At 72.9% G+C, this 57,671-nt stretch carries 38 protein-coding genes (1 of these 38 running past the window's edge); 21 read left to right on the top strand and 17 right to left on the bottom strand.

Annotation, left to right across the window (positions count from 1 at the left end; genetic code table 11):
- Positions 1 to 1,367 carry the 3' portion of an alpha/beta fold hydrolase gene (locus ACH4LD_RS35875; RefSeq protein WP_398057336.1) on the top strand. It extends 9,634 nt beyond the left edge of the window, so only the last 1,367 of its 11,001 coding nucleotides appear in the window; its start codon lies off the left edge, out of view; it ends in the stop codon at positions 1,365 to 1,367.
- 30 nt (positions 1,368 to 1,397) lie between these two features.
- On the opposite strand, the gene ACH4LD_RS35870 is transcribed toward ACH4LD_RS35875, so the two are convergent.
- Positions 1,398 to 1,910 carry a DUF6069 family protein gene (locus ACH4LD_RS35870; RefSeq protein ID WP_398057337.1) on the bottom strand — a complete coding sequence of 171 codons (513 nt, stop codon included), beginning with the start codon at positions 1,908 to 1,910 and terminating at the stop codon, positions 1,398 to 1,400.
- A gap of 328 nt (positions 1,911 to 2,238) precedes the next feature.
- On the opposite strand from ACH4LD_RS35870, the gene ACH4LD_RS35865 reads away from it, so the two are divergent.
- The 4 genes from ACH4LD_RS35865 (at position 2,239) to ACH4LD_RS35850 (ending at position 13,486) form a co-directional block, all read left to right on the top strand.
- Positions 2,239 to 6,042 carry a carboxypeptidase regulatory-like domain-containing protein gene (locus tag ACH4LD_RS35865; protein WP_398057338.1) on the top strand — a complete coding sequence of 1,268 codons (3,804 nt, stop codon included), beginning with the start codon at positions 2,239 to 2,241 and terminating at the stop codon, positions 6,040 to 6,042.
- A 180-nt stretch (positions 6,043 to 6,222) separates the two neighbouring features.
- Positions 6,223 to 6,951: a S1 family peptidase gene (locus ACH4LD_RS35860; protein ID WP_398057339.1), complete on the top strand. Its 729-nt coding sequence runs from the start codon at positions 6,223 to 6,225 to the stop codon at positions 6,949 to 6,951.
- A 154-nt stretch (positions 6,952 to 7,105) separates the two neighbouring features.
- Positions 7,106 to 8,506, top strand: coding sequence for a CHASE3 domain-containing protein (locus tag ACH4LD_RS35855; RefSeq protein WP_398057340.1), 1,401 nt, complete (start codon positions 7,106 to 7,108; stop codon positions 8,504 to 8,506).
- An 822-nt stretch (positions 8,507 to 9,328) separates the two neighbouring features.
- Complete coding sequence (locus ACH4LD_RS35850) at positions 9,329 to 13,486, top strand: carboxypeptidase regulatory-like domain-containing protein (protein ID WP_398057341.1); 4,158 nt, start codon at positions 9,329 to 9,331, stop codon at positions 13,484 to 13,486.
- Between the two features lie 59 nt (positions 13,487 to 13,545).
- On the opposite strand, the gene ACH4LD_RS35845 is transcribed toward ACH4LD_RS35850, so the two are convergent.
- The 7 genes from ACH4LD_RS35845 to ACH4LD_RS35815 form a co-directional block, all read right to left on the bottom strand.
- Positions 13,546 to 14,544, bottom strand: a complete 999-nt coding sequence (locus tag ACH4LD_RS35845; RefSeq protein ID WP_398057342.1) for a helix-turn-helix domain-containing protein — start codon at positions 14,542 to 14,544, stop codon at positions 13,546 to 13,548.
- Positions 14,545 to 14,687: 143 nt separating this feature from the next.
- On the bottom strand, positions 14,688 to 14,906 hold the full coding sequence (locus ACH4LD_RS35840; protein WP_398057343.1) for a hypothetical protein: 219 nt from the start codon (positions 14,904 to 14,906) through the stop codon (positions 14,688 to 14,690).
- Positions 14,907 to 15,047: 141 nt separating this feature from the next.
- The gene (locus tag ACH4LD_RS35835) at positions 15,048 to 16,244 is read right to left on the bottom strand and encodes a MalY/PatB family protein (protein ID WP_398057344.1); all 1,197 of its coding nucleotides are present in this window, start codon (positions 16,242 to 16,244) and stop codon (positions 15,048 to 15,050) included.
- Positions 16,241 to 19,426, bottom strand: a complete 3,186-nt coding sequence (locus ACH4LD_RS35830; RefSeq protein WP_398057345.1) for an amidohydrolase family protein — start codon at positions 19,424 to 19,426, stop codon at positions 16,241 to 16,243. Before ACH4LD_RS35830 ends, ACH4LD_RS35835 begins: the two co-directional genes overlap by 4 nt.
- Positions 19,427 to 19,570: 144 nt before the next feature.
- Positions 19,571 to 21,859 (bottom strand): FdhF/YdeP family oxidoreductase, encoded by a 2,289-nt coding sequence (locus ACH4LD_RS35825; protein WP_398057346.1) that lies wholly within the window; start codon positions 21,857 to 21,859, stop codon positions 19,571 to 19,573.
- 55 nt (positions 21,860 to 21,914) lie between these two features.
- Positions 21,915 to 22,766 (bottom strand): formate/nitrite transporter family protein, encoded by an 852-nt coding sequence (locus ACH4LD_RS35820; RefSeq protein ID WP_398057347.1) that lies wholly within the window; start codon positions 22,764 to 22,766, stop codon positions 21,915 to 21,917.
- Between the two features lie 183 nt (positions 22,767 to 22,949).
- Positions 22,950 to 26,963: a S8 family serine peptidase gene (locus tag ACH4LD_RS35815; RefSeq protein WP_398057348.1), complete on the bottom strand. Its 4,014-nt coding sequence runs from the start codon at positions 26,961 to 26,963 to the stop codon at positions 22,950 to 22,952.
- Positions 26,964 to 27,167: 204 nt separating this feature from the next.
- Here ACH4LD_RS35815 and ACH4LD_RS35810 point away from each other — a divergent pair, with 204 nt between their 5' ends.
- A complete protein-coding gene (locus ACH4LD_RS35810) occupies positions 27,168 to 28,145 on the top strand; it encodes a TrmB family transcriptional regulator (protein ID WP_398057349.1) in 978 nt (325 codons plus the stop codon).
- 37 nt (positions 28,146 to 28,182) lie between these two features.
- Here the strand turns inward: ACH4LD_RS35810 and ACH4LD_RS35805 are convergent, their stop codons facing one another.
- Entirely contained in the window at positions 28,183 to 29,070 is an 888-nt protein-coding gene (locus ACH4LD_RS35805) for a GNAT family N-acetyltransferase (protein ID WP_398057350.1), read from the bottom strand.
- A gap of 117 nt (positions 29,071 to 29,187) precedes the next feature.
- On the opposite strand from ACH4LD_RS35805, the gene ACH4LD_RS35800 reads away from it, so the two are divergent.
- The 4 genes from ACH4LD_RS35800 to ACH4LD_RS35785 all read left to right on the top strand — a co-directional run bounded on the left by ACH4LD_RS35800 (position 29,188) and on the right by ACH4LD_RS35785 (position 35,061).
- Positions 29,188 to 29,550 (top strand): DUF1304 domain-containing protein, encoded by a 363-nt coding sequence (locus ACH4LD_RS35800; protein WP_398057351.1) that lies wholly within the window; start codon positions 29,188 to 29,190, stop codon positions 29,548 to 29,550.
- A 222-nt stretch (positions 29,551 to 29,772) separates the two neighbouring features.
- The gene (locus ACH4LD_RS35795; protein WP_398057352.1) at positions 29,773 to 30,819 is read left to right on the top strand and encodes an ABC transporter ATP-binding protein; all 1,047 of its coding nucleotides are present in this window, start codon (positions 29,773 to 29,775) and stop codon (positions 30,817 to 30,819) included.
- Positions 30,816 to 32,252 (top strand): ABC transporter permease, encoded by a 1,437-nt coding sequence (locus ACH4LD_RS35790; RefSeq protein WP_398057353.1) that lies wholly within the window; start codon positions 30,816 to 30,818, stop codon positions 32,250 to 32,252. The genes ACH4LD_RS35795 and ACH4LD_RS35790 overlap by 4 nt, the downstream gene beginning before the upstream one ends.
- Before the next feature lie 52 nt (positions 32,253 to 32,304).
- Entirely contained in the window at positions 32,305 to 35,061 is a 2,757-nt protein-coding gene (locus tag ACH4LD_RS35785) for an alkaline phosphatase family protein (RefSeq protein WP_398057354.1), read from the top strand.
- A gap of 109 nt (positions 35,062 to 35,170) precedes the next feature.
- Here ACH4LD_RS35785 and ACH4LD_RS35780 read toward each other — a convergent pair whose 3' ends face one another.
- Both ACH4LD_RS35780 and ACH4LD_RS35775 read right to left on the bottom strand, forming a co-directional pair.
- The gene (locus ACH4LD_RS35780) at positions 35,171 to 37,018 is read right to left on the bottom strand and encodes a Na+/H+ antiporter NhaA (RefSeq protein WP_398057355.1); all 1,848 of its coding nucleotides are present in this window, start codon (positions 37,016 to 37,018) and stop codon (positions 35,171 to 35,173) included.
- A gap of 104 nt (positions 37,019 to 37,122) precedes the next feature.
- Positions 37,123 to 37,950 carry an oxidoreductase gene (locus ACH4LD_RS35775; RefSeq protein ID WP_398057356.1) on the bottom strand — a complete coding sequence of 276 codons (828 nt, stop codon included), beginning with the start codon at positions 37,948 to 37,950 and terminating at the stop codon, positions 37,123 to 37,125.
- A gap of 129 nt (positions 37,951 to 38,079) precedes the next feature.
- Here ACH4LD_RS35775 and ACH4LD_RS35770 point away from each other — a divergent pair, with 129 nt between their 5' ends.
- Entirely contained in the window at positions 38,080 to 38,994 is a 915-nt protein-coding gene (locus tag ACH4LD_RS35770) for a helix-turn-helix domain-containing protein (protein ID WP_398057357.1), read from the top strand.
- Between the two features lie 203 nt (positions 38,995 to 39,197).
- Here the strand turns inward: ACH4LD_RS35770 and ACH4LD_RS35765 are convergent, their stop codons facing one another.
- Complete coding sequence (locus tag ACH4LD_RS35765; RefSeq protein ID WP_398057358.1) at positions 39,198 to 40,175, bottom strand: aldo/keto reductase; 978 nt, start codon at positions 40,173 to 40,175, stop codon at positions 39,198 to 39,200.
- A gap of 389 nt (positions 40,176 to 40,564) precedes the next feature.
- Here ACH4LD_RS35765 and ACH4LD_RS35760 point away from each other — a divergent pair, with 389 nt between their 5' ends.
- The 4 genes from ACH4LD_RS35760 to ACH4LD_RS35745 all read left to right on the top strand — a co-directional run bounded on the left by ACH4LD_RS35760 (position 40,565) and on the right by ACH4LD_RS35745 (position 44,971).
- The gene (locus ACH4LD_RS35760; protein WP_398057359.1) at positions 40,565 to 41,779 is read left to right on the top strand and encodes an MFS transporter; all 1,215 of its coding nucleotides are present in this window, start codon (positions 40,565 to 40,567) and stop codon (positions 41,777 to 41,779) included.
- Between the two features lie 15 nt (positions 41,780 to 41,794).
- Positions 41,795 to 42,772: an aldo/keto reductase gene (locus tag ACH4LD_RS35755; protein ID WP_398057360.1), complete on the top strand. Its 978-nt coding sequence runs from the start codon at positions 41,795 to 41,797 to the stop codon at positions 42,770 to 42,772.
- 79 nt (positions 42,773 to 42,851) lie between these two features.
- Positions 42,852 to 43,928 (top strand): aldo/keto reductase, encoded by a 1,077-nt coding sequence (locus ACH4LD_RS35750; RefSeq protein WP_398057361.1) that lies wholly within the window; start codon positions 42,852 to 42,854, stop codon positions 43,926 to 43,928.
- Positions 43,929 to 44,011: 83 nt separating this feature from the next.
- Positions 44,012 to 44,971, top strand: coding sequence for a hypothetical protein (locus ACH4LD_RS35745; protein WP_398057362.1), 960 nt, complete (start codon positions 44,012 to 44,014; stop codon positions 44,969 to 44,971).
- A 220-nt stretch (positions 44,972 to 45,191) separates the two neighbouring features.
- On the opposite strand, the gene ACH4LD_RS35740 is transcribed toward ACH4LD_RS35745, so the two are convergent.
- Complete coding sequence (locus ACH4LD_RS35740) at positions 45,192 to 46,193, bottom strand: hypothetical protein (RefSeq protein WP_398057372.1); 1,002 nt, start codon at positions 46,191 to 46,193, stop codon at positions 45,192 to 45,194.
- A gap of 248 nt (positions 46,194 to 46,441) precedes the next feature.
- Here ACH4LD_RS35740 and ACH4LD_RS35735 point away from each other — a divergent pair, with 248 nt between their 5' ends.
- Together ACH4LD_RS35735 and ACH4LD_RS35730 are read left to right on the top strand one after the other, a co-directional pair.
- Positions 46,442 to 47,047 (top strand): TetR/AcrR family transcriptional regulator, encoded by a 606-nt coding sequence (locus ACH4LD_RS35735; RefSeq protein ID WP_398057363.1) that lies wholly within the window; start codon positions 46,442 to 46,444, stop codon positions 47,045 to 47,047.
- On the top strand, positions 47,044 to 48,057 hold the full coding sequence (locus ACH4LD_RS35730) for a DMT family transporter (protein WP_398057364.1): 1,014 nt from the start codon (positions 47,044 to 47,046) through the stop codon (positions 48,055 to 48,057). Before ACH4LD_RS35735 ends, ACH4LD_RS35730 begins: the two co-directional genes overlap by 4 nt.
- A 105-nt stretch (positions 48,058 to 48,162) precedes the next feature.
- Here the strand turns inward: ACH4LD_RS35730 and ACH4LD_RS35725 are convergent, their stop codons facing one another.
- Positions 48,163 to 48,402, bottom strand: a complete 240-nt coding sequence (locus tag ACH4LD_RS35725; RefSeq protein ID WP_258055506.1) for a hypothetical protein — start codon at positions 48,400 to 48,402, stop codon at positions 48,163 to 48,165.
- Between the two features lie 675 nt (positions 48,403 to 49,077).
- Here ACH4LD_RS35725 and ACH4LD_RS35720 point away from each other — a divergent pair.
- The 3 genes from ACH4LD_RS35720 to ACH4LD_RS35710 all read left to right on the top strand — a co-directional run bounded on the left by ACH4LD_RS35720 (position 49,078) and on the right by ACH4LD_RS35710 (position 53,397).
- Positions 49,078 to 49,485: a helix-turn-helix transcriptional regulator gene (locus tag ACH4LD_RS35720; RefSeq protein ID WP_398057365.1), complete on the top strand. Its 408-nt coding sequence runs from the start codon at positions 49,078 to 49,080 to the stop codon at positions 49,483 to 49,485.
- Positions 49,486 to 49,492: 7 nt separating this feature from the next.
- Positions 49,493 to 50,182 carry a 4'-phosphopantetheinyl transferase family protein gene (locus tag ACH4LD_RS35715; protein WP_398057366.1) on the top strand — a complete coding sequence of 230 codons (690 nt, stop codon included), beginning with the start codon at positions 49,493 to 49,495 and terminating at the stop codon, positions 50,180 to 50,182.
- A 152-nt stretch (positions 50,183 to 50,334) separates the two neighbouring features.
- Entirely contained in the window at positions 50,335 to 53,397 is a 3,063-nt protein-coding gene (locus tag ACH4LD_RS35710) for an AfsR/SARP family transcriptional regulator (protein ID WP_398057367.1), read from the top strand.
- Here ACH4LD_RS35710 and ACH4LD_RS35705 read toward each other — a convergent pair.
- The 3 genes from ACH4LD_RS35705 to ACH4LD_RS35695 form a co-directional block, all read right to left on the bottom strand.
- Positions 53,340 to 54,092 (bottom strand): thioesterase II family protein, encoded by a 753-nt coding sequence (locus tag ACH4LD_RS35705; RefSeq protein WP_398057368.1) that lies wholly within the window; start codon positions 54,090 to 54,092, stop codon positions 53,340 to 53,342. The two genes, ACH4LD_RS35710 and ACH4LD_RS35705, sit on opposite strands and share 58 nt — an antisense overlap.
- A complete protein-coding gene (locus tag ACH4LD_RS35700) occupies positions 54,089 to 55,930 on the bottom strand; it encodes an amino acid adenylation domain-containing protein (protein WP_398057369.1) in 1,842 nt (613 codons plus the stop codon). The genes ACH4LD_RS35705 and ACH4LD_RS35700 overlap by 4 nt, the downstream gene beginning before the upstream one ends.
- 88 nt (positions 55,931 to 56,018) lie before the next feature.
- Positions 56,019 to 56,996: a TauD/TfdA family dioxygenase gene (locus tag ACH4LD_RS35695; protein ID WP_398057370.1), complete on the bottom strand. Its 978-nt coding sequence runs from the start codon at positions 56,994 to 56,996 to the stop codon at positions 56,019 to 56,021.
- 262 nt (positions 56,997 to 57,258) lie between these two features.
- On the opposite strand from ACH4LD_RS35695, the gene ACH4LD_RS35690 reads away from it, so the two are divergent.
- Positions 57,259 to 57,671, top strand: a 413-nt coding sequence (locus ACH4LD_RS35690; RefSeq protein ID WP_398106209.1) for a condensation domain-containing protein, incomplete at its 3' end; no start/stop codon positions are given.

Raw genomic sequence — 57,671 nt, 5'->3', positions numbered from 1 at the left:
ACGCCGCTTCTCGGCCCGATGCCGATCTGCGGCCTCATGGTCACCGCCGGGCTGACACCGACCGCCGGCCTGACACCAACCCCCGACCCAACGCCGACTCCCAACCGGACATCGCCTCCCAACCCGCTTCGACCCTCGCGCCCACTACGACCCCCGCCTCCGGTACACCCCCCACGCCGAATGCGGGCCCCCGGCCGGACGCCAGCCCCCTGTCCCGTGCGGGCACCTCCGCACCCCGCGCCGAAGCAGAGGCAGTCGCCCCGGGTGCCGTCGGCCACGGGCCCGCGGGCGCGCCGCGGTCGCGGGCGGGGACGGCCGACGACGTGCTGGCCCTGGCCGCACGCCGAACGGCCCAGGTGCTCGGTGCCGGTGCCGACGCCGTCGGGGACGCGTGGCGCGTCCCCGCGCCGGTCGACGTGGAGACGCCTCTGACCGACCTGGGCATGGACTCGCTGCTCGGCATCGAACTGCGGGATCTGCTCTGCGCGGACCTGGGCGTGGACGCCCCCGTGGAGTGGTTCCTGGAACAACCCACTCTGACCGAGCTGGCGGCCCGTCTCGGCGGCCTGCCGACCGCCGGCGACCGCGCCCCGGACGCCCCGGTACCCGCCGTCGTCGAACGCTTCGCCCCCGGCGGCCTGCACGTCGTCGAGCGGGGCACGGGGGACCCGGTCCTGCTGGTGCACGGCGGCGGCTTCGCCGGGCCTGAGTCGTGGCGGGCGCAGGAGCCCCTCGCCGCCCGCCACCGCCTGCTGGTCGTCTCCCGGCCCGGCTACGGCCGCAGCGAGGAGCACGGTCCGGAGGACTACGTCACGGACGGCCGGCTCCTGGCCGGACTCCTGACCCGGCCGACCCACGTGGTGGCGCACTCCTACGGCACTCTCGGTGCCATGCTGGCCGCCGTCCGGCGCCCGGAGACGGTCCGCTCGCTGACCCTGGTGGAGAGCGCCGCGAGCGCGGCGGCCCGGGGCAGCGAGGCCGTCGACGCCTATGAGCGCGCCGCCCGGGGACTGGTGGCCCGTCCGGGCGCCGACCCCGACGCCTTCTTCCGCAGGTTGTTCGCCCTGATCGATCCCACCACCCGCTACCCGGTGCCGCTGCCAGGAGAGCTGTCCCGTTCCGCTCGCCGGCTCTCTGCGGACACCCGCTGGCCGTGGGAGGCGGTGGTACCGGTCCGCGAACTGCGCGCGGCGCCCTTCCCGGTCCTGGTCGTCAGCGGTGGCGCGCGCCCGGTCTTCGAGCGGATCAGCGACGCCCTGGCCGAGCAACTGGGCGCCCGCCGTCTGGTCGTGCCCGGCGGTCACGCCGTGCAGAACACCGGAGCTCCCTTCAACACCGCGCTGGAGGAGTTCTGGTCCACCGGCTGATCAACGGGCGGGGGGACGGGCGCCCGCACGTCACCAGGACTCGCGGCTCCGGTCCGGCGCGACGCTGTACGCCGTGCCGGAGAGCAGGCCGGTGACCGTACCGCCGATGGCCAGGAACACTGCGGCACTGGCGAGCTTGGCGGCGAGGCCCAGGTCCGTCGTGAACGGCAGCAGGGCCAGCGCCACGGTCACCAGACCGGCGATCCAGGCGAAGAAGGCGCGCGGCCGGGCGACGGTCAGCAGCAACAGGTGCAGCAGCCCGGTGGCCACGACGGCGCCGGCCGCCGCCCACGCGGCCAGGTACCCCGTCGTGGCGTCCCCCCACGCGCCCGCCTCCCCCGGTGCGAACACCGCGATGCCGAGGACACCCCGCACGAACATCGTCGCCACCACCGCGACCAGGGCGGCGACCACCGCCGTCGCGGCCCCGGTCGCCCACAGCCGGCCGGCCGCGACGGTCCGCGGTCCGGTCGGCGTCCGGTAACCGGGCCCGCCGCGCGGGGTGTTGTAGGGAGTGTCGCCGTACGGAGCTGAGCCGGCCATGAGGAACCCCTCGGACGCGCCATAGAGTTGACTTGCCGTCACGTCCGAACCGGCTGCCCGCCGACGTGCCGTCAGGGTGGCAGCCGGTCCCGTCGCGCTGCTACCAGCATGCTCCGCTCCCGCCGCCGGCGCGACCGATGCGGTTCTCCGCCCGTACCGGACACGGGAATTGCCCGTCCGGCCACTCCCGGTGGGACGGACGGGAAGACAGCCGGTCGCGACAGCTGCTTCACTCGACTTTCGTGATCTTCCCGTGTGGAAGAGAGGCGAAGCTGGACTCCCGCGGTCCGTACCGGACCACCGAACCCGACATCCGAGAGAGAACACCTTGCTCATACGCCGAAGCGCCGGGCCACGCCGGCGCAGACGCCGGGCCGTCGGCGCCGCCGCGCTGACCACCGCCGTCCTGGCCCTCCTCGGGGCCGTGACCCCGGCCCAGGCGGTAACCGAAGGGCCCCTGAAGCAGTCGGCGGCGCCCGCCCCACCCGGCCACACGGAGCCCCTCTGCGGCCCGCCCAAGCCGCACGAGTTCACCTGCTTCGGCCTGCGCCGCACCGACGTGACGGCCCGTAAGGGCGTGCTCGGTGCCGCGGCCGATCCCCAGGGCTTCGGCCCCTCCGACCTGCGCGGTGCCTACGACCTGCCCGCCGACGGCGGCGCCGGCGCCACCATCGCCGTCGTCGACGCGTACGACAACCCGAACGCCGAGGCCGACCTCGCCGTCTACCGCGCCCAGTACGGGCTCCCGCCCTGCACCACCGCCAACGGCTGCTTCACCAGGACCGACCAGCGCGGCGGAAGCGACTACCCGGACCCGGACTCCGGCTGGGCCTCCGAGATCTCCCTCGACCTGGACATGATCTCCGCGGTGGCACCCAAGGCCCGCATCCTGCTGGTCGAGGCGGACACCGCCACGATCGACGACCTGGGAGCGGCCGTGGACCAGGCGGTCGCGCTCGGCGCGAAGTACGTCTCCAACTCCTACGGCTCCAACTACACGTTCTTCCCGGAGGACCCCGCGGAGTCGGCGGCCGACGTCCACTACGACCACCCGGGCGTCGCCGTCGTCGCCTCCTCCGGCGACTTCCGCTACGGCGTCTCGTACCCGGCCGCCTCCCCGAACGTCACCGCGGTCGGCGGCACCACGCTCACCAAGGACCCGGACGCCGCGCGCGGCTGGTCGGAGTCGGTGTGGGACCACGACGGCAACGGCACGGGCTCCGGCTGCTCCCTGTACGAGCCCAAGCCGGCGTTCCAGCGGGACACCGGCTGCCCGGGTCGTACCGTCGCCGACGTCTCCGCCGTGGCCGACCCCGCCACGGGCGTCGCCGTGTACGACAGCTACGGCGACACCGGCGGCTGGGGCGTGGCCGGCGGCACCAGCGCCTCGGCGCCGATCATCGCGGGCGTGTACGCGGACGCGGGCACCCCGGCGGCGGGCTCCCGGCCCGCCGTCTACCCGTACGCCACCGGCGGCCGGGGACTGCACGACGTGACCGCGGGCGCCAACGGGACGTGCGCACCGGCCTACCTGTGCACCGCCGGCCCGGGCTACGACGGCCCGACCGGCCTCGGCACCCCGGACGGCCTGACGGCCTTCACCATGGGCCCGCACGGCACGCTGGCCGGCACGGTCACGGACGCGGGCTCCGGCGCGGGCGTCGCGGCGGCCGAGGTCACGGCCGGCCCGTACAGCACGGCCACCGACGCCCACGGCCACTACACCCTGCCGCTGCCCGCCGGTGACCACGACGTCCGGGTGACGGCGTACGGATACGCCACCGGCACCCTGACGGACGTCCACCTCACCGACGGCGGCACCACGAGCGGCGATCTGGGCCTGCGCAAACTGGCCACCCACCGGGTCTCCGGCACCGTCACCGACGGCTCCGGGCACGGCTGGCCGCTGCACGCGAAGATCACCGTCGACGGGGTGCCGGGCGCCCCGGTGTGGTCCGACCCGGTCACCGGCGCCTACCGCCTCGACCTCCCCGAGGACCACGCGTACACGCTGCGTGTGGTCGGCGACGACAGCGACTACCGGTCCCTGGTACGCCAGGTGAACGTGGGCGGCGTCGACCAGACCCTGGCCCTGGCCCTGGCCGTGGACACGTGGGCCGAGGACGACCCGGCGTACACCGTGAAGGCGGACACCGTCGGCAGCGAGACGTTCGACGGCGGCTCCGGGCCGCCCGCCGGCTGGAGCGTGACCGGTACTCCGGGCTGGACGTTCGACGATCCCGGCGGCCGGGGCAACACCACCGGCGGCTCGGGCGGCTTCGCCGTCGCCGACGCCGACCACGCGGGGCGTTCCCTGGACACCTCCCTGATCAGTCCCGCGTACGACTTCGGCCGCACCGGAGACCCGGCGCTCAGCTTCGACACCGACTACGAGGGATCGGCGGAGCAGAAGGGCGAGGTGCAGGTCAGCGCCGATGACGGCCGCACGTGGACCACGGTGTGGCACCAGGACCAGCTGTGGACGAGCGGGCGGGTGGAGATCCCGCTGACCGACTACGCCGGCGAGGACGCGGTACGGGTGCGGTTCCACTTCACCGGTCCCGGCCTGTTCTGGACCGTGGACGACGTCACCATCACCGAGCGGGTGGCCACACCCGTGGCCGGCGGTGTGCTCACCGGCACGGTCACCGACGCCAACACCGGCAAGGGGCTGATCGGCGCCGTGGTCCGCACCGGCGGCGCGAGCGCGCCGACCGTGGCGGCCTCCGGCGACCCGCGCGCGGGCGACGGCCACTACCGGCTGTTCGTCCCCGGCGGCGGCCGGACCACCGCGACGGCGTCCAAGCCGTCCTACACCGGGGCCACGCGGACCGTCACCGTGCCCGCGGACCGGGTCACCGCGGCCTCGTTCGTCCTGAAGGCGGGGCGGCTGTCGGTCGGCACGGCCCGGATCGGCGCGAGCACCACGCAGGGGGGCCACGTCACCCGCAAGGTGACGGTGCGCAACACCGGGACCGCGCCGCTCACCGTCCGCGTCGGCGAGCGCACCGGCACCGCTCCGGGCTCCCCGGCACCGGGCACCGCCTGGCGCGCCCTGCCCGACCTGCCCGTCCCCGTGATGGACAACGCCGTCGGCACCTACCAGGGCAGGCTCTACTCAGCCCTCGGCTTCGACGGTCAGGAGCCCACCGCCGACCTGTACATCTACGACCCCGCCACCCGCGCCTGGAAGCAGGGTCCGTCCGCGCCCGAGCCCCGGCAGGCCACCGCGCACGGCTTCATCGGCAGCCGCCTGTACACGGTGGGCGGCTGGGGTCCGCAGGAGACCGTGAGCCGCACGACCCAGGTGTTCGACGCGGCCACCGGCCGCTGGTCGAAGGGCCCGGACATCCCCGAAGGGCACTACGGTGCGGCGAGCGCCGTGCTGGACGGGCGGCTCTATGTGGTCGGCGGCTGCACGAACACGGACTGCTCGGACGCGGTGTACGTCTACGACCCGGGCGCGCGCTCCTGGTCGCGTGCCGCCGACTACCCGCAGAGCATCAGCTGGGCCAACTGCGGGGTCGTCGACGGACGGCTGTACTGCGCGGGCGGCATCCACGACTACGTCGAGACCGGTGACGGCTACGTCTACGACCCCGCCTCCGACAGCTGGCAGCCCATCGCCGCCATGCCGACCGGCCTGGCGACCGGCACCTACGCGGCCGCCAACGGACAGTTGCTCGTCTCCGGCGGCTTCAAGCGCGTCGGCGTCAACCGCGTCCTGACCGCCGAGGGGTACGCGTACGACCCCGGCAGCGACGCCTGGACACCGCTCCCGGACGCTCCGAGCGCCGTGTACCGCGGCGGCGGCGCGCCCGGCCTGTACCGGGTCGGCGGAAGCGGCCAGGTCCGCTTCCCGGTCCCCGTGGCCACGGCCATCCTCCTGCCCGGCTACGACCGCACCGAGAGCGACGTGCCCTGGCTGACGGAGACCCCGCACCGCCTGGTACTCCGTCCAGGCGGCACGGCGACCCTCACGGTGACCCTCGACGCGCGCCGGCTGGACGGCACGGGCGACTGGACGGCATCCCTGGTCCTGGCCACCGACGGCCCGTACTGGGTGCCGGACATCCCCGTGCGCCTGCGGGTGGGGCACCGGACGGCCTCCCGGGGGCCGTCCGGCACATAGCGCGTCATTCCGGATGAGGGCCGGCGTCCGGGAGAACCGTTCTGTTCCGTGAGTGCACGGAACGCGCGGCCGTGGAACCGCCCGGACCGGCCCCCGCTCTTGCCGTACGCATGCGAGAGGCAAGCAGGACGGGGCGGCGCCAGCCGGCCCCGTCCCCGCCACCGGACCCGAGGAACACCCATGTCGAGCAAGGCGCGTGTGTACGGCGCGGTATGCGCGTTCATCGCCCTCTTCCTGGCGATGACGCACCCGGCTTCGGCCATCCAGGGAGGCACGGTCAGCAAGCACGGCCCGTGGGCGGTGCGCGTGTACATCGACGGCGAGCCGTCCTGCACGGGCGCCGTCGTGGCTCCCGAGTGGGTGATCACCGCCGGTCACTGCGTCCGCTACGACAACTGGGACGTCACGTTCCGCGTCGGCAGTCTCGACCAGCGGCACGGGAAGGTCGTGCACCGCGTCGAGAACGGCACGGTGTTCGCGCCCGGAGCCGACGTGGCCCTCGTGCGGGTGCCCCGGCTGACGGTCGAGCCCATCGAGCCGGGAACCGCCGCCGACGTGAAGGTGGGACGCGGCGTCCGGTCGTACGGCTGGGGGGCCACCTGCGCGCCGCCGAGGGACGAGGCCTCGTGCCAGTCGGACGTCCTCCGGCAGGCGCGGGTCAGGATCGTGTCGCACGCGGACCGGCGGTGTGACCTGCTCGTGGGCACCGGGGACTTCTGCGCGCAGCGCGGCACCGGCCTTCCGGCGGGCGGCGACTCGGGCGGCCCGGCGACGGCGTTCGACCGGGCGGGCCACGAGGTGCTCGTGGGCGTGCTGTCCGCGTCGGACAGGAGGGAGGTCGCGTCGTTCGGGGACGCCACGCGCCTGCGTCTGTGGATCAAGTGGGTCATCCGCACCGGAGGCCACTGAGACACAGTGTCCCGAAGCTGACAGGGACTGACATCATGGCCCGGCTGTTGGGATCATCAGTGATTACGTATTTTCGTGCGTTGTCAGCCGAAGCCAGATACGTTACTCACTGAAAGAGTAAGAAGATCCCATCCTTTTCACCGCTGGGCGGAGCATGAGGGTACGACGGGGGTACCAGGGCGGGCGACTGGGGCTGACGAGCCTCACGGTCGCGGCGAGCGGCCTGCTCGCCCTGCTGATCGGTGTCGCCTTCGCCGTCCTGCTCTGGGCGATCGACGACGCCAACGACTCGACCGCGGCGCGGCGGGCCTCCCGGACCGCCCTGGTCGAGGCGGGAACCATGGAGCAGCTCGTACTGGACCTGGAGACCGGCCAACGAGGCTTCGTGATCACCAAGCAGGAGCAGTTCCTCCAGCCGTGGAACGAGGCGCGCAAGGACCTCCCGAGCGAGACGCGGCGGTTCACCGAAAGCACCACCTCGGCCGGTCAGCAGCGTGCCGCCGCGCGCATCGCGCGCGATGTCCGGTCCTACCTGGACGACTATTCGGTCCCCCTGGTCGAGGCGGTACGGCGGGGTGACCCCGCCGCCTCCGGACTGGCGGAGACGGACGAGGGCAAGCGGCGGGTCGACGCGCTGCGGACCCGGTTCGACCGGTACATGGCCGACGAACGCGCACAGCTCGCGGCGCGCGAGGACGCCGCGGGGGCCAACGGGCACCGGGCGGTGGTCGCCGCGGGCCTGGGTCTCGCGGCGTCGACCGCCCTGGTGGCGGCCTTCACGGTGCTCCAGCACCGCGCCGTCGTCCGGCCGGTGCGCGGGGCGGCCGCCGCGGCGCAGCGGCTCGCGGACGGCGACCTCGCCACCCGGATCACGCCGAGCAAGGTCGCGGAGATCGGCGCGCTCGGCACCTCGTTCAACTCCATGGCGGCCTCGTTGCAGGACAGCCGCAGGCGCGTCATGCAGAGCGTCGAGGAGGTGCACCGCCGCACGGCCCGTGATCTGCACGACGGGGCGCAGCAGCGGCTCGTCAGCCTGATGATCGCTCTGCGGCTGGCGCGCGAGATGCTGCCCGACGAGCAGCCCCCCGTGACCGAGCTGCTGGAGGACTCGATCGCCAACGCCCAGACCGCGATCGACGAACTGAGGGAACTCGCCCGGGGCATCTACCCCCTCACGCTCACCGTGAAGGGGCTGTCCGGTGCGGTGGAGGACCTGGCGTCCCGGTGTCCGGTGCCCGTCGACGTCGAGAACAAGTGCGACCGGCGGTTCGCCTCCGCCGTCGAGTCCAACGCGTACTTCATCGTGGCCGAGGCCGTGACGAACGCGGTCAAACACGCTCGGGCGTCCCACATCGACATCTCTCTGGAGCTGACCGGTGACGTTCTGCGGATACGGGTCGCCGACGACGGTGTCGGCGGCGTGGCGGGGCCCGCGGCCGGCAGCGGTCTGACCGGACTGGCGGACCGTGTGGCCGCGTTCGACGGCACGCTGTCCATCGAGTCGCCCCCGGGTGAGGGCACGACGATCCTGGTGCGGATTCCCGTCACCGCCTGAGATCCCACGGCAGGCGTGGCCGGACGGCGGGCCGCGCTCGGGGGCCAAGCGCCCCGGCATGGACCTCGCCGGTCTCCGCCACGCCATGGAAGAGGTCCCGACGCGCGCCGTTCGGCGTCCGCTGCCGGGCCCCGGCCCGCGGGGTGGACGGCGCGTCGCCGATCGCGCCGACCGCTCTTCGTCTTCCTCGTTCGCGACCGACGCGGGGCGTGCGGTGAACGGTGAACGGCATGCCCTTCCGGCGGCGCCCCCACGGCCGCGGTCCCCTGTTCCGCCGCGGCGCGTGGCCCCGTCTCCGCTGCGTCCGGCCCGTTCCGCGCCCGTCCGGCCTTCGTCTCGGCCTCGTCCGCCCTGTGCCGCTCGTCCGGTGCTCGTCGTGTCTCCCCGCCCGGCCTTCGTCCCTGGCCCGTCCTGTCCTTTGTCCGGGTCCGCGTCTGCCCCCTACCGCCCCCGCGTCCGCCCCCTACCGCCCCGCCTCCCCCCGCCCGTCCCCGTCCGGGCCGGCCCCGCCGCCCGGGACGGGTGTCCGTCGGCGAGATGTGTTCCCGGTCACGAAGGCGTGAATACGACACGGCGTCAAGACGCCAGTCCGGTGGCATTGACCGGTCCATCCGGCCGGGTGATCTTCTGACCAGTGTGGGCTTCACCCCGACAACGATGTCGGCCCGTTCCCCGCCGGCCCGTTCCCCGATATCTCCCCGGAGTTTCCCTGTGCGGACACCCCCAGTGGCGCGACCCGCTCGCGGTCGCCCCAGACCCGGCCCCCGTGCCTCCCGCCCGCCCGTCCGGCCCTGGCGCCGTGCCGTCGGCGCCGTCGCGACGGTGCTGCTGAGCGCCCTCGCCGTCCAACTCCCCTCGTCCGGCGGGGCCGCCGCCGCCACGTCCGGCACGGCCAGGCCCACGACCGAAGCCCTGTGCGGCACTCCGAAGCCGGGCCGGTTCGGCTGCTTCGGCGTCCGCCGCACCGACGTCCCCACGGCGCGCCTCCAGGCCGGCGGCCAGACGACACCCGACGGATACGGTCCCGCCGACCTGCGTTCCGCCTACGACCTGCCCGCGGACGGCGGCGCCGGCGCGACGATCGCGATCGTGGACGCGTACGACAACCCCCGGGCCGAACAGGACCTCGCCACCTACCGGGCGCAGTACGGTCTGCCGGCCTGCACCACCGACAACGGGTGCTTCCGCAAGACGGACCAGCGTGGCGGCAGCGAGTACCCCGCGCCCGACGACGGCTGGGCCGGCGAGATATCCCTCGACCTGGACATGGTGTCCGCGGTGGCGCCGAAGGCCCACATCCTCCTCGTCGAGGCCGACAGCGCCCTCACGGACGACCTGGGCAGCGCCGTCAACACCGCGGTCGCGCTGGGCGCCCGCTACGTCTCCAACTCCTACGGCTCCTACTCCGAGGACGAGAGCGTCCAGGCCCTCGACAAGGCCTACTTCGACCACCCGGGCACAGCCGTGCTGTTCAGCTCGGGCGACAACGGCTACGGGGTGAGCTACCCGGCCTCGTCGCCGTACGTGACCTCGGTCGGCGGCACCTCGCTCACCCGGAGTCCGGGGACCGCCCGCGGCTGGTCCGAGAAGGTCTGGAACACCGTCACCACCTCCGCCTCGGGCGCACAGCACTGGGGCGCCACCGGCTCGGGCTGCTCCCAGGCCGAACCCAAGCCGGCCTTCCAGCCGGAGACGGGCTGCGCGGGCCGCTCGGTGGCCGACGTCAGCGCGGTCGCCGATCCCGCGACCGGGGTCGCCGTCTACAACAGCTTCTCCGACGCCGGGTGGAACGTCTACGGCGGCACCAGCGCCTCCGCGCCGATCATCGCCGGTGTCTACGCCCTGGCCGGCACCCCCGTCGAGGGCACCTACCCCGCCGCGTACCCGTACCAGACCCCCGGTGCGCTCCACGACGTCACCGACGGCGACAACGCCAGCTGCCCCGACGCGGGGCTGTGCGGATTCGGCACCACGCCCCGGTGCGACCCCACGCCCAGCTGCACCGCCGGTCCCGGCTACGACGGACCCACCGGACTGGGCACGCCCGACGGCCTCGCCGCGTTCCGGCCGGGCCCGCACGGCACCGTCTCCGGCAAGATCACCGACCGGGCGACCGGGAAGCCGGTGCCCGGAGCCGCCGTACGACTGGGTGACTACCACGCCTCGGCCGGCGACGACGGCACCTGGTCGCTCGTCGCCCCGGCGGGCACCTACCGGTTGACCGTGAGCGCCTTCGGCTACGCCGACAAGGACCTCGGCCAGGTCGAGGTCGCCGACGGGGCGCGGGTGAGCGCCGACGCCGCCCTGGCCGCCGTGCCCACCCAGACCGTCTCCGGCACCGTCCGCGACGGCGGCGGGCACGGCTGGGGCCTGTACGCCCGGCTGACCGTCGACGGCGTGCCCGGCACCGCCTTCACCGACCCGGCCACCGGCCACTACTCGATCCGGCTGCCGCGTGACGCCACGTACACCCTGAAGGCCACCGCCCTGTACCCCGGCTACCGGTCCGCCACCGCCACGGTCGCCCTCGGCGCCACGGCCCGGACCGCCGACCTCTCCCTTCCGCCGACCGGCACCGGCACCCTGCCGCCCGGCTACGCCGTCACCTACCACGGCGGCGGCCTCCAGCCCTTCGACAAGGCCACGACGCCCGAGGGCTGGAGCGTCGTCAACCACACCGACGCGGGCGGCTGGGAGTTCGGCGACCCCCTCAACCGCGGCAACCAGACCGGCGGCGAGGGCCGCTTCGCGGAGGTCGACGACTACGCCCTCGGCTGGGCGCCGGTCGACACCGAACTGGTCAGTCCCGCCTACGACTTCTCCGGGCTCACGCAGCCCCGGCTGGAGTTCGACACCGCGCTGCCGGGCACGTACCGCTTCAGTGACCCCACTGCCGACGTCGACGTGAGCACCGACGGCGGACGCACCTGGGACACCGTCTGGCACACGACCGACGTCGTGAACGGCCCCGCCCACGAGACCGTGGCGCTCACCGCCTACGCGGGCAAGCCGTCCGTGCGCGTCAGGTTCCACTACAGCGGTTCGCTGACCGGTTTCTGGCAGCTGGACAACGTGGCCCTCGGTACCCGCACGCTGGACACCGTGCCCGGGGGCCTGCTGACCGGACGGGTGACGGACGCCAACACCGGGACCGGCGTCCTCGGCGCCACCGTGGCCGCGGACGCCGTACCCGCCGACAGCGGGCGCAGCATCGCCTCGCCCGGCGACCCCGCCGTGGGCGACGGCCTGTACTGGGCCTTCTCCTCCCGCACCGGCCGGCAGCGGTTCACCGCGGACCTCGCCGGATTCGGCTACCCGGCCGTCACCTCGACGGTGAAGGTCGAGGCCGGCACCGTCACCACGGCCGACTTCCGTCTGCACCCCTCCCAGCTGGAGGTGAAACCGTCCGCCGTCGGTGTCACCGTGCCCTGGGGCGGCCGGAAGACCGTCACCGTGAAGCTGCGGAACACCGGAGGCGCGCCCGCCACCCTCTCCGTCGGGGAACAGAACGTCGCGGGGAGCGCGCCCGCCTCGCCGGCCGGGGCGCCCCGCAAGCGCTCCGCCACCGGGGCCGGCCCGCTGGACATCCCGCGGGCCGCCAGGGGAACGGCCGCCGGCCTGCCCACCGACCAGGCGTGGAAGCCGGTCACGGACCTTCCCCAGGCCACGAGCGGAGGCGTCGCGGCCACCCACGACGGCATCCTGTACGCGGGCCTCGGCCAGACCCCCGACGGCTGGCTGACCAACTCCCTGCGCTCCTACGACCCGGACACGGCCACCTGGAAGGACCTCGCTCCCGCGGTGACCAAGCGGTTCGGGGCGGCGGCCGGGTTCATCCGGGGCAAGCTGTACGTGACGGGCGGCAAGGACTCCGCGGGGCAGCCCATCGCGGGCGGTGAGGTCTACGACCCGGCGACCGACACCTGGTCGGCGATCGCCGACGCGCCCGTCGCCTACGGCAGCCCCGGCGCGGCGGTCGTCGGAGACAAGCTCTACGTGATCGGAGGCTGCGCGCAGTTCTCCTGCGGCAGCGGCGACGTCCAGGTCTACGACCCGGCGACCGACTCGTGGTCGCGCGGCCCCGCCTACCCGACGCCGACGTCCTGGACGACGTGCGGCACCGCCGACGGAACCCTGTACTGCGCGGGTGGCGTCTACCAGGCCGACGGCGGCTTCCCGCGGGCGACCGCCGTCGGCTACGCCCTCGACCCCGCCAAGGGCCGCTGGACGCCGATCGCCGACCCGCCTGCCGACGTCTGGGGCGCCGCGGGCGCCGCGGCGGGCGGCCGGCTGCTCATGGGCGGCGGCGTGCTGGTCTCGGCGGGCGCCATGACCAACGAGGCGTACGCCTACGACCCGTCCGCCGACACCTGGACCGCGCTGCCGAACCTCCCGCAGCCGCTGTATGCGGCGGCCTCCGCACCGGGGTGGTACGTCCTGGGCGGGCAGTCCTCGGACCGGGTGACCCAGACCGCCGCGCAGGTGCTGCCCGGCTGGGAGGGGCCGCACGGGGACGTCCCGTGGCTGAGCGAGAAGGCCGCCGCGCGGACCGTCGCACCGGGGCGGACGGTACGTCTGACCGTCACCGCCGACGCCACGGCGATGGGACCCGCCGACGCGGGCGTCCACCAGGCGCGCCTGGTCGTCGACTCCGACGGCCCGTACGGGTCCGTCACCGTCCCGGTCACCCTGACCGTGGTGCCGCCGCACGGCGCGCTCCGGCTCACCGGCACCGTGACCGCCGCCCGGCCGGGTGGCACGAAGGGACCGCTGGCCGGAGCCACGGTCCGCGTCACGGCCGGCGACGGTGTGCACACCTTGCGCACCGCGCTCGACGGCCGCTACGAGGTGTGGCTGCCGGACGCCGGCCGCGCGGTCGGTCTCACCGTGAGCGCGGAGGGCCACCGGACGGTGCGGCAGACCGTCCGGCCGCACGGCGCCGCCGGGTTCACGGCCGACGTCACGCTCGCCCGGCGGTAGCCGGTCCGGGCCGTGGGGCGGGCCGTACACCGGCCCGCCCCAAGGAGCACCGGCGCGGCTCAGGCACCGAGGGGGTCGTCCGGCGTCCACCAGCCGCGCCGCGCCGCGAGCACACCCGCCTGGAACCTGCTGGCCGCGCCCAGCCGCGCCAGCAGGGCCTGGACCCGGCGCTGCACCGTGCGGTGTCCGATGCCCAGGTGACGGGCGATGGCCTCGTCCGGCAACCCGAGGCCCAGCAGCGACACGATGCGCCGCTCCTCCTCGCTGAGGAAGGCGTCCGGGCCGTCCCGTTCCGGGGGGCCCGGCACGAAGGGCTGCGCCTGCTGCCACAGGGTTTCGAAGAGCACGCTCAGCGCGTCGAGCAGGGAGGAGGGGTGCACCAGGACGCAGGTGTCCAGCACCTCGGGCGTCGACACCAGGGGGATCAGCCCCGCCTGGTCGTCGGCGAGCAGCAGCTTCATCGGCGCCCGGGGTACGACGCGGACCTCCTCGCCGCCGGCGACGTCCCGTTCGACGCGGCGTACCACTCCGGGCAGCAGCAGCGAGTCCCGGCCGTGGATGAACCGGCTGCGGACCTGCCTGCCGGTGATGTTGACGACCGAGTTGACCCGGCTGCCGTCCCCGGCTTCCGCGTAGGGCGGCGCGTCGATGCCCCGGATCTCCCGCTCGGCGCGCCGGAACAACTGCTCCCCACAACGCGCCACGCCCTCCGCGCCGGAGATCACCTCGATGAGCGAGGCCGACCCGTGGCCGCCCCTGGCCCGTTGGTGCCGCTCGCCGAGCCGCTGCGCGAGGGCCCGTACCCGCCGGATGTCCCGTTCGCGGGCCAGCAGCAGCACCTCCACCGCGTGCTCCGGCGGAAGCGCCGTGTACCGGGCGGGACGGCCCGGCACCCGGGCGACGAGACCGCCGTCCTCCAGCCGCACCAGGGCGTTCTCCAGGTCGAAGCCTTCCATGCGGGTCCGCTCCGCCAGTTCGGCCACGGTGAGCGACCGGCTGTCGACCAGCGCCAGGTAGGCGGCCTCGGCGCGCTCGTCCAGACCGAGGACCTCCAGCACCGCACACCCCCAACTCCCGAGGGAGAAGTCCCCTTTCCGGTCGTCGCGGCCGGGACTTCCCCCAGGAGCAGAAGCGTAACGGGTCGGGCGCGTACGCACCGGACCGGCTCCTGAGCGCTCAACCGCCCCTGCCGGGACGCGGGTCAGCCGATGTAGAGCACCGATCCGACGCACCAGGCCGTCCGGGAGTCACCGGGGTGCTGCACCGCCCAGCTCAGCGCGGCGACCGCGCAGGCCGAGGAGGTTCCGTAGTCCTTGGAGATCACCTCTCCGCCCGTGCCGGCCGAGGCCGTTCCCGCGCCCGCGCACAGGAGGACGGCGGCCGTGGCCACCGCGGCCGGGAACAGTTTCATCTTGCGCATGTCATGGCTCCAGAGGAAGTGTGGTGGATGGGGTGGAGGGAGCATGCCTGCCAGACCGTCGGCCCATGCCGTATGCGGGCGGAAAGGGACCGGCGGGAAGAGGGGTGTGCCCTTGCGGACCCCCGGGACCCGGCCGGCCGGTCAGGCCCGCCGCCCCGGGGAGTGTTCGCTGCGGTAGGCGCGCACGCCGGCGCGCAGCCGGCCGAGGGCGTCCTCCAGCCGTACGGGCTGGCAGGCCACGTTCACGCGGACGAACCGGGAGCCGTTGCCGCGGAACTCAGCGCCCGCCGACAGGTGCAGCCCGGTCCGGTCCCTCAGGAACGCGCACAGGTGCTCCGTGTCGGCGGTCAGCGCCGCGCAGTCGATCCACATCAGGTAGGTGGCGTCGGACGCCACCACCCGCAGCTCGGGAACCTCGTCCGCGAGGAACCGTGTGGCCCGGCGCCTGTTCGCCGTCACCACCGCGCGCAGTCCGTCCAGCCACCGCTCACCGTGTGCGTACGCCGCGAGCGTCGCGTCGGCGGCGAACACGTTCGGGTAGCCGATCCAGTCGGCGTGCAGTCCGCGGGCCACGGCGGCCCGGAGCGCCGGATCGGGCACGAGGAGCGCGCCGGTCTGGAGGCCGGCGAGGTTGAACGTCTTCGTCGGGGACACGCAGGTGACGCTGGTACGGGCGCACAGCGGCGAGACGGAGGCGAACGGGGTGTAGGCGTGACCGGGCGTGGTCAGGTCGCCGTGGATCTCGTCACTGACGACGAGGACGTCGTGCCGGGCGCACAGCTCGCCGATCCGTTCCAGGACCGGCGCGTCCCACAGGTTCCCGGTGGGGTTGTGCGGGTTGCAGAACAGCAGCACGCGGGTGCGGGAAGCGGCCAGCTTGCGTTCGAGGTCCGCGAAGTCGATCCGGTACCCCGTGCCGTCGTAGCGCAGGTCGCTGGGCAGGACCCGCCTGCCGTTGCCGGTGATCAGCTCGAAGAACACGTGGTAGACCGGGGGCAGCACCACCACCTGGTCACCCGGGGCGGTCATCCGGCGCAGCAGGGAGGAGACCGCCGGGAGCACACCGGCGCAGTACACCACCCAGTCCGCAGCGACGGCGAAGCCGTGTCTGCGGGCCCACCACGCGCTCAGGGCGTGCGCGTACTCCTCGTCGAGCTGGGTGTAGCCGAACAGCCCGCTGTCCGCGCGGGCGCGTATCGCGTCCACTATCTCCGGTGCCGCCGGGAAATCCATGTCGGCGAGCCACATCGGCAGCTCGCCCGGAGGACCGCTCCACTTCAGGGAGTGCGAGGTGCTCCGGTCGACGGGGCGCGTGAAGTCGTACGCCGGCCGCGTCATGACACGGAGAACGCGGAGCAGCAGGGCTCACGGCGCAGCTGCCGGCTGACGTGGAGCCAGTCGGCGCGCTCCGGGCCGGCCGGTGCCGGCGGGCCGGGCGGGAACGCGTTCACCAGGTCCTCGCGGCGGTGCACCATGCCGTCCCGCATGACCCAGGAGGTGCGGACGAGGTCGTCGATGTCGTGGAACGGGTCGCCGTCGATCACCGTGAGGTCGGCGAGCTTCCCCGGCTCCAGGGTGCCCAGGTCGTCCCCGGCCCCGAAGAGCCGGGCCGGGACGACCGTCGCCGTGCGCAGCGCCTGCGCGACGGACAGGCCGCCGAAGCGGTGCAGGGCCCGCAGGGCGACGTGGAGGTGGAGGCCGATGGGCATCAGCGGCGCGTCCGTCCCCAGGGCGAGGACACCGCCGTCGCCGAGGATCCGCCGGTAGACGGCCGTCTCCCGCTCCAGGGCGCTGGTGGCCGCGGCGCTGGGCGGCGTCTGCGCCAGGCTCCGCACGAGCGCGGCGTCCCACGGTGCGGCGAGCCGGGTGACGCGGGTGTCGTCGGCGAGCGAGGGATCGGCGCCGAGCTGGGCGAGCGCGGTGAACGGGGTGGCGATGAGCGCGAAGTCGCCGCCCCGGTACGTCTCGTGGACGTCCTGGTAGGAGTGGCCGGTGGGGGTGAGCGCGTGCCCGTACTCGGTGCGCTGGGTGGCCTGCAGATGGGTGGTGAGGTCCTGGCCGACGGCGGCTCCGGGGGACAGGAAGTGGCTGCCGCTGAGGACGCCGAGGTCCCTGTGGGCCGTGCGGACGGCCTCCCGCATGACCTGGGCGGACGCGCGGACGTAGGTCTTGACGAAGTCGACGTCGAGTGCCACCGCCCGGCGCAGGGTCCGCTCCAGACCCTCCCGGGTACGGTGCGCGCGGGCCATGCTGTAGGCGACCCGGCTTCCGTCGATCAGCTCACCGGTGGCGAACAGACGCGGTGCGGCCATCCGGCCCGCCGCCACCGACTCCCGGACGCGGACGGCCTCGTGGGCGAAACCGCCGAGGGAGACGTTGGTGGTGATGCCGTAGGCGAGCATGAGGCTGCCCTGGCGGCTGCCGTAGGTGTACTGCCACGGGTGGGTGTGGGAGTCCCACAGTCCGGGGACGACGGTGGAGGCGGAGGCGTCGATGACCCGTTCACCGGCCCGGGCCCGTGCCCGGTGGGGTTCGACGGCGGTGATGCGGTGACCGCGGATGACCAGGTCCACGTCGTCCCGGGGCGACTCGCCCGTCCCGTCCCACAGCCGCCCCGCGTGCACCCGGACGGTGTCCGACCGGGACGGCAGCCGCCGCCGGTAGGCGAGCGGCACCGGGACGTCACGCCGGCCGGAACCGTCGCGGGCCACGAGCCTGAGCCGCCCGCTCGCCTCGTACAGCAGAGTGCGGGAGTCCCCCGACCAGGAGGGGTGGTCGGCGGCCTCGTCGGTCAGGCGGTGCGGGTCACCGGCGGGGGAGCCGTCCGGGCGGACCGGCAGCACCCACAGCGCGGACTCCATCACGAACGCCATGGCCGTGCCGTCCGGCGACCACACCGGGCCGCTGTTGCCGCGGTCGGACAGCGAGGCGTGCGGGGCCGGGAGGTAGGTGTTCGACTGCCCGGTCGCGGTGTCCACGACACGGATGACGTTGTAGCCCTCGCGGAAGCGCTTGTTGAGCCGGTTGCGGTCGCTGAACGCGAGGTACCGGCCGTCGGGCGACCAACTGGGCCGTCCCGGCAGCCCGTTGGCGCCCAGCGGAGCGGCGAGGGTCCGCTCCGCGCCGCTGGCGAGGTCACGGACGAGCAGATTGCCGGTGGAGTCCTGGCAGGCGAGCCTGGTGCCGTCGGGGGAAAGCGCCGGATTGAGCCGGCCCCCCGTCGCGAGCACCTCCTCCCGGCCGCCGTCGAGCCGGAACCGGCGCACGCCGATCAGCCCGTCGCCGTCCGGCCCGCTCTCCCGGCAGTACAGGACGCTCCGCCCGTCCGGAGCCCAGGACGGCATCTGCACGTAGACGGACGGCGGCGCCTGCACCAGTCTGCGCGGCCGGCCACCGCCCACCGGCACCACCCACAGCGCGCCCAGCGCGACGAACGCCACGGACACGCCGTCGGGGGAGAGGACCGGCAGGTGCACACCCCGGACCGGGCGCCGGGCCACCGAGTCGAAGTCGAACCGCTTGCGGGACCCGGCCGGCCGGGGCACCGGCAGTTCCGCCACGAAGGGAACCGTCTGCGCGCCGCCGCGCGCCGCCCCGGGCCGCCGCGCCCTGACCTGCCCGTCCGCGACGTAGAACAGCTCGCCGTCCGCCGTCCAGGAGGGCGGCAGCGGGGAGACGTCCTCGCCGTCCGTCACCGGCTCGCCGTCCACCAGCAGCGTGGAACGCGCCGAGTTGGTGCCCTGCGCGGCATCGTCCACGCGCACACAGGCCACCCGGCCGTCCGCGCAGACCGCGGGACCCACGAGCGTCCCCGCGGTGACCGTGCGCAGCACCGTGACGCTCCCGCCCCCGGCGGGAACGGAGGCCAGCGTGCGTCCCCCGTCGGCGCCGGCCCGGACGAAGACCACCGTGCCGCCGTCGGGGTGCCAGGCCGGGTCGTAGTCCTCCACCCCGGCGTCACGGGTGAGCCGCGTCAGCTCACCGGAGCGCACGTCCACCGTCCAGATGGAGTACGAGCTGCCGCGTACGGCGTCCCCGCCCCGCTCGGACGCGAACGCGATCCGGCTGCCGTCGGGCGACCAGCTGACGCCCCGGTCGTCCCACGGCCCGGACGTCAGCCGGCGCGCACCGGAGCCGTCCGGCGCCATCGTCCACACGTGGAACCCGCCGCCCTGATAGGCACAGACGGCGATCCGTGAACCGTCCGGCGACCACGTCACCCGGGCCGGTTCCAGCTCGGCCGCGGTCAGCGCCGTCGCCGTGCCGCCCGCCCGGGGCAGCGACCACAGCACGCCCTGCACCTCGACGATCAGACGCTCACCGTCCGGCGAGACGGCGACGGAGGCGTTGGTGCCACCGGTGAACCGGAGAGTCCTGCCGGGCGCGGCCCCCGCGGCCGTGCGGCCGGCGGCGGGGGCCGCGCCGGCCCGGTCCGGTAACGCCACGGCGGCGGCCCCCAGGCCCGCCTTGAGAACGCCCCGACGGGACACTGCCGAATCCTGTGCGCTGTGCTGGTCCATGGGTGCCCCGGAGGAGGAGTGACGGCTGCGGACATCCGCATCATGGCAACGCCGTGCGTGCCGGTGCCGCCACACGCGGTCCGGAGTGTCAGGCGGGCAACACCCTTTCCCTCCTGTACAGCGGGCCGGGAAGCGGGGCCGTGCTCACTCCTCTTCCGTCGGCTCCAGGCGGATCAGCACGCCCTTCGAGGTCGGCGTGTTGCTGATGTCGGCCACGCTGTCCAGCGGTACCAGCACGTTGGTCTCCGGGTAGTAGGCCGCCGCCGAACCGCGCGCCGCCGGGTAGGCCACCAGCCGGAAGCCGGGTGCCCGGCGCTCGGTGCCGTCGTGCCACACGCTCACCAGGTCCACCCGGTCGCCGTCGGCGAACCCCAGCTCCGCCAGGTCCGCCGGGTTCACGAGGACCACGCGCCGGCCGCCGTGGATGCCCCGGTAGCGGTCGTTCAGCGCGTACGGGATCGTGTTCCACTGGTCGTGCGAACGCAGCGTCTGGAGGATGAGGTGCCCCTTCGGTGCCTGGAGCCACTCGACGGTGTTGCGGGTGAAGACCGCCTTGCCCTGCGGTGTGGGGAAGACGTTGTCGTTCACCGGGTTCGGCAGGCGGAAGCCGCCGGGCCGGGCCACACGGGCGTTGAAGTCCTCGAATCCGGGTACGACCCGCGCGATCCGGTCCCGGATCGCGCCGTAGTCCGCCTCGAACTCCTCCCACGGGACCGCCACCCGGTCGCCGAGCGTGCGCCGGGCCAGCCGCGCGATGACCGCGACCTCGCTGAGCAGGTACGGCGAGGCCGGCGGCAGCTTGCCCCGGGAGGCGTGCACCTGGCTCATCGAGTCCTCGACCGTGACGAACTGCTCGCCGCCGCCGCGTACATCGCGCTCCGTCCGGCCCAGGACCGGCAGGATCAGTGCCGTGCGTCCGCACACCGTGTGGGAGCGGTTGAGCTTCGTGGAGATCTGCACGGTCAGCCGGCACCGTCGCAGCGCGGCCTCGGTCACCTCGCTGTCCGGCGTCGCCCGGACGAAGTTGCCGGCGACGCCGACGAACACCGTGGCCCGGCCGTCGCGCATGGCGCGGATGGAGTCCACCGTGTCCCAGCCGTGCCGCGACGGCGGCGTGAAGCCGAACTCGCGCTCCAGCGCGTCCAGGAACGACTGCGGCATCCGCTCCCAGATGCCCATGGTGCGGTCGCCCTGCACGTTGCTGTGGCCGCGCACCGGGCACACACCCGCTCCCGGCCTGCCGAGGTTGCCGCGCAGCAGCAGGAAGTTGACGACCTCCCGGATGGTGGGGACGCCGTGCTTGTGCTGGGTCAGCCCCATCGCCCAGCAGACGATGACACTCCTGCTGGCCAGCACCAGCCGGTGCACCTGCTCGATCTCCTCCCGGGTCAGCCCTGTGGCCGCGCGTACGTCCGCCCAGTCGAGGGCGCGCACATGCGCGGCGAAGGCGTCGAACCCGGTGGTGTGGGCGTCGATGTAGGAACGGTCGATGACCTGCCCAGGGTGCTCGTCCTCCGCCTGGAGCAGCAGCAGGTTCAGCGCCTGGAACAGGGCGAGGTCCCCGCCGGGACGGATGTGCAGGAACCGGTCGGCCAGCTCGGTCCCCCGTCCGATGACGCCGCGTGGCCGCTGCGGGTTCCTGAAGCGCATCAGGCCGGCCTCGGGCAGCGGGTTCACGGCGACGATCCGGCCGCCGTTGCGCTTCGTCTCCTCCAGCGCGGACAGCATCCGGGGATGGTTGGTGCCCGGGTTCTGGCCCACGACGATGACCAGGTCGGCCTGGTGGATGTCCGCCAGCGAGACGCTGCCCTTACCGATTCCGAGCGTCTCCGTCAGGGCGCTGCCGCTCGACTCGTGGCACATGTTGCTGCAGTCGGGCAGGTTGTTCGTGCCGAAGGCGCGGGCGAAGAGCTGGAGCAGGAACGCCGCCTCGTTGCTCACCCGGCCGGAGGTGTAGAACAGGGCCCCGTCGGGCGAGTCCAGGGCGTTCAGCTCGTCGGCCAGCAAGCCGATCGCCTCCTCCCAGCCGATCGGTTCGTAGTGGTCCGAACCGGGCCGCTTGACCATCGGTTCGGTGAGCCGCCCCTGCTGGTTGAGCCAGTGGTCGGACTTGCCGTCCAGCTCGGAGACGGAGTACCGGGCGAAGAAGTCGGCGGTGACGCGGCGGGTGGTGGCCTCGTCGTTGATGTGCCTCGCGCCGTTCTCGCAGTACTCCTGGAAGTGCCGGTGCTTGTCGGGCTCCGGCCAGGCACAGCCCGGGCAGTCGATGCCGCGGGTCTGGTTGATGTTGAGCAGGGTCAGCGCGGTGCGCCGGGGCGAGGTCTGCTGGAGGGAGTAGCGCAGCGCGTTGGCGACCGCGGGGACGCCCACCGCCCAGGTCTTGGGCGGTGTGACCGTCAGCTCTTCCTCGGTCCCGTCGTCAGGAGTGCCCATCGGTGGCCGGCCTTTCTCTGTGGGGCGCGGGTGTGGAAGCGGCGCGGGGTCCGGCTCAGACCGAGACCGCGGACGGCTTGCCCAGGTCGCCGGACAGCTCGTCGTCCGGCCCGGGCCTGCCCCTGCCGAGGAAGCCGTAGGTCGCTCCGGCCAGCAGCCCGCCGCCGACCAGGTTGCCGAGCCCCACGAGCAGCAGGTTGCGGGCGAAGTGGCCGGCGGTGGCGCCCGGGAGGTGCTCCATCAGGCCCAGCCAGTAGTAGGTCATGTTGGCCACGACGTGTTCGAAGCCGGAGCCGACGAAGGCCAGGAGGCACCAGAAGACCAGGGCCAGCTTGGCACCGTCGGACCTGGTCCGCGCGGAGGTCCACACCGCCAGGCACACCAGGAAGTTGCACAGCACGCCACGGAAGAACAGCGCCGTGCCGGACTCGGCGGCCTTCGTCTTCATCAGGCTCGCCAGCAGTGCCATCGCGGGCGCGGGATGACCGGGTGCGGCGCCGGCGTCGAGCACTCCGCTCTCGTACACCAGCCAGGAGAACAGGGCGGAGCCGAGGAGGTTGCCGATGTACGACCCGACGATCAGTGCCACGGCGTTGGCGACGGTGGTGCGCCGGGCGGCGATGCCGTGGACGGAGGTCATCATGTTCCCGGTCGTCAGCTCGGCACCGGCGAAGATCACCAGTGTCAGCGCGATGCCGAAGACCGCGCCCTCGACCAGCTTGGTGTAGGGCGACCCGGCGGCCTGGAGGGGACCCGCCACGGTCAGCAGCAGCACCGCGGCGACGCCGATGTACGCACCGGCCAGCATCGAGCTGACCAGGTAGCCGGCCGGGCTGCGCAGACCTCGGACCTTGTCCGCCGCGGTCTGACCCTGATCGGCCAGGGCCTCGGCTATGGGGATGGGCATGATGTCACCTCTTCACGAACCGGTGTTGCATGTGTACGAACCGGTGTTGCATGTGTCTGGACACACCCTGACTGTCCGCCGACGAGATGACATCACTAGAACGAGCGATTCGCCTCCCGGTTCGCCCCGCGGCTCCGGCAGCCGCGCCGGTGGGCCCGCAGGGCGACGCGGGAGGCGGACCGCTCAGTAGGAGAACCGCTGGATCTGCCGGTCCTGCGGGCCGTACGTCCAGCCGGTCCTGGTCGCGGGATCCAGCTGGACGGCGTTCTCGGCGCCGCCGTGGGCCGCGACGGTGAAGCCGGTCAGCGTGCGGACCACCGCGCCGGTCCTCAGGTCGACCACCGCGAGCTGACCGGTGGCGTTGTTGTCGGGCACCCACATGCCGGCCCCGAAGTACGGGGTGCCGGCCGGTGTCGGGAACGAGACCACGGCGACCCGGTGGGCGCCGTCCACCGCGAGCGCGGATGCCTTGCCCAGCCGGACGGCGACGGGGTCGGCCGCCTTGCCGGTCGTCTCGTCCGACGCGCCCAGCACGGTCGTGGGGACGATGTTGACGCTGCCCACGGTGGCCGAGAGGTTGAACAGTGATCCGGCCCCGTCCGAAGCGATGCCGTGGCTGCATCCGGAGGTGGTGTCCAGGCCGGTCACCGTCCGGGTCGCGAGGTCGACGCGCGCCGGTACGGACGCGCCCAGGCAGTTGAACGGACCGGCCGCCTTGGCCAGGAAGACGTCCCCGGTGGAGGAGTCGAACGCCAGCAGGCCGTAGGCCCCGGGAGCCGCACCGGCCGGGTCGGCCTGGACGGGTTCGGCCGGGGTGCCCGTGGCGAGGTCGACGGGCAGGACCAGGTCGGCGTGGTCACCGGCCCGGTGCAGGAGCAGCGCGCCGCGGGCGTGAACGGTGTCCACCCGGCCGGTGACGTAGGTGTAGTCGGCCGCCGGCAGTGTGGTGACGCCCGTGCGGGAGCCGGTGCGGGTGTTCCAGGTCTCCACCCGCACATCCCCGGTGTCGGTGCCACGGTGGACCAGCAGCACCCGGTCGGCGGTCGCCCCGACGACCTCGTAGGAGGAGCCGGAGGCCGGATCCGAGGTGATGACGTCGCCGTAGCGTCCGGTCGCCGGCGTGTAGTGGCGGACCTCCGCGCCGCCCGAGGGGAGGGCGAGGGAGACGACGGAGCGGGAGCCGGCCGCGGCGAAGCCCGTCACCGTGGCCTCGCCGGGGGCGAGCCCGTCGTCGAAGGCCAGCGACGACACCGGGGAGGCCTGCCCGAGCACCTGTCCGTCCCGGCCCAGGGCCAGCACCCGGACGGTGTAGTCCTGCGAGCTGCCCAGAGCCAGGGCCGCCGCGTCGAGCCGGACCGAGCCCGAGGTGGCGGGCAGCGTCCGGTGCAGCACGGAGGGGCCGTTCACACCGTCGTGGTCCAGGCGGGTGCCGTTGGGATTGCTGAACGTGTTGAACGTGCCGTGGAGGGTGGGGGCCGGGGCGGAGAACTCCACCTCGGCGGCCCGTGCTCCGCGCACCGACCGTACGTCGTAGCGGACCGTGAAGGAGGCGGCGGCGCGGGAGACCTCCGCCGCGTGCCCGGCCCTTGCCCCGGTACCGGTCAGGAGCGGGGCCGGCGGACGGTCCGCGGCGCTGCCGCCGCCGACGCGCACCGGGGCGAACTCGCCGTAGGTGACGCGCTGCGGGTTGCCGCCGAAGCCCTGCTGGGCGATCCCGATGCCGTAGATGCCGCCGCCGGCGGCGAAGGCGTGCGCGGGGATGGTGACCGTTCCCCTGGCCGAGGTCAGCGCCTGGTGCCAGCCGGCGGTGAACAGGGGGGCGAGCTGCGGGTTCCAGTGGCCGGCCGTGGACACGACCAGGGTCGGGTCGGAGAGGGACGCGACACCGGTGAGGTCGTAGGAGACGGTCACCGGACGGCCGGCGTCGACCGTCGCGGGCGCCTCGGGGGCGGTGGCCTCCGCGTAGGTGCCGTCGCTGGGGCCGACGACGAGGGTGCGGGTGACGCTCGCACGGGTACGGCCGCCCGTCAGCACCCGGTACGTCACCGTGACCTCGCGGTCCGTCGAGGAGACCAGGGGCAGGCCGGCCGCGGTCAGGAGCCGGGCCGGTGTCACGCGTATCGCCGGGCCGGCGGAGCGGAAGACCGTCGAGCCGACCGTCAGGGTGTACTCGGCGTGGCCGACCGGGCCGGTGACGTCCCCGGCGAAGGTGACCGGTCCGGTCAGACCCTCGCCGTCGCCGCCCGAGGAACGGTCCCCGAGGTCGATGCGGCCGGGGTCGGTGGTCTCCGTGAAGGCGCCGCCGAGACCGCCGACGGTGACGCGGTGGGCGACGGACAGACGGACCAGCGAGGGCGGTCCGGCCGGCCCGCCCAGCGCCTTCTCGACGGCCGCCGTCACGTCGATCTGCGGGCCGACGTGGAGGTTCCGGTCGATCTGGGGCGGGGTGGCGACCGCGCGACCCGTCTCCACCAGGAGCTTTCGTACCTGAGTGGGCGTCAGGTGGTGGCCGCCGAGCCGTCCGGCTTGCAGGACGACCGCGGCCGCGGCGGCGATCTCGGGGGCAGAGGCCGAGGTTCCGCCGTTGAGGGCCACCGAGACGTCCCGCGCGGAGCCGCCGGACGGGTGGGAGAAGGCGAGGATGTTGTCGCTGGGCGCCGAGAGGTCGACCCGGCTGCCGAAACCGGAGGAGAAGGTGCCGAAACCGCTGATCCGGGTCTCGGCGACGGTGGCCTCGCCCCGCTGCCCCGAGGCGAGGGTGTCGTCCAGGGTGGTGCCGCCGGCGGCTGTCGCGCCGCTGTCGGGGACCCTGGTGGGGGTGGTGGACGCGGCGTCGTCGTCGATGGCGGTGGCCGAACGGCCGTCCGCCGCCAGGTCCGTGGCGGTGCTGCCGCCGTCGGGCCCGACGGCGGCGGGCGTGTACAGCCGGGTGCCGTCGTTGGAGGAGATGGACACCACGATGCCGTCGTCGTGGACGAGGGAGGTGACGATGGAGCGGATGACCGGGTCGTCCTCCAGGTAACGCCCGGGGAAGCCCTCGGCGTCGGTGCCGAAGCCGAGGCTGGCCGTGATGACGTCGGGCCTCGGCGACTGGTGGGCGGCGGCGAGCAGGGCACCCGCGATGCGGTCGGTGGTGGGCTGCTCCGGTACGACGAGCCGGTAACCGGCGCCCGGTGCGATGCCGAGGAGATCCGTGTAGCCGCTGCCGGTGGCCCCGGGCCGCTGCCGGTCGTGCGGGAGCGGTGCCATCACGCTGAAGTCCAGCAGGACTTCGTCGAGAGCCGGGTCCTGGTTCTCGGTGGAGGCGGTGCCGTCCAGGCCGCCGCCGTCCTTGGCGACGTAGGCGGGGATCAGCGGCATCGAGGGCAGATCGAGGTAGCGCTGTCCGTCCTTGAGGACGGTGGTAGGGCCGTGGGAGCGTACGTAGGCGTCGCCGGCGTCGGCCATCGACTGGTCGGTGAGATCGCCGATGGAGACGTTGGTGATGATCTCTCCGGCCCCCGGCTGCTGTCCGTGGCTCCGCTGGAGCAGGGAGAAGGCGCCGACCGCGTTCACCCCGCCGGAGTTGAGCAGGGCCTGCGCGGACGTGGTGAGGGCGTCGTTGGACGGCACCGCGTCCGTGGCTCCCGTACCGGTGCGCCCGCCCGGCACCGCCGCCGCTCCGGACGCCGCCGGGAAGGCGCGGACGACCGCCGGGTCCAGCGGACGCGCCCCCGTGTTCATCGTGTTGACGTACCGGTCGGGTTCGGCGCCGGCGATGCCGGGCGTACCCCGCAGGGCGCGGGCGACCGCGGCGGAGTCCCGCTCCCCGGTACTCAGGACGTAGGTCCGGGACGCCACGGTCCCGGCTCCCCGGACCACCGGACGCAGCGACCTCGCGCCGACCGAGCGGAACTTGGCGTCGAGAGCCGGATCGCCGGTCTTCGGCAGCCGCGCGGCGACCCGGGTCCCGGGCACGGGCGCGCCGGTGACCGACGTGGCCGGGTCCAGGGTGACCAGGACCTGACCGGGCACCACGCCCTCCCGTTGCGGGCTGTGGCGCAGGGAGGACGGCGTCGCCGCCGTGCGGACCGGCGCCGAGGGGGCGCTGGGCTCCGCCGCGCGCGCGGGAAGCGCCACCGTGGCACCCGCGGCGGTCAGGAGGAGGACGGCGCAGGCCCGGACGAGCCTGTGCGCCGGGGGACTTGCGTGTGGCATGAGGGCACCTTCTGCTGATGTCCGATGCGCGCGCACGGCATGTCACCGCGCGGAACGCACGACAGGGACGTGCGCCCGCACATCTCGGCAGGACGACGCCCCTTTCTGCGGCGAAGATGCCAAGGGGACCGGTGTGGCGCAAGGATGCCGGTGCGGCCGGATCACGCCAGGTGGCGGCCGGTGGCCAGAACGACCGGAGCGGAAATGGAACTTGACGTCCTAGGACTCGGCGATGAAACACAACGCGTCTACACGGCGCTGGTCGGTCTGCCCCGGAGCACCGCTTCACAGGTGGCGGACGCCTGCGGGACCAGCACGAGCACGGCGGCGCGGCTGCTGACCGTCCTGGTGAAGGCCGGTCTCGCGACCAGGTCGGCGGGACGGCCCCCGCACTTCACCGCCGCCGCGCCCGACGTGGCGGTCACCGAGCTGATCCGGCAACGCGAGCGGCAGCTCGACGCGGCCCGCTCGCTGGTGCGCCGGCTGGCCGAGACACACCGGGAAGCCTCCCGGATCGGCGACCCCAGCATCGCGGTGGAACTGCTCAGCGGACACGAGGACATCAGCGCCGCCGTCCGCCGGCTCACCGCCGGTGCCCGCCGGGAGATCCGCGCGTTCGACCGGCCGCCCTACGTGAACCGGCCCGGCAGCGACCTGGAGCACCAGCGCGGCCGGCAGCGCACCGGCGTCACCCACCGCGTGGTCTACGACCGGGCCGCGGTGGACTGGCCGGGCCGCCTGCGCGACGACATCCTGCCCAGCATCCGGTTCGGCGAACAGGCGCGGGTGCTCGCGCGGTTGCCGATGAAGCTGGTGATCGCCGACGACACCTCGGCGGTCATTCCCTTCAGCCTCGCGCCGGGCGGGCACCAGACCGCCTACCTGATCCACCGCTCCCCGATGCTCACCGCGCTGGAAGCGCTCTTCGAAGCGGAGTGGCAGCGTGCGGCACCGCTCCAGGACACCGGGCCGCGAAGCGGCCGGCCCGACGGACCCGACCCCGACACCCTCGCGCTCGTCAGACTGCTGGCGTCCGGATGCTCGGACACGGTGATCGCCCGCACCCAGGGCTGGAGCGCGCGCACCACCCAGCGCCGCATCCACCGGCTGATGACCGAACTGGGCGCGGCCACCCGCTTCCAGGCCGCGGCACAGGCCGCACGTCGCGGATGGCTGGGGTGACCCCCGGGGAGGGCGCCCCACAGGCCGGGGCCGGTCCTCACCCCGCATGTGGCGTGCCGTAGGAGAACTCGTACCCGGCGAAGTCCGCGACATGGACGTACCCGATGCGCTGGTAGAGGGCGTTGCTCGTGGGGTTGTCCGGATCCGCGAACAGGACGACGTCCGTCGCGCCCGCGGCCAGCGCGGCCCTGCTCACCTCGGCCGTCACGGCCCCCGCGTAACCGCGGCCACGGAGGTGGGCCGGGGTGTAGACGGGGTCCACCCGGACCATGCCGCCGACCATCGAGGTCGCGGCCGCCATCGAGACGGGGGCGCCCTGCGGGGTCTCCCAGAACGTGAAGTGCCGGTCGCCGAACCGCGAGTCGTCCCAGGAGCCGGCGTCGATCAGGTCGATGGAGCGCTGTTCCCCGACGTCGACACAGAACTCACGGCACCAGCGCACGACGTGCTCACGGTCCCTGGCGCCCGTGACGCGGCCCCGGCCCTCCGGGTGCGGCCGCGGCGGGGTGAGCGTGCCGAGGCGGTAGAGACGCGTCCGCCAGAAAGGTGTCGGCGCCGCGCCCGTGTGCCGCTGCCACGCCTCGGCGAACGCACCAGCGGTGTCGTGGTCCGCGATGACGTTGGCGGGGGTGTGGCCGAGGCCGGCCAGCAGAGCGGCGAGGGCGTCGGCCTGCTCGGCCGAGAGGGGGGTGAGGCCCAAGCGGCAGTGCGGAGTGCGATAGAAGACCGCGCGTACTTCGCCTCCTGACTCCAGCCGGCCGAAAACGGCGGTCTCGGCAGCACGATCGGCTGCCTTCCGTGTCCGCAGCTTCTCGATGTCCGTCAGCGGCGTGTTGTGCAGGGCGGGGCGCGAGCACAGGAAGTCCCCGGCTCGGGCGAGGAAGTCGTCGACGTCTTGGGTGAGGTGCCAGTCATCCGGGAGCATGCTTCATGGTCCCGGATGCGGCCGGCAGGGCGTAGAGGGGCGCGGGCCGGCGTGGTGTCGCTGTCGGGGCCGGTCCCGTGACCATCCGCCGCGCGGCGATGACCGATCATGGTCGGCATGTCACTCATAGCATCCGTCGTGGTGTGGGCCATCGCCTGCCTCCACGCCTGCATCCTCGTCCTGGAGATGTTCCTGTGGACCGGCCCGAGAGCCCGGGCCGCCTTCGGGACCACTGCCGAGTTCGCCTCCCGGACGAAGACGCTCGCGGCCAACCAGGGTCTGTACAACGGATTTCTCGCCGCCGGCCTGGCGTGGGGCGCGGTGGCCTCCGACCCCGTGGGTTTCCAGGTGAAGGTGTTCTTCCTGGTGTGCGTCGCGGTGGCCGGCCTGTACGGAGCGGCCACCTCCAGCCGGCGGATCCTGTACGTCCAGACCCTGCCGGCGGCCGTGGGCCTCGCGTTGGTGTTCCTCGCGCACTGACCGAGACCCTGCCGGCCCGACGCGCCGGCCTGTGCCGGGCCGAGGCTGTGTCAAGCCCCCTCCACAGGTTGGCCCCACGCGTCCGCGCAGGGTGCCACCGGCGTGGCGGGCGCCAATTGACTTCCGTTTGGGATTCCGTTCCCTGAGCGTTCAACCGGTGCTTGCTGTCGGTGTCGTGTGAGCTTCCTAGGGTCCTTGAGGCTTTTCCGAAAGAAGGGGCTCATGGACTCACAGCTCGCGGTACGGGCGCGCGGCATCACCAAGTGTTTCGGTGATGTCGTCGCGCTCGACGGCGTGGATCTGGACGTGGCGCGGGGACAGATCCACGGGCTGGTCGGACCCAACGGTGCCGGCAAGACGACGCTGCTCGGCCTCCTTCTCGGCCTCGCCGTGGCCGACAGCGGCAGCCTGAAGATCCTGGGCACGCCGGTGGGCCGCGCGTTCGAGGCGCCCGGCGGTGTCTCCGGGTTCGTGGACGGGCCAGGGCTGTACCCCTCGCTCACCGCCCGGCAGAACCTCGCCGCGCTCGCCGCTCTGCGCGGCGACGACACGCGGTCGGCGGGGATCGACGACGCCCTGGACCAGGTCGGGCTCACGGACGTCGCCGACGAACGCACCCGCGGCTTCTCCCTGGGCATGCGCCAACGCCTCGGTCTCGCCGCGGCCCTGCTCACCAGGCCGCGGCTGCTCATCCTGGACGAGCCCTCCAACGGCCTGGACCCGGCCGGGAAGAAGCACGTCCACGGTGTCCTCACCCGGCTCGCCCGGGAGGGCACGAGTGTCGTGCTCTCCAGCCACCGGATGGACGACCTGGAGGCCCTGTGCTCCGAGGTCACCATCCTCGCCACCGGACGGATCGTCTTCTCCGGGCCGCTGGGCGAACTGGCCGCCGAGAACCGTGAACTGGACTACCGGCTGGTCACGTCCGACCCGGAACGCGCACGCCGGCTGGCCGCCGACGCGCCGGGCATCCGCCTGGCCGACGACACCGTGGGACGTCAGGGCGGAGATGCGCTCGTGGTGCGCGCGCTGGTGCCCGCTCTCGACGACCTGGTGGTACGGCTCGTCCGCGAGGGCATCGCCCTGCGCGAACTCGCCCCGGTCGTCTCCCCGCTGGAGGCGGCGTTCCTGGCCCTGACCGAGCAGCAGAAGCCGGACGGCCATCAGCGGGACGGCGTCGATGTCCCGCGGCAGTCGGATGCCCGGCAGCGGGACGGCGCCGACGCCCCTCAGCAGTCCGACGCCCAGCAGCAGGAGGCCGGTCGATGACCGCAACGCCGACCCCTACCGGAACCACGCCCCCGACCCCTACCGGAACCACGCCCCCGACCCCCGCCCCCACCGCCGTACCCCCTGCGCACACCACCGCGTCAGGCCGTGTGACAGTTGCCCGAAGCTACCGCTTCGAGGTCGTCAAGCTCCTCTCCCAGTGGCGGATCCGCCTGCTGCTCCTCGCCTGCTGGATCGTGCCGGCGCTCTTCGTGGCCGGGGTGAGCCGGCAGAGCACGCTGCCCACGGACACCCTCTTCGGCCGCTGGATGCACGCCACCGGCTGGGCCGGTCCGCTGGTGACGCTCGGTTTCGCCGGCACCTGGGCGCTCCCGCTGCTCACCTCCGTCGTCGCCGGTGACGTCTTCGCCTCCGAGGACCGGCTCGGCACCTGGCGCCACCTCCTGGTCGCCGTCCGTTCGCCCCGGCGGATCTTCGCGGCGAAGGCACTGGCCGGCCTCACCGTCATCCTGCTGCTCGTGGCCGGGCTGGCCCTCTCCAGCACGGTGGGAGGGCTGGTGGCCGTCGGTGACCAGCCGCTGGTCGGCCTCGACGGCCACCTGCTCACGCCGGGGGACGCCGCCGGCACGGTCCTGTCCGCCTGGGCCGGTGTGCTCGCCCCGACCCTGGCCCTCGCCGGGATCGGCCTGCTCGGGTCGGTCGCTCTGGGGCGCTCCCCGATGGGTCTGCTGCTGCCCGCGCTGGTCGCGCTGGCGATGCAGCTCGCCCAGATGCTGCCGCTCCCCGTCGCCGTACGCCTCGCCCTGCCCGGCGACGCCTTCCTCACCTGGAACGGCCTGTTCACCAGCCCGGCGCAGCTCACCCCGCTCCTCATAGGCATCGTTGTCAGTCTGCTGTGGGCCGTGACGGCGACGGCGCTGGCCTATGTCCTCTTCCTGCGGCGCGACTTCACCAACCCCACCGACGACGGCTCGGCGCGCCGTGCGGTCACCCTGGCCGCCCTGCCGCTCGCCGGGCTGCTGGCCGTGACGGTCGCGGTCGTGGCGGCGACGACCACGGCCACCGGCTCCGGGATCGAGCAGGCGAAGGTGCAGCGCGCGCTCGCCACGGAGTTCGCCCACCTGTACCGCCTGCAGACCGAGCAGCTGCACCGGCCCGCCGTCACCGAGGCGCAGCTCAAGACCTCGGCGGCGTGCACGAAGGCCGGTGTCCAGGACGGCGCCCGTGGCCCGGGCAACGACTGGCGGTGCGTCGTCTCCTGGCACCTGCCGGGCGTCGCGGCCACCGGGTCGGCCGTCTACCAGCTCGACATCACGGCGGACGGGCGGTTCGTCGCCGACGGTGACGGACCGAAGGAAGTGAACGGCTACTTCCTGGTGCGGACCTCCACCGGAGACGCACCGAACCCGCTGTGGCAGTTCGACGGCAACGTCGACCTGCTATCCGCCTCCCCGGACTCCCGGACCCCCTGAGTCTTCCTCTCCGGCCACCCCCCAACTCCTCCTCATCCCCAGGGAATCACGCATGCAGATAACACGCCGCCGTCGGCAGGCCGAGAAGAAGTACTACGACCTGCTGGGCAGACGTGTCAGCCGCCGGGCCACGCTGGTCACGGCATGCATCACCACGGCCGCCCTGGCCACCGGCACCGCCGTCGCGGAAACCCGCCAGTTCGGCACCGAGCAGGTCGGCCAGGTCACCGACAAGGGCCAGGTCGTCTCCGCCGACCAGTACATCGCCCCGTACGGTGACCGCCTCGTCATCAACGACGGCAAGATCATGTCGTCGACGGTCAGCCCGGACGGCAGCCACCTCGCCGCCTCGGTCACCGACGGCGACGCCTCGCTGGTCGTCGTGGACCTCGCGACCGGGCAGATCAAGCAGCGCGTCGGCACCAACGCCGCCGACGACCTGCGCATCAGCAGCAACGCCGTCGGCCAGGAAGGCCCGGTGTACTCGCCCGGCGGCAAGCAGCTGTGGCTGGGCCAGCTCGACGGCTACACCAAGTTCACCGTGAACGAGGACGGCACCCTCGCCAACCCGGTGGCCGTCAAGATCCCGGCCGACGGCAGCAAGCAGGCCCTGGCCGCCGCGGCCGTGTTCTCGGCCGACGGCTCCACCGTGTACGCCGCGGTCAATGGCCAGAACCGGGTGGTCGCGATCGACGCGGCGACCGGAACCGTCAAGCAGAGCTGGACGGTGGGCAACGCCCCGCGCGGCATGGCCCGCGTCGGCGACAAGCTCTACGTCAGCAACGAGGGCGGCCGGGCCGCGAAGGCCGGCGAGTCCACGCTCAACTCCTACGGCACCCAGGTGCCGGCCGACCCGAAGACCGGCGCCACCACCACCGGCACGGTCAGCGTCATCGACCTGGCCGACCCGTCCGCCGCCGTCGGCACCATCGACGTCGGCCTGCACCCGACCGCCGTGTACGCCCAGCGCGGCGCGGTGTTCGTCACCAACACCGCCGACAACAACGTGTCGGTCATCGACACCGCCAAGGGCAAGGTCGTCCAGACCATCGCGACCCAGCCGTGGCCGGAGGCCTCGGTCGGCTACGAGCCCGACGCGGTGACCCTCACCGACGACGGCCGGCTGCTGGTGACGCTCGGCCGCGCCAACGCCGTCGCCGTCTACCGCTACACCTCCCCGCAGGAACCGGTCAGCTACGTCGGCCTCCTCCCGACGGACTACTTCCCCGCCGAGATCACCACCGTGGGCAAGAAGGTCGTCGTCTCCAACACCCGCGGCATCGACGCGCGCCGCCCCGCCGCAGCCGGCCACGGCACCCACGACACGACCTCCAGCCTGACGCAGTTCACCCTGCCCAGCGACCGTGTCATCCGCTCCCAGACCGAGAAGGTCTTCCAGCAGAACGGCTGGACCGCCAACTCCGTGCGGCTGGCCAAGGGCCACGGCAACGGCAACGCCAAGCCCCAGCCGGTCCCGACGCGGATCGGCGACCCCTCGACGATCAAGCACGTCTTCCTGATCGTCAAGGAGAACCGCACCTACGACCAGGTCCTCGGTGACGTCCCCCAGGGCAACGGCGACCCGTCGCTGACGCAGTTCGGCGAGAACGTCACGCCGAACCAGCACGCGCTGGCCGAGCAGTTCGGGCTGTACGACAACACCTACGACATCGGCACCAACTCCGCCGAGGGCCACAACTGGCTCATGCAGGCCGACAACCCCGAGTACACCGAGTCCTCGGCCGGCGAGTACAAGCGCAGCTACGACACCGAGGACGACGCCCTCGGCCACCAGAAGACCGGTTTCCTGTGGTCGGGCGCGCAGGCGGCCGGCAAGTCGGTGCGCAACTTCGGTGAGTTCCAGCAGTTCCTGACCAAGCCGTCGGGCGCCAGCTGGCAGAACCTGTACTGCGACGCCAAGAACATGGACGCGACCGGTCAGGCCACCGCCTACCCGCTGAACTCGTCCTCGCCGATCCCGTCGCTCAACAACGTCTCGGTGCCCGGCTTCCCGAAGTTCGACACCAGCGTCCCGGACCTGTACCGGTACGAGATCTGGAAGCAGGACTTCGAGAAGAACGGCCCGGCGAACCTCAACATGTTCTGGCTCTCCAGCGACCACACCGGTGGTCCGGCGAGCCCGGCCGCCCAGGTCGCCGACAACGACCTCGCCACCGGCAAGATCATCGACAAGATCTCGCACAGCAAGTACTGGAAGGACTCGGCGATCTTCGTCGTCGAGGACGACTCCCAGGCCGGCCTGGACCACGTCGACGGCCACCGCGCCCCGGTCCAGATCATCAGCCCCTGGGCCCAGCACGGCACGGTCGACAGCCGCTACTACTCGCAGATCACGATGATCCGCACCATCGAGCAGATCCTCGGGATCCACCCGATGAACCAGAAGGACAGCGCGGCGACCCCGATGCGGAGCGCGTTCACCAAGCGCCCCGACTACACGCCGTTCACCGCCCTGCCCAACCGCACCTCACTGACGGACGGCGTGAAGACGCCGCCGTCCTGCGGCGTGGACACCCCCGCCGCACAGGACCCCAAGGCCGCGGCCGTGCCGTCGGCGAAGGTGCCGGCGGACAAGAAGTCCCTCGCCGCCGCCTGGGACGCCTGGAAGTCCAAGCAGCACCTGACCGGCCCCCACGCCATCCCCGACTACGCCAACCCGGCCCAGATGAACCACCTCACCTGGTACCAGACCCACAACTGGGCGCGCCCGTACCCCGGCGAGAAGAAGATCTACGCCCCGAACGACGTACCCGGCGCCTACATCCCGTCGGCGGAGTCCGACGGCTGACGGCCGGCACGCGCTGATGTGAACCAGCGGGGCCCCTGGCAGAACGACCGTCTGCCGGGGGCCCTTTGCGTACCAGAGGTCACTGACCGCATGACGCGGCTCGCTCGACTCACACTGTGCTTGATGCTCTGCCGGCAAGAACTCGTTGCCGGGCCAGTTGGACGGCGGCGCTGAGAGCCTCGGAGTCGAAGGACCCGTCGTGGCGTCGCCCGTTGACGAAGAACGTGGGCGTTCCCACAGCGCCGCTGAGATCCGCCGAGCTCACGTCCTCTTCTATCCGCCGCAGTCCCCGCCGGTCCTTCATATGAGCGCGGAACGCTTCGACGTCCAGCCCCAGCTGCGTCGCGTACCGGACCAGGTCCGCGGCAGTGAGCTGATCCTGGTGCGCCAGGAGCAGGTCGTGCATCTCCCAGAACCTGCCCTGGTCCCCCGCGGCCTCGGCGGCTTCTGCCGCCAACTGCGCGTGCGGGTGCACATCCGGGAGCGGCAGATGGCGCCAGACGTACCTCACGTCGTCGAGATCCGTCAGCATCTCGCGCAGAGCCGCTTCGGCCCGACCGCAGTGGGGACACTCGAAGTCCCCGTACTCGACGACGGTGATCTCGGCGTCGACCGGACCGCGTATGCGGTCGCGTATGGCGTCCACCGGGGTGACCAGATCGGTGAGCGGGCGGGCCCGTCCCAGCAGCGCACGGGCACGGCGTCGCGGGGACATGAGCTTCAGGACCCCGGTGGTGATCCACCCGGACACCATGGCTCCGGCAAGAGTCGACAGAATGGCTGTCCGCGCGTACGCGAGGTCCTCCCCGGTGAATGCCTTGGAGGCGATGAGCAGCGACACGGTGAACGCCGCCCCCGACACGGCGCCCCCCACCGTCGCGGCGCCCCAGCCGACGTTGGGTCGCAGCCGACCGCCGGACAGGGCCGTCACCAGGGACAGTGAACCGACCACCCCGACGATCTTGCCCACGAGATATCCGCAGATGATGCCCCAGGTGATGGGCGAAGCGAAAGCCGCGGAGACCGTCCTGACGCTGAGCGGCACCCCGGAGTTGGCGACCGCGAAGAGAGGGAGAACCGCACAGTTCACCCAGGGGGTGAACTTGCGCTGGAGATGATCGTTCTGCGAGATGGCGGCCACGAGACCGCGTACCGCCGTCTGCTGCATCTCCGCGGTCGGCTGCTCCCGGAAGTCCCGCACCAGGCCGGTGGCGCGTTCGAGATCGTCGCGTCCGGCCGGCGCGGTGATCACCAGCAGGCCCACCGTCAGACCGGTCACGACGGGATCGACTCCTGCCTTGAGGAGCGCGCACCACATCACCAGGGAGACCGTGCAGCACACGACGCCGCTACGGAAGTTCGCCAGACGCATGCAGATGATGACCCCGGCGGCCGAAGACGCGATCAGGAAGGGGACGACCCGGAAATTCCCGCCGTAGAACACGGCGATGACCACGAGTGCCACGACGTCGTCCATCACCGAGATGGACAGCATGAAAGCGCGCAGCGAGGACGGCAGTCGAGCTCCGACCAGTGAGAGGATCGCCAGGGCGAAGGCGGTGTCGGTGGACATGGCGACACCCCAGCCGTGCACACTCGTCAGGCCGGCGTTGAAGGCGACGAAGACGAGCGCGGGCACCGCCATGCTGCCCACACCACCGATCGCGCAGAGGACCACCCATTTACGGTCCCGCAGCTCGCCCTTGTCGAGCTCACGGCGCGCGTCCAGCCCGACGAGGAAGAAGAACAGCGCCATGAAGCCGCTGTTGATCCACTCGCGCAGTGTCAACCCGAGCGAGAAGGGCCCGACGGTGACGGACAGCCGAGCGGACCACGTGGCCTCGTACGTGTCCAGGCTCGTGTTCGCCCAGGCCAGCGCCGCCAGCACCGCCACGATGAGAAATGCCGTGCCGCCGGTTTCCGACCGTGTGAACGCGCGCCAGCGCTGGAGAGCCATATCCGATCCAATCGAGCAGTAGTGCACCGGGACCGTGGGGTACCGCCGGCATGGCCGGCACCCCGCGCGCCGGGCAGGACGTCAGCCGACCCGACTGGGCCGGCTCAGTCGTCGTACGCGGTGGACAGGCTCAGCTCGCGCCAGGTGTCGAGCTCTCGCCTGACGAGGTCCAGCTTCGCCTGGACACGGTTGACGCTGTCCGCGCCGAGTTGCAGGCGCAGCGGCGGTTCCTCCGTCCCGGCGAGCGTCAGGACGGCTTGCGCCGCCTTCGCGGGGTCGCCGGGCTGTGAACCACTGGCCGCCAGGAACGCGGGCCGGCCCGAGTGCACCGTCGCCTCGTAGGCGCCGAGCGGCTCGGCGGCCGTGACGCGGATGCTCGACTCGTCCAGGAAATCGGTACGGAACGCGCCCGGCTCCACGACGTGGACGGTCACGCCGCTGCCCGCGAGCTCGGCGGCGAGGGACTCGGTGACGGCCTCCACCGCGAACTTCGTGGCGGCGTAGATGCCTGAACCGGGCAGTGCGGTGAAGCCGCCCACCGAACTGATGTTGATGACACGGCCGGACCGCTGGCGACGCAGCACCGGGAGAACCTGCCGCGTGACGTTGAGGAGACCGAAGAAGTTCACGTCGAAGAGGTCGCGGGCCTCCTCGTCACTGGTCTCCTCCACAGGGCCGAGCAGGCCGTAGCCGGCGTTGTTCACGAGCACGTCGATACGTCCGAAGCGTGCGACAGCCGCCTCCACCGCCGCGCCGGCCATGCCCTCGTCCCGCACGTCGAGCGGGACCACGAGGACCTGGTCAGAGGGCAGGTCGGCCACGGAGTCCGGGGTTCGGACAGCGGCCACGACCTGGTCACCGGCGGCGACAGCGGCCTCGACGATGGCGCGGCCCAGGCCACGGGAAGCGCCAGTGACAAACCAGACTGACATCACTTGTCTCCTACACTCGCTTGCTTACGGAGCACGGTTGTGCAGTTCGAAGATGGTGACTGACTCGGGAGGCTTCCAGGGTGTGCCACGACCTCCCTGACCGGGAATGCGGCGTCTAGCCTGGACGGCATGAAGGAGCGCAACGAGCTGGGGCAGTACCTCAAGGCCAGGCGTGCCCGGATCACCCCGGCGCAGGCCGGACTCATGGAAGGCACCGGTTACCGGCGGGTACCAGGACTGCGCCGTGAGGAGGTCGCCGCACTCGCCGGCCTCAGCGCCGACTACTACGCACGGCTGGAGCAGGGCCGGGAGCGGCACCCCTCGCCCAGCGTGCTGAAAGCGCTGGCCAGAGTGCTGCAACTGAATCCCGACGCCCAGCGTTACCTCTTCGCCCTCGCCTCCCCCGATGCGGTCGGCGAGTCCGCCGGGCCCGCCGACCGGGAGCCCGGGCCCAATCTGCTGGCCCTGCTGGACGACTGGAGCGCCCATCCGGCCATCGTCACGGACCGCTGCATGAACGTGGTCGCGGCGAACGCGCTCGGTGCCGCCCTCTACGACGGTCACCCGCACCGGGACAACCTGGCCCGCCTGCTCTTCATCGATGACGCCTCCCGCACCTTCTTCCGTGACTGGGAGACGGTCGCGGCCTCCACCGTCGCCTCACTGCGGGCCGCCGCCAGTCATCGCCTCGGCGACCCCGAACTGAGGTCCCTCGTCGGCGAGCTCACGCTGCACAGCGAGGACTTCACCCGCCACTGGCGGCGGGCGGAGGTGCGCGAGAAGACGTCGGGCACGCTGCTGCTGCGGCATCCGCTGGTCGGCGACCTGGACCTCGCCTACGAGACGCTCCGGCCCAGTGCCTCCCCTGACCTGCTGGTCAAGGTCTACCGGGCGCGGCCGGAGACGAGCACGCGCGACCGGCTCGCCATCCTCGGCAGCCTCAGTGCCGCCCCCCGGCCCGGAGAGCGGCCCTCCGGTTCCGGCCGGCCCCGGTCCGGCAGCGAGGAGAGGACCGCCGAACCGCCCTCCGGTCCGTTCGCCTGACCTGTCGTGCCCATGCGGAGCCGCGCCGGCGGAGAGGGTGAGGACCGCGCGGTGACCGGGGTCCGGGTGGTCCGCGGTCGTATGCCCGCGGGCGAGTGCCCCGGCCGGCGGTGCCGCCGCGTGCCGGGCCGCCCCGGCCGCGCAGGACCTGCTCATCGTTCCTCCTCCCGTCTGCCGCCCCGTGGCGTCGGCTCCGACACGGCTCAGTTCGTGCGGGGGCCGTGGGACAGGAGCCTGCTGCCGTGCACGAGCTGGTCGAGCGGTTGCAGCCGGTCGAGGGCGTCGTCGTCCAGGACCACGTCGACGGCGGCGGCGTTCTGCTCCAGCCAGCGCACCCGCTTGGTGCCGGGGATCGGCACGATCGGCACGCCCAGCCGCTCGGACTGGGCGGAGACCCAGGCCAGGGCTACCTGCGCGGGCGCCAGGCCGCGCTCCGCGGCGATCTCGCGCACGGTGTCGGCGATGCGGAGGTTGGCCTGGTAGTCGTTGCCTCCGAACCGCGCGTTGCGCGCGCGGACGTCGTCCGCGGTGATGGCCTCGGGGTCGAACGTGCCGGTCAGGAATCCCCGGCCGAGGGGCGAGTACGGCACCAGACCGACGCCCAGCTCGGCCATGACCGGGGTCACCGCTTCGACGTCGCGTGTCCACAGTGAGTACTCGCTCTGCACGGCGGTGATGGGGTGCACGGCGTGTGCCCGGCGCAGCAGGTCCGCGTCCACCTCGGACAGGCCGAGGTGGCGCACCTTGCCGGCCTTCACGAGGTCGGCCATGGCGCCCACCGTCTCCTCGATCTCGGCGTTCTGCGGTGGCCGGTGCAGGTAGTACAGGTCGATGACGTCGATGCCCAGCCGGGTCAGGGACGCCTCGGCGGAGCGCTTGACGTACGCCGCGTCCCCGCGGAAGGTCCGCGCGTCGTCCCCGGAACTGCGGTCGATGCCGAACTTCGTCGCGATGCGGACGTCGTCGCGACGCCCGGCGACGCCGCGGCCGAGCAGAACCTCGTTGTGACCGCTGCCGTACTGGTCGGCGGTGTCGAAGAGGGTGATGCCCAGGTCGATCGCACGATGGATCGTGGTGATCGACTCGTCCCAGTCGGTCGGCCCGTAGTACTCGCTCATGCCCATGCAGCCGAGCCCCTGGGCCGACACCGTCATCGCACCGAGTGCCACTGATTTCATCATCGAGTCCTTTCCTTGCCAGTGAGTGCCCCCCCGGGGGGAAGGCTCCACTCGGACAGGCGGCCGGCTCGTGGCCCTGCCCGCGGTGCCAGGGTCTCCAGCCTTGCGGACCACGAGACGGGGCGCTGTCAGGCGTTCCGTACAGTGCGCGGTCGGGATGTCCCCACGACCACGGCTGGTGAACCGGACACGTCCCCGGGGAAGCCCCCGGCACCGCGGTGACCGCTGATGCCGCGGTGCGCACGGTATGCGGATCGGCGGTGGTGATCCACGGTGCGCCACACCCAGGGAAACCTGCGTCCTGGTTGACGGATGTCGACCGCATCAGACTTCACAGTGTTGGCAGTGAGAGGAGCGTCCGTCCTCACACATGACATCAAGGAGTCGTCAGCGTGGCACTCAGTAAGGAACTCAGCACCACAGCTGGGACCCGGATGAATCGTGTCCTGACTCTGTTGTTCGCCGTGGCGGGTGGTGCCGCGGTCGGCAACCTGTACTACGCGCAGCCTCTGCTGGGGGACATCGCGGATTCGCTGCACGTCAGTGAAGGCTCCACCGGGTTGCTGGTCACCGCGGTCCAAGTCGGGTACGCGCTCGGGATCGTGCTCCTGGTCCCCCTCGGTGATCGCCGGGACCGGCGCCGGCTCGTACCGTCCCTGATGGTCGCGTGCGCGACCGCGCTCGCGATCTGCTCGGTCGCGCCCGGCGTCCCCGTGCTGGCCGCGGCGTTCGTCGCCATGGGCGTGACGACCGTGTCCGGGCAGGTGCTGGTCGCGTTCGCGGGCGACCTGGCGGCCGACGCCGACCGGGGGCGCGTGGTGGGCGTCGTGGTCAGCGGTCTCGTGACCGGCATCCTGGTGGCCCGGGTCGTCAGCGGGCTGATCGCGGAAGCGGCCGGATGGCGTGCCGTGTACGTCGTCGCCGCGTGTGTCATGGTGGTGCTGGCAGCGGTCCTGTACCGGGTGACCCCCTCGCTGCCGGCCAGGACGACGGTGCCGTACCGACAGTTGCTGCGCTCCACGGCGTCCCTGCTCAAGGAGCCCGTGCTGCGTGTGGCGGTCGCTTTCGGATCGATCGGCTTCGCCACCTTCACCATGTTCTGGACCGCGCTCACCTTTCTGCTCAGCGGTCCGCCCCACGACTGGTCCACGGCCCGGATCGGTCTGCTCGGGGTCGTCGGGCTGGTGGGATCGCTGGCGGCACAGGGGTCCGGGCGCCTTCATGACCGGGGCTGGTCCGTGCCCGTGACCGGCTGGTCCTGGGCGCTGGCGATCACGGCCTGGCTCAGCGGGCTGGCCGGCGCGCACGACTTCGTCTGGCTGGTCGTCTCGATCCTCGCCCTGGACGTGGCCACCCAGTCCCGCAACATCCTGAACCAGGCGCGCGTCCTGGCGCTGTCACCGGAAGCGCGCAGCCGCGTCAACACCGTGTACGTCTGCGGCAACTTCTGCGGTGGCGCCCTGGGGTCGACCGTCGCGACCGCGCTGTGGGCGGTCGGCGGCTGGAGCGCGATCTGCTGGACGGGAGCCGGTCTGTCCGTACTCGGCGCGCTCGTCTGGGCACGAACGCGCACCCTCATGGCAGCGGAAACAGCACAAGCGAAGTGAAGTCAGGAGAAAGACATGAGGCACACCAAGCTCGCGGGACTCGATGTCGCCCGTATCGGTCTGGGTTGCATGGGCATGTCCGCCTACTACACGGGCGCGGGAACCGACGACCGGGAATCCGTGCGCACCATCCACCGCGCGCTGGACCTCGGCATCACCCTGCTCGACACGGCGGACGTCTACGGCCCGCACACCAATGAGGAACTGGTGGGACGAGCGCTCGCCGGCCGCCGGGACGACGTCGTTCTCGCCACCAAGTTCGGTCTCGCGTCCTATCGTGCCGACAGCACGGGACAACTGGACAGCACGCCCGCCAACATCCGGCTGGCGGTGGAGGGATCGCTGCGTCGCCTGGCCACGGACCGGATCGATCTGTACTACCAGCACCGCGTCGACCCGAACGTGCCGATCGAGGAGACCGTGGGCGCGCTGAAGGAACTGGTCGAGGAGGGCAAGGTCCGCCACATCGGCCTGTCGGAGGCCTCCGCGCAGACCATCCGACGCGCTCACGCCGTCCACCCGATCACCGCCGTACAGACGGAGTACTCGCTGTGGACGCGGGACGTCGAGGCGGAGGTCCTTCCCGTCCTGCGCGAGCTGGGCATCGGGCTCGTCCCCTACTCGCCGCTCGGACGCGGATTCCTCGCGGGTGCCGTCCGCCGTGCGGACCAGCTCGACAAGGACGACTTCCGGCGGACCATTCCCCGGTTCGCCGACGCCAACCTCGCCACGAACCTGCGGATCGCCGACGAGGTCGCCGCCGTGGCCGAGGAGATCGGCGCCACCTCCGCCCAGGTCGCCCTGGCCTGGCTGCTGGCGCAGGGCGACGACGTCGTCCCGATTCCCGGCACGAAGCGGGTGGACCGGGCCGAGGAGAACGCCGACGCGGACGATCTCCGCCTCAGCAGCGCCCAGTTGATCCGGCTCGGTGCCCTCGGCGGTGCCGCGGGTGAGCGCTACGGCGAGGCGAGCATGACCGCCATCGACCGGTGAACCAGCGGTCACACCGTCCACCGGGCACCACCGAACACCGCACACCACTGAACATCAGAGTCCACTGAGAGAGCATTCCATGAGCACTGACTCCCTGTCCGACTACCGTCTTCTGGGGCGTTCGGGTCTTCGTGTCTCCCCCCTGTCCCTGGGCAACATGACCTTCGGTGACGACTGGGGCTGGGGCGCTGGGGCCGACGAGGCCCGCCGCATCTTCGACCTGTACGTCGACCGGGGCGGCAACTTCCTCGACACGTCCGTCAACTACACCGACGGCTCCGCGGAGCGCCTCCTCGGGCAGTTCGTCAAGGACAAGCGGGACAAGGTCGTCATCGCCACGAAGTACACCATGGCCCGTGAGCGGGGGAACCCGAACTCGGGCGGCAACCACCGCCTGAACATGGTGCGGTCGCTGGAGACCAGCCTGCGCAACCTCGGCACCGACCACATCGACCTGTTCTACCTGCACGGCTGGGACCACACCACCCCGCACGAGGAGGTCATGCGGGGCCTGGACGACCTGGTACGCAGCGGCAAGGTCAGCTACATCGGCATCTCCAACACCCCGGCCTGGCGGATCTCCGCCATGCAGACGCTCGCCGACCTGCGCGGCTGGACACCCCTGATCGCGTTGCAGATCGAGTACAGCCTCATCCAGCGGACCGTGGAGCACGAGCTGATCCCGATGGCACGCGAGCTGGGACTGGGCGTACTGCCCTGGTCCGCGCTCGGCGGCGGGCTGCTCACCGGCAAGTACAGCCGCGCCGACCTGACCGGGCAGGAGGAGCAGAACTCCGCGTCCGGCTCTCGCAAGGGAGTGATCGCCGCCTCCGGCAACCTCACCGAGCGCGGCGTGACCATCGCCGAGGCGGTCAAGGAGGTCGCCACCCAGGTGGGCGCCACCCCGGCCCAGGTCGCACTGGCCTGGACCCTGCTCAACCCGGCCGTCGTCTCCCCGGTCCTCGGCGCGCGCACCGTGCGCCAGCTGGAGGACAACCTCGGAGCCCTCGACGTCGTCCTCGACCAGGAACACATCGCACGCCTGGACGCCGTCAGCTGCCCCGAGCCCGTCTTCCCGTACGGCTTCGTCTCCACCCCCATGGTCCAGGACCTCATCTTCGGCGGCGCCCGCGTCACCACCCGCCACCAGCCCTGAACCGAGACACCCACCCGCCGGCGTCACCACGACGGCCCCCGGGTGCCTCCACACGACCACCCCGATCCCGACGAAAGGCAATCGTGAAACGCAGTACCACCACCTCGCTGCTCACGGTCACCGCGCTGGCCGTCTCGCTGGCGGCTCTGGGCGGCCAGGCGCTGGCCGCGGACCCGGCGCTGACCGACGTCCACACGATCAGGCACCTGGACCTGGCGGCCGGTGAGCAGCCCGAGAACCTGACCGTCGAACGCGACGGCTCCCTCGACCTGACGATGTCCTTCGCCCGCAACGTCGAGCGGCTGACCCCCGACGGACACCTGACCACGCTGGCCACCCTGCCCGCCCCGCCCGAGGGAACCGACGTTCCGCTCATCGGCCGGGCCTTCGTGGGCGGCGTCGTCGTGGCACCGGACGGCACGCGGTACGTCACCTACGCCGCCGGCACCGACGCCCTGACGGGAGTCTGGCAGCTGCCCCGGCACGGCGCCCCGCGCCGGGTGGCCGCCCTGCCGGCCGCCGCCGTGCCCAACGGCCTCGCCCTGTACCGCGGCCGGCTGTACGTCAGCGACTCCGCCCTCGGCGCGGTGTGGCGCGTCCCCCTGGGCGGCGGCACCGCCACGGTCTGGTCACAGGCTCCCGAACTGTCCGCCACGCCGGGCAAGTTCGGCGCCAACGGGCTGAAGGCGCGCCACGGCGCCGTATGGGTCGGCAACTTCGACCGGGGCACGCTGCTGCGCATACCGGTCCGCCACGACGGCACGGCCGGCCGGGTCCACCTCGTGGCGGACGGGCTGGGCCCGGTCGACGACTTCGACTTCACCGGACACGGCGACGACGCCCTCGTCTCCACCAACCCCGGCAACGAGGTCGAGCTGGTCCGCGGGGACGGCTCCCACCGCACCGTCCTCACCGCCGCCGACGGGTTGCAGAACCCCACGGCCGTCGCCGTGCGCGGCGACCGGGTGTACGTCACGGACGCCGCCTACTTCACCGCCGTCGACCCGAACGTCGTCGGCGCGCGGCTGCACGGTCGACACTGACGGTGGGTGAAAGGGCCGGCGGGACGTTCCTGGCCGCCGAGTCCGGTCGCGGACGGCAGCAAGCACGGTCGCAGTGCGCAGACTGAGACCGTGCTTGCTGTGTCCGTCGGGTACGGCGGTCACGCGAGCCCGCCGAGGCCGGCATCACCCCGCCGGTGAAGCCGGCCCCGCACCACACCACCGGACCACTACGGCCCGGCCGCCGAGCAGGACCTCAGAACTAGTCCTTCGGGAAGTCCTGGTCGAGACCGCTCATGTCGATGTCGGGGTCGCCCATCGGCGGCCCGCCGAGGAAGCCGTTCATGACGTCGCCCAGGTCGAGCTTCGTGGCACCGGCCGGAGCGGTGGGCCTGGTGCCCTCGCTCATCCGCAGCCTCAGGCCCAGCTTCTTGACCTTGGCGGTCTCGGCCAGCTTGGCGAGGTCCACGTCCACCTGGGACAGTTCGCCGTTCCTGAGGGTGAAGTCCGCCGTCACCTTGGCGTTGGGCGCGTCCTTCAGGTCCTTGTCCGTCGGCAGCTCCATGCCCGGCGGCAGGTCCTTCGCCAGCGGCCGCAGCTCGCCGAACAGCTCGGTGACCAGCTTGCGGAAGGGCGCCGTCGCGGTGACGTGCTCGGTCCCGTCGCCACCGCCGGCCGTCTTGAAGCGCACCTCGCGGGCGACGACCTCGCGGAGCGACTGCACCAGCTTCTTCTGCGTCTTGGCGTCGAGGGACGGCGCGGGCGCGGGACCGCCCCCGCCCTTCTCGCCCTCGGCGGCGGCCTTGTCCATCTCCTTGGTGCTGAACTTGACCCACTTGCCCTCAAGAACGGCCTTGAACGCCCCGGCCTCCGGCGGCAGGTCGTCGGCGGACGGTACGGGGCTGCCCGACAGCTTGCCCATGGCGTCCATGTCGACACGCACGTAGACGTAGTCGCCGATCATCCGGTACTCGGCGAGGTCGCCGTCCGGGGTGCTGACCTTCATGGCCGTACCCACGAGGTCCTTCTCGCCGGACTCGGCGAGCGGCTTCTTCGACTCCACGGTCACGGTGATCTTCGCGTCGCTGATCAGCTTGGCGGCCTCGTCCGGGATCTCCTCACCGGGCGCGGGGTCGGACTCGGCGTCCAGCGCCTTGAGGGTCGCCGCGTCGGTGTCCACGTCGAGCTCGAAGGAGAGCCTGTTCTTCTCGCCCAGCTTCTCGAAGGCCCGGTCGAGCTTCTTGCCGGCGGACAGCTGCTCCACCGTTCCGCAGGCGGCGGAACCGGCGAGTACGGCACCGACGACGGCGGTGGCGGTCAGGGTCTTGCGTATGGCGTTGATGATGGTCTCCTCGTGGCTCCGATCACCATGTGATCGATGAGAAGACTCACAACCTGCCCACAGGGTTGTACGGGTAGGACCCTTTCTCACCGGCACGGTTCTGCTGGTCCGCGGTGACTTCACGCGGATGGCCTACTCTGGGTAGACCGACCTACCTAGTTTGGACCGCGATGACCGAGAACCCCCTGAAGACGACGGACGGCGCGCGGCGGCGCCCGGCCCGCGAACGCCTCCTCGCGGCGGCGGCCCGCCGCTTCTACGCCGACGGCGTGGCGGCGACCGGCATCGACACGATCACCACCGAGGCCGGCGTGGCGAAGATGAGCCTCTACAACAACTTCTCCTCCAAGGCCGACCTGGTCAGGGCCTACCTGGACGCCCGGCACGAGGAGTGGCTCGGCCTGTACCGGGCCCGGCTGGAGCACGCCGGCGGCCCGCGCGACGGCGTGCTGGCGGTCTTCGACGCCTACGCCGACCACGCGGCCTTCGCCTACGAGCACGGCTTCCGCGGCTGCGGGCTGCTCAACGCCGCAGCCGAGCTGCCGGCCGGCGACGAGGGCCGTGCCGTGGTGCGCACCCACAAGGAGGAAGTCGAGCGGCTGATCGCCGGACACCTGGAGGAGCTGCTGCCCGAACGGCCCGACGAGGCCCGGGCGACGGCCGAGCACCTCGCGTTCCTCCTGGAGGGCGCGATGGCCCGCGCCGGTCTGGAGGGCGACGGCGACCGCCTCCGGCACGCCCGCGCCATGGCGGCCACCCTGCTGGACCGGCTGTGAGCCGGCCCACCGGACCCGGCCGGTCCGCCGGCACAGGGGCGCTGTGCGTGCTGGCGGCCTCCGTCCTGTGGGGTACGACGGGTACGGCCGCCACCTTCGCCCCGCGGGTCGGCCCGCTCGCCATCGGCGCCGTCGCCATGGGCCTGGGCGGGCTTCTGCAGGCCCTCGTCGCCGCCCCGGGGATCGCCCGCCACGCACCCCGGCTGCGCGAGCGGCGCGGCACGGTGCTGCTCGGCGCCGTCTGCGTCGCGGTGTACCCCCTGGCTTTCTACACCTCGATGCGCCTGGCCGGAGTCGCCGTGGGCACCGTGGTGTCCCTCGGCACCGCCCCGCTCGCCTCGGCCCTGGTCGAACGCGTGGTGGACGGCCACCGGCTCACCCGCCGCTGGACGACGGCCGCCGCGCTGGGCCTGCTCGGCACCGCCTTGCTGTGCGTCGCCGAGGCCGCGCCCGCGGGCGACGGCACGGGCCGGGCGTCCATGGCCGCCACGCTGCTCGGCGTGGGCCTCGGCCTGGTCGCCGCCGCCACCTACGCCCTCTACTCCTGGGCGGCCCACCGGCTCATCACCCGCCGGATCCCCTCCCGCGCGGCGATGGGCGCCGTCTTCGGACTCGGCGGGCTGCTCCTCCTGCCCGTCCTCCTGGCCACCGGCGCGCCGCTCGTCAGCTCCTGGTCCAACGCGGCGGTCGGCACGTATATGGCCCTCGTCCCCATGTTCACCGGCTACGTCCTGTTCGGCTGGGGCCTCGCGCACGTACCCGCCAGCACCGCCACCACGCTCTCCCTGCTGGAACCGGCCGTCGCGGCCGTACTCGCCGTCCTGGTCGTCGGCGAACGCCTCCCCGCGGCGGGCTGGGCGGGGACAGCACTGGTCATCGCCTGCCTCGCGGTCCTCACCGCCGCCCCCCGCCGGCGGAAGCAGTCCGAGGGCCCGCCCGGAACGGCCCCCGAGGAAGCACCGCCGGTCACGGCCGGCCTCAGCCTGACCCACGACCAGGCGGCGGACTGAGCGGTTCGGCGTACGGCAGTGAACCCGCGGCGCCGGGGGGGGGGCGTGCGGCGACCGTCGCGTGCGGCTACGGCGTAGGGCGTCGGGCCGTGCGGTCCCGTGCGGCTACGGCGCCGGGTCCTCCTGCGTGCGCCGGACCGCCGTCTTCACGGACTGCTCCAGCTCGTACCGCGACCCGCCCTCGCGCGTCGCATATGCCGTCAGGGCGGTCTGGAACGCCTCGGCCGCCCCTCGCCACGCCCGCCACTGGGCGTCGTACTCCGCACCGCACAGGCCGGCCAGCTTCGCACGCTCCGCTTCGCAGGAACGCTCCAGCTCGACCAATTCGTCCGGAATGTCTGTCACACAAGGATGCTATGCACAGCATCACCGGGACGCCCGTCAGCGGCTCGGAGGACCGGCGGGCGATTCTGCCGGGCGGAACACCGGGCTTTCCGGCTTCGCGGCCGTGCGGCACCATCCAGGGGTCAAGCAGGTGGCCGGCATACAGAGGAGGCACACGTGCCGAGGATCGGCGGCGCCCTGCCCGAGCGCTGTGGAGCGCGACGAGCCGGACGGCGGGCCGACCCTGGCCTACCTCTGCGAGGGCCCCGTGCCGCTGCCGGCCGTGCGGGGACCGGACGCCATCCGGCGGGCGCTGTCCACCGAGCGCCGGCCGCGCGGCCCTCATCCGCGATGAGCGGCGCAATGTCGTGCACTGCCCGGAGACCCTGGGCGAGCGCGACCACGAACGGACGGTCTTCGCGCCGCTGCTCCGATAACGCCACCGCACCCCTGTCGCTCACGGAGACGGCCGGGCGGTGACGCGGACGCCGTGCCGCCACGACCGGGCGTGGACCCGTGCCGCGCGCGGACGGGCCGGTGCGGGACCGGACCGTGTGTTCCGCGTTGACCCGGCGGCGACCACCCACAGATCGAGCCCTGCGAACCTCGGTCCCGTGCGATCCGGCGCCGTCCCCGACGGAGCCGGAACACTCCGCCCGGCACCGCCGGCGGACTCGCACTAGGACCTGACGACGCATGGGAGTCCTGGTGAAGGATAAGCCGAGCCTGCGGCCAGATCTCCGTCCGCGCAGCAGCAGGACGGAACCGAGATCCACGCTTCACCTGCCGCTGGACGAACGACAGCGCATGCTCATCCATCTCCTGCTCGCCGGGCACACGGACGCCAGCGCGGCCGGCCGGCTCGGTATCAGTTCACGCACGGTGACCAACATCCTCAGAAGCCTCATGGACCGCCTCGGCGTCGACAACCGCTTCCAGCTCGGCGTGGCCCTGGGCACGCGGATGCAGCCGCGGGACAACCCGCTCCGCGTCCACACGGCGCGCGGACCAGCCCTTCGCGGCACCGTGGCGCGGCCCGAGAAGCCCCTCTCCCTGACGCCCCGTCCGCCGGCCCACCCGCGCGACAGCACGGACGCGGGATGAGACCGGCATGGGGATCGTCATCGAGGCATGGCTGGCGGATGTCACCGGGGCGCGCGAGGACGCACTCGACCTCCAGGTGCTCGACGCCGCCGAGCGCGAGCGCGCCGACGCCTTCCTGCGGCCCGCGGACCGGGTGCGCTACCTCGCCGCCCACGTCCTCCTGCGCCACCTGCTCGGCGGACGGACCGGCCGGGCCCCGCGGGAGGTGCGGTTCGCGCGGCTGGCGTGCGCCGGCTGCGGCGGACCGCACGGCCGCCCGGTGCTCGACGACCCGCGCACCGGCGTCCACTTCTCCCTGTCGCACGGCGGACACCTGGTCATGGTCGGACTCGCCGGCGTCCCCCTCGGCGTCGACGTCGAGCCGTGCCCGGAACCCGGCACGGTGGACAGGCTGAGCAGGCTCCTCCATCCCGGCGAACGGCAGGATCTGGCCGCGGTGCCCGCACCGCGGCGACCCGCCGCCCTCGCCCGGCTCTGGACGCGCAAGGAGGCCTACCTCAAGGCCCTGGGCACCGGCCTGACACGCGACCTCGCCGCCGACTACACCGGTGAGACCGGCCGCGCCCCGGCACCGCCCGGCTGGACGACCACCAGCGTGGACGCCGCACCCGGCCACGCCGCGGCCGTCTGCTACGCGCACGACCGCCCGGCCCGCCTGCTCCTGCGGCGGGCGGAGCACCTCGTCGGCCCTCCATGACCCCACGGCGCGGCGCCGGCGCCCGGCCGCCGCGCACCACACCGCACACACCCACTGCCCGGGCGCGCGGCCCGGGACGAATCGACCGAGCACCATCAGCAGGCGGGAAGAGTTGTATGCAGCCGAACGTCACTTTCCGTGTCCTTGGCACAGTGCAGTTCGGGAACGGTGACCACTGGCGGCGCGCCGGCTCGCCGCAACAGCAGGCCGTACTGGCCGTGCTGCTCCTGCGCGCCGGGCGGCTGGTCACCGCGGACGGACTGGTCGACGCGGTGTGGGGCGACGCGCCCCCCTCCAGCGTCATCACCGTCCTGCGCACCAACATCTGGCGCCTGCGCCGGATCCTGGAGGCCGTCGGAGCCCGGGACAGCCTCGTGTCCGTCGCCGACGGCTACCGGCTGGACGTCGAGCCGGCGGCCGTGGACGCGCTGCGGGCGGAACTGCTCCTGTCCCGCGCCGAGGAGCTGCGCCGCGAACGGAACTTCACGGACCAGCGGCGCACACTGCTGGAAGCCCTCGCCCTGTGGCAGGGAGTACCGCTGGCCGGGGTGCCGGGTCCGTTCGCGGAACAGCAGCGCAGCAGGCTGGAGGAGCTGCACTTCGCCGTGCGTGAGGAACTCTTCAAGGCCGAACTGGCGGAGGGGAACGCGTCCTCGGTCATCCCCGGCCTGACCGCGCTCAGCGCGGAGAGCCCGCTGCGGGAAGGCCCGTACGAGCTGCTGATGCGCGCGCTGTACGAGGCCGGACGGCGGTCCGACGCCCTCACCGTCTACCGGCAGGTGCGCGAGCGGCTGCGCGCGGAGCTGGGCATCGAACCCAGCGGCGAGTTGCGTGACCTGCACGTCCGTATCCTCGCCGACACCATGGAGGCGCCCGCCCGGCCGGGGGGCGGGCCGGCGGCCGGCAAGGCGCGGGAGCGCGTGGTCACCGCCTCGCCGGCGGCGGCCGGTGCCGCTCCGGGGGCGGGTGCCGCTCCCGTGGTGCCGGCCGCCACCACCGACACGCCGCCCACGCCCCACACCCCCGACTTCACCGCGACACCCGCGCAACTCCCCTCCGGCATCCCCGACTTCGTCGGCAGGGACGCCACGCTCCGCCTCCTGGAGACCGCCGTGGACGCCGGTGAGGGGCACACCCCGGTGATCGCCTCGATCACGGGCATGGGCGGGGCGGGCAAGTCGGTGCTGGCCCTGCGCTTCGCCCATCAGGTCAAGGCCAGGTTCCCGGACGGTCAGCTCTACGCCGATCTCTACGGCACCGCGGACGACCCCGAGCGCCCCAAAGTGGTCCTGGACGGCTTCCTCACCGCCCTCGGCGTCCCCCGCAGCCATCTGCCGCCCGACCAGGACGGCGCCTCCCGGCTGCTGCGGACCATGCTGGCCGACCGCCGGGTCCTGCTGCTGCTCGACGACGCGCGGGACACGGCGCAGGTACGGCCGCTGCTGCCCGGCTCGACCGGTTCCGCGGTCGCCGTCACCAGCCGCACCAAACTGATCGGGCTTCCGATCGGCATCCAGGTCGACCTGGACGTCTTCACCCGGGAGGAGGCGTGGGAGCTGCTCACCCGGGTCGTCGGCGCGGAGCGGGTCGCCGCCGAACCGGCCGGCGCCGAGCGGCTGCTCGCAGCGTGCGGCCAGCTGCCCCTGGCCGTGCGGATCGCCGCGGTCCGGCTGGCGGCCCGCCCGCAGTGGTCCATCGGCCGGCTGGCCGACCGGCTCGCGGACAGTCGCCGCCGGCTGTCCGAGCTGCGGGTCGGCGACCTGGCCGTCACCAACGCGTTCGAGCTCAGCCACCGCATGCTGTCGCCCGCGCAGGCCAGGGCGTTCCGGCTGCTCGCCTGCGTGACCCGCTCGACCAGCCTGGAATCCGGCTGTGCCGTCCTCGGACTCCCGGAGGGCCAGGCCGAGGAACTGCTGGAGTCACTGGTGGACGTGGCCCTGCTGGAATCGCCCCAGCCGGCCTCCTACCGGTTCCACGAGCTGGTCCGCTCCTTCGCCGCCGAACTGCCGGCCGAGGAGGAGAACGAGCGCGTCGAGGCCTTCGAACGGCTCATGGACCATCTGCGAGCGGGCGCGTACCGGGCCTTCCAGGCGATCCTGCCCGGTGATCCCGTCGCCGATCTGCTGGTGCCCAGCGTGCCGTTCCGCCCGGCCTTCGCGAGCCTCGCCGACGCGCGCGCCTGGGTCCACTCGGAGTTCGCGACCGCCGTCGACGCGATCCGGTCCGCCGCCCACGGAACACCGGCGAACGAGGGCGCCCTCGCGGCGGCCGCCGACCTCGCCGTCCTGCTGAGCGCCTTCGGCCGGGAGATCCCGTACGACCAGCTCGCCGACGCGGCCGAACTGGTCGCCGGCGCCGCCGAGCGCGCGGGTGACGATCTCACGGCCGGCCGGGCCCGTTTCGTGTGCGGCAACGCGCACCTGCAGAACCTGCGGCTCGACACGGCCGAGGAGCACCTGCTCGCCGCGCGCGGAGCGCTGCACCGGGCCGGGAAGCCCGCGCTGATCCACCAGGTCCTCAACGACCTCGGGCTGATCTCCCAGTTCCGGCAGCGCTACGCGGAGGCCGGGCGGCGTCACGACGAGGCGGCGGCGCTGGCCCGGGCGGTCGGGCACCGCCTCGGTGAGCTGGTGTTCGGCCTCAACGCGGCCCTGGCACGGCTCCACGACGGCCGGCCGGACGAGGCCCGGATCGCCGCCCGGGCCGCGCTCGGGCCGCTGCGATCCCAGGGCCACGCTCCCGGCCTCTCGTTCGGGTTGTACGTGCACGGGCTGGCACTCCACGAACTGGGCCGGCACCGCGAGGCGCTGTCCGCGTTCGAGGAGTGCCTGCAGATCTGCACGGAGGCCGGCGTCCCCAGCCGCGAGGGCATGTGCCGCGCCCGCCTGGCCGACACCCTGCGTGCCCTCGGCAGGCCGGAGCAGGCCCTGCCGCACGCCGTGCGCGGCCTGGAACTGTGCCGTGAGCGGGGCGACGGCCGGGACACCGGCCGGGCCCGGCTGATCCTCGGCAGGGTGCTCGGCGCGCTGGGCCGCTGGGACGAGGCGGCGGCCCGTACGGCCGAGGCGCTCGCGGAGTTCCGGAGGCTCGGACTGGCCGAGGCCACCACCGCACAGGCGCAGCTGCGGGAGCAGGAAGGAGGCCGGGCCCGGCGGCGTCAGCAGTCCAGCCCGGCCATCCGCGTCGGCAGTGAGCTCCAGACTCCCGGCGTGTAGAAGTGCGCGCCGGGGAGCAGGTCGTGCCGGAAGCCGCCGACGGCGACCTTCTTCATCCGCTCACCGGCGTCCGGCGGGATCACCGTGTCCGACAGGCCGGTCAGCAGCTGCACCGGCAGGTCGACCGTGACGTCCCGCTCACACGTGTAGGAGTCCCGCACCCGGATGTCCGCGCGCATGATCTCCACCGCCATGTCCCTCAGGTCCGGTTCGTCGAGCGCGTAGCCGGGCAGGATGCCGAAGGTCCGCATCCACTCCAGGATCTCCTCGTCGGAGGACTCCAGCCAGGGGGTGCCGGGGAACATGTCCTTGGCCGGCAGACCGGGACGCGGGGCGCCGACGGCCGACAGGACGAGTGAGCGGGGAGCCGGGACGTCCCGTTCCAGCAGCCGGACGGTGACGTCGAGGGCCAGGAGGCCGCCGAGGCTGTGCCCGAACAGGACGTACGGCCGCTCGGTGAGGGTGGCCAGCGCGGCGAGCACGTCCTCGGCCAGCGCGTCCCAGTCCCGGGCGTACTCCTCCAGGTAGCGGCCGTCCCGGCCGGGGTAGCAGATCGTCGCCAGGTCGGTCCCCGGGGGCATGGCGTTCGCCCATCCCGCGTAGGCGCCCGCGCCACCTCCGCAGAACGGGAGGCAGACGAGGTCCTGCCGCGCGTCCTCGGACCGGGACGGGCGTACCACGACGGTGTCGTTCACAGTGTGCTTCCCGATTCCTCGGCGGTGGTCCGTTCGCGGCTCTGTCCGCCGGTGTGTCCGCCGGTGTGTTCGCCGCGCAGCGACTCCAGGCGGTCGATCAGGTCGGCCAGCTTCGGGTGCCGGTAGATGTCCCTGATCGACAGGGGCAGCTCCAGGGCGTCCCTGAGCCGCTTGAAGGCCGCGAGGGCGGTCAGCGAATGGCCGCCCAGCGCGAAGAAGTCGTCGCCGGGCCGGATCCGCGCGCGTCCGAGGACCTCGGACCACACCCGGGCCGTCACCTCGGCGACACCCGACGGCTGTTCCGCGCCGTCCGTCGCGGCCTTCGCGGGCTCCGGCAGGGCGGCTTCGTCGATCTTCCCGTTCACGGTGAGGGGCATCCGCTCCAGGACCACGACGGCGGACGGAAGCATGTGGTCGGGGAGCACGCGGGCCGCGAACGCCGTCAGTTCGCCGGCCGGGACGGCGGAGCCGGCCGTCGTCGCGTACAGCACCAGATGGGCCTGGGCCGTGCCGCGTCCGCGCACCACGGCGTGGGCGGTGGTGACGTCGGGGTGACCCTCCAGGACGCGTTCCACCTCGCCGAGTTCCACGCGGAAACCACGTATCTTCTCCTGGCGGTCACGGCGCCCCAGGTACTCCAGCGTGCCGTCCGCTCTCCTGCGGGCCTGGTCGCCGCTCGCGTACATGCGCGTCCCGGGCGGGCCGAAGGGGTCGGCCACGAAGGACGCGGCGGTGAGCGCCGGGTGGCCCGCGTACCCGTTCGCCACCCGGTCCCCGGCGATGAAGATCTCGCCGGCGGCGCCGTCCGGCACGGGGCGCAGCCGGTCGTCGAGAAGGTGGACGCGGCCACCCGGCAGCCCCCGGCCGATCGTAGGGGTGTCGCCGGTCATGGGGGCCGAGATGGCGTCGACGGTCGTCTCGGTGGGGCCGTAGAGGTTCAGCGCCTCCAGGACTCCCCGGTCGGTGGCGGCCGCGATCTCCCGCCAGGTGCTCTGCGGCACCGGCTCCCCGCCCATGAACAGCCGGAGCCGGCGCCCGTCGGCCCTGGGCGTGAGCAGGACCTCGCGCAGGATCTCCCAGTGCGAGGGCGTCAGATCCAGATCGTCCACCCGCCGGCGCTCCAGGACGTCCGCGAGGCGCTCGGGTCGCAGGCGGTCCTCGTCGTCCAGCACGACGACGGTGTCGCCCCGGCAGACACGCGTCCACTGCTGCACCGAGGCGTCGAAGCCGACGCTGGCGTTCCAGGCGACCACGCGAGGCAGGGGGGCGTAGGCACCGGCCTGCTCCAGCGCCGTGATCAGCGACGCGACGCCGCCCCGGGTGACTTCGACACCCTTCGGCGTACCGGTGGAGCCGGAGGTGAACAGGACGTACGCCGGGTCGAGCGGCGACGGCACGGAACCCGGCCGGCCGTCCGCCTCGGGCTCCCGCGTGCACGCCTCGTCCAGGGCGACGACCTGCACACCCTCCGGGGCGAGGTCCGCACCGTCGTCCGTGATCAGCAGGTCCAGCCGTGCCTCGGCGGCCATCCGCTCCAGCCGCAGACGGGGATAGCGGGGGTCGAGGGGTACGTAGGCCGCTCCGGCGCGCCACACACCCAGCAGGGCCACCACCAGCCCGGTGCCGCGGCCCACGCACACACCGACGCGGCTGCCGCGCCCGGCTCCCCGGGCGCCCAGCCGCGCCGCGAGGCGGCGGGTGCGCAGATCGAGCTGGGCGAAGTCCAGCTCACCGTCCGAGGCCGCGACGGCGATCCGCGTCGGACACCGGTCGACGGCCGAGCGGAAGCGGTCCAGCACGTCGGCCGGCTGAGGGACGACGCCACTCATGCCGCTCATGGGCGAACTCCTTTCACACGGCGGTCCGCTGACGCGCCGCGCAGGCATCGAGGGAGACAGGACGAACTCCGGACACGCACGGCAGGACCTAGCGGAACGCGCCGGCGCGGTGGGTCGGCGCCGCCATCGCGACGACGATCTCGCGTTCCCCCGTGTAGGGCTCGCGGGCGTGCGCGGTGAGCATGTTGTCGAGCAGGAGGATGTCGCCCCGGCGCCAGGGCACGCTGACGGTCTCGGCCTCGTAGGCGGCCCGGAGCGCGGCCACGGTCGCGGGGTCGATCGGTGAGCCGTCGTGGTGGCGTGTGTCGTAGGGGAACTGGTCGGCGGGGAACGCGGCCAGCAGATGCTCCTGCACCCGGGGGTCCAGCGTCGTCGGGTGGAAGAACGTCAGGTGATTGAACCAGAGCCGTTCACCGGTGACCGGGTGCGGCTCCATGACCGGCCGCAGCTGGCGGGTGCGCAGGAGACCGTCCGGGAGCCACTCGCACTGGATGTCGTGCCGCCGGCAGACCTCTTCCAGCTCCTCCTCGGTCCGGCACCCGAACGCCGTCTGCCACGACAGGCCGAACCCCTCGTGGAAGTGGCGCACGAGCTGGTACCCGTCGGCGAACCGGTCCACGATCTCCGGCGCTATGCGGCGCGTCACCCGGCGCAGGTCGGCGATCGGGGTGGCGCCCCCGGTGCCGGGCTCGGTCACACAGTGGAAGGCGATGAAACCCGGCCAGGTGTGCCCGTACGACTGCTCGTTGTGCAGGAAGATGGCCTGGTCCGCCGGATGGTCCGTGGACGTGTAGACGTTGTTCGAGACCGCGTGACGCGGGGACGAACGCAGCTCGTAGGGCAGGGGCTCACCGACCGCCGAGCGTACGAACGCCTCGAACACGTCCACAGAGGGCACCGCCCACCCACGGAACAGCAGCGCGCCGTGTTCCAGCAGGCCGGCCCGGAGCTGGTCCCGCGCACTGGACGTCCAGGCGAGCAGATCGGTGCCGGGCGACGGCGGGGAGACCAGGAGCGGCAGGGAGGACGCCGGGGCGGGCGCTGACCCGGTCGGAGCTGAGTTCATGGGAGTCGGCTTCCTTCGCATGGTTCGTCACGGCGGTCTACCGCGGTCATCGTGCAGAACCCGGATCTCCATCCGATCCGGGCCGCGGTGGCCGCGGTGTTGATGGGCCGCACATCGCATGCGGAAGCGACCGGGAGAGGCTGTCCGCGCGAGCGGATGCGAGCGGTTGCCGACAGCGCGTTCTTCCCGGCCCCTCGCGTTCTTCCCAGGCATTTCGCTTCTCTTCCCGGCCTCCCGGCCCCTTTTCGAGGGAGTGACACCCATGATTCCCCTGTCTCCTGGTCAGCAGCGGTTGTGGTTCGTCAATCGGTTCGAGGGGGCGAGTGGGGCGTACAACAGTCCGGTGGCGTTTCGTTTGCGGGGCCGGGTGGATGTGGGGGCTTTGCAGGCGGCGTTGATGGATGTGGTGGGCCGTCATGAGTCGTTGCGGACGGTGTTTCCGGTGGTGGACGGGGTGCCGTGTCAGTGGGTGGTGGAGGGTGCGGATTCCTTTGTGGAGTTGGTGGTGGAGGAGTGTGGTGTTTCGGGGGTGGGTGAGGCGGTTTCGCGGGAGGCGGGGCGTGCGTTCGATGTGGAGCGGGATCTGCCGGTGCGGGCGCGGTTGTTCGTGGTGGGTCCGGATGAGTATGTGTTTTTGGTGGTGTTGCATCACATTGCGGTGGACGGGTGGTCGGT

It is taken from the genome of Streptomyces sp. NPDC017676 (genome assembly GCF_044329325.1).
Taxonomy (GTDB): Bacteria; Actinomycetota; Actinomycetes; order Streptomycetales; family Streptomycetaceae; genus Streptomyces.
This window is presented reverse-complemented; position numbering and strand designations above follow the sequence as displayed.

Coding starts and splice junctions, on each gene's coding strand:
- ACH4LD_RS35870 (WP_398057337.1), bottom strand. CDS start 1,910: ATGGCCGGCTCAGCTCCGTACGGCGACACTCCCTACAACACCCCGCGC.
- ACH4LD_RS35860 (WP_398057339.1), top strand. CDS start 6,223: ATGTCGAGCAAGGCGCGTGTGTACGGCGCGGTATGCGCGTTCATCGCC.
- ACH4LD_RS35855 (WP_398057340.1), top strand. CDS start 7,106: ATGAGGGTACGACGGGGGTACCAGGGCGGGCGACTGGGGCTGACGAGC.
- ACH4LD_RS35840 (WP_398057343.1), bottom strand. CDS start 14,906: ATGCGCAAGATGAAACTGTTCCCGGCCGCGGTGGCCACGGCCGCCGTC.
- ACH4LD_RS35835 (WP_398057344.1), bottom strand. CDS start 16,244: ATGACGCGGCCGGCGTACGACTTCACGCGCCCCGTCGACCGGAGCACC.
- ACH4LD_RS35830 (WP_398057345.1), bottom strand. CDS start 19,426: ATGGACCAGCACAGCGCACAGGATTCGGCAGTGTCCCGTCGGGGCGTT.
- ACH4LD_RS35825 (WP_398057346.1), bottom strand. CDS start 21,859: ATGGGCACTCCTGACGACGGGACCGAGGAAGAGCTGACGGTCACACCG.
- ACH4LD_RS35820 (WP_398057347.1), bottom strand. CDS start 22,766: ATGCCCATCCCCATAGCCGAGGCCCTGGCCGATCAGGGTCAGACCGCG.
- ACH4LD_RS35815 (WP_398057348.1), bottom strand. CDS start 26,963: ATGCCACACGCAAGTCCCCCGGCGCACAGGCTCGTCCGGGCCTGCGCC.
- ACH4LD_RS35810 (WP_398057349.1), top strand. CDS start 27,168: ATGGAACTTGACGTCCTAGGACTCGGCGATGAAACACAACGCGTCTAC.
- ACH4LD_RS35805 (WP_398057350.1), bottom strand. CDS start 29,070: ATGCTCCCGGATGACTGGCACCTCACCCAAGACGTCGACGACTTCCTC.
- ACH4LD_RS35800 (WP_398057351.1), top strand. CDS start 29,188: ATGTCACTCATAGCATCCGTCGTGGTGTGGGCCATCGCCTGCCTCCAC.
- ACH4LD_RS35795 (WP_398057352.1), top strand. CDS start 29,773: ATGGACTCACAGCTCGCGGTACGGGCGCGCGGCATCACCAAGTGTTTC.
- ACH4LD_RS35790 (WP_398057353.1), top strand. CDS start 30,816: ATGACCGCAACGCCGACCCCTACCGGAACCACGCCCCCGACCCCTACC.
- ACH4LD_RS35785 (WP_398057354.1), top strand. CDS start 32,305: ATGCAGATAACACGCCGCCGTCGGCAGGCCGAGAAGAAGTACTACGAC.
- ACH4LD_RS35780 (WP_398057355.1), bottom strand. CDS start 37,018: ATGGCTCTCCAGCGCTGGCGCGCGTTCACACGGTCGGAAACCGGCGGC.
- ACH4LD_RS35775 (WP_398057356.1), bottom strand. CDS start 37,950: ATGTCAGTCTGGTTTGTCACTGGCGCTTCCCGTGGCCTGGGCCGCGCC.
- ACH4LD_RS35770 (WP_398057357.1), top strand. CDS start 38,080: ATGAAGGAGCGCAACGAGCTGGGGCAGTACCTCAAGGCCAGGCGTGCC.
- ACH4LD_RS35765 (WP_398057358.1), bottom strand. CDS start 40,175: ATGATGAAATCAGTGGCACTCGGTGCGATGACGGTGTCGGCCCAGGGG.
- ACH4LD_RS35755 (WP_398057360.1), top strand. CDS start 41,795: ATGAGGCACACCAAGCTCGCGGGACTCGATGTCGCCCGTATCGGTCTG.
- ACH4LD_RS35750 (WP_398057361.1), top strand. CDS start 42,852: ATGAGCACTGACTCCCTGTCCGACTACCGTCTTCTGGGGCGTTCGGGT.
- ACH4LD_RS35735 (WP_398057363.1), top strand. CDS start 46,442: ATGACCGAGAACCCCCTGAAGACGACGGACGGCGCGCGGCGGCGCCCG.
- ACH4LD_RS35720 (WP_398057365.1), top strand. CDS start 49,078: ATGGGAGTCCTGGTGAAGGATAAGCCGAGCCTGCGGCCAGATCTCCGT.
- ACH4LD_RS35715 (WP_398057366.1), top strand. CDS start 49,493: ATGGGGATCGTCATCGAGGCATGGCTGGCGGATGTCACCGGGGCGCGC.
- ACH4LD_RS35700 (WP_398057369.1), bottom strand. CDS start 55,930: ATGAGCGGCATGAGTGGCGTCGTCCCTCAGCCGGCCGACGTGCTGGAC.
- ACH4LD_RS35695 (WP_398057370.1), bottom strand. CDS start 56,996: ATGAACTCAGCTCCGACCGGGTCAGCGCCCGCCCCGGCGTCCTCCCTG.